Source organism: Nonomuraea sp. NPDC050643 (assembly GCF_040654715.1).
Classification (GTDB): domain Bacteria; phylum Actinomycetota; class Actinomycetes; order Streptosporangiales; family Streptosporangiaceae; genus Nonomuraea.
On sequence record NZ_JBFAIM010000057.1, the window covers coordinates 1 to 57,215 of the forward strand.

Annotated in this window: 47 protein-coding genes and 1 pseudogene; 15 read left to right on the top strand and 33 right to left on the bottom strand. The window is 71.5% G+C overall.

The features are described from left to right. Positions 1-100: 100 nt before the first annotated feature. Positions 101-2,080 carry an FAD-dependent oxidoreductase gene (locus AB0I15_RS48540; RefSeq protein WP_358112857.1) on the bottom strand — a complete coding sequence of 660 codons (1,980 nt, stop codon included), beginning with the start codon at positions 2,078-2,080 and terminating at the stop codon, positions 101-103. 4 nt (positions 2,081-2,084) lie between these two features. Further along, complete coding sequence (locus tag AB0I15_RS48545; RefSeq protein WP_358112859.1) at positions 2,085-2,762, bottom strand: alpha/beta hydrolase domain-containing protein; 678 nt, start codon at positions 2,760-2,762, stop codon at positions 2,085-2,087. A 191-nt stretch (positions 2,763-2,953) separates the two neighbouring features. Here AB0I15_RS48545 and AB0I15_RS48550 point away from each other — a divergent pair, with 191 nt between their 5' ends. From AB0I15_RS48550 to AB0I15_RS48570, 5 genes are all read left to right on the top strand, one after another. Beyond that, the gene (locus tag AB0I15_RS48550) at positions 2,954-3,799 is read left to right on the top strand and encodes a shikimate dehydrogenase (RefSeq protein ID WP_358112861.1); all 846 of its coding nucleotides are present in this window, start codon (positions 2,954-2,956) and stop codon (positions 3,797-3,799) included. A gap of 11 nt (positions 3,800-3,810) precedes the next feature. Then, entirely contained in the window at positions 3,811-5,595 is a 1,785-nt protein-coding gene (locus AB0I15_RS48555; protein WP_358112863.1) for a TIM barrel protein, read from the top strand. 9 nt (positions 5,596-5,604) lie between these two features. Next, a complete protein-coding gene (locus tag AB0I15_RS48560; RefSeq protein WP_358112865.1) occupies positions 5,605-6,255 on the top strand; it encodes a TetR/AcrR family transcriptional regulator in 651 nt (216 codons plus the stop codon). A 114-nt stretch (positions 6,256-6,369) separates the two neighbouring features. Continuing rightward, the gene (locus tag AB0I15_RS48565) at positions 6,370-7,671 is read left to right on the top strand and encodes an MFS transporter (RefSeq protein WP_358112867.1); all 1,302 of its coding nucleotides are present in this window, start codon (positions 6,370-6,372) and stop codon (positions 7,669-7,671) included. Then, complete coding sequence (locus AB0I15_RS48570; protein WP_358112869.1) at positions 7,668-8,444, top strand: N-acyl homoserine lactonase family protein; 777 nt, start codon at positions 7,668-7,670, stop codon at positions 8,442-8,444. Before AB0I15_RS48565 ends, AB0I15_RS48570 begins: the two co-directional genes overlap by 4 nt. Before the next feature lie 65 nt (positions 8,445-8,509). On the opposite strand, the gene AB0I15_RS48575 is transcribed toward AB0I15_RS48570, so the two are convergent. From AB0I15_RS48575 to AB0I15_RS48605, 7 genes are all read right to left on the bottom strand, one after another. Then, positions 8,510-10,573: a PQQ-binding-like beta-propeller repeat protein gene (locus AB0I15_RS48575; protein ID WP_358112871.1), complete on the bottom strand. Its 2,064-nt coding sequence runs from the start codon at positions 10,571-10,573 to the stop codon at positions 8,510-8,512. A 63-nt stretch (positions 10,574-10,636) separates the two neighbouring features. After that, a complete protein-coding gene (locus AB0I15_RS48580; RefSeq protein ID WP_358112873.1) occupies positions 10,637-11,338 on the bottom strand; it encodes an ABC transporter ATP-binding protein in 702 nt (233 codons plus the stop codon). After that, on the bottom strand, positions 11,335-13,140 hold the full coding sequence (locus AB0I15_RS48585) for a branched-chain amino acid ABC transporter ATP-binding protein/permease (protein WP_358112875.1): 1,806 nt from the start codon (positions 13,138-13,140) through the stop codon (positions 11,335-11,337). Before AB0I15_RS48585 ends, AB0I15_RS48580 begins: the two co-directional genes overlap by 4 nt. Next, positions 13,137-14,006: a branched-chain amino acid ABC transporter permease gene (locus AB0I15_RS48590; RefSeq protein ID WP_358112877.1), complete on the bottom strand. Its 870-nt coding sequence runs from the start codon at positions 14,004-14,006 to the stop codon at positions 13,137-13,139. Before AB0I15_RS48590 ends, AB0I15_RS48585 begins: the two co-directional genes overlap by 4 nt. A 1-nt stretch (position 14,007) precedes the next feature. After that, the gene (locus AB0I15_RS48595; protein WP_358112879.1) at positions 14,008-15,150 is read right to left on the bottom strand and encodes an ABC transporter substrate-binding protein; all 1,143 of its coding nucleotides are present in this window, start codon (positions 15,148-15,150) and stop codon (positions 14,008-14,010) included. Between the two features lie 109 nt (positions 15,151-15,259). Next, positions 15,260-16,975 carry a thiamine pyrophosphate-binding protein gene (locus AB0I15_RS48600; protein ID WP_358112881.1) on the bottom strand — a complete coding sequence of 572 codons (1,716 nt, stop codon included), beginning with the start codon at positions 16,973-16,975 and terminating at the stop codon, positions 15,260-15,262. After that, the gene (locus tag AB0I15_RS48605) at positions 16,972-18,375 is read right to left on the bottom strand and encodes an aldehyde dehydrogenase family protein (protein ID WP_358112883.1); all 1,404 of its coding nucleotides are present in this window, start codon (positions 18,373-18,375) and stop codon (positions 16,972-16,974) included. The genes AB0I15_RS48600 and AB0I15_RS48605 overlap by 4 nt, the downstream gene beginning before the upstream one ends. Before the next feature lie 295 nt (positions 18,376-18,670). On the opposite strand from AB0I15_RS48605, the gene AB0I15_RS48610 reads away from it, so the two are divergent. From AB0I15_RS48610 to AB0I15_RS48620, 3 genes are read left to right on the top strand one after another with little or no spacing between them, the layout of a single operon-like run. Further along, positions 18,671-19,402, top strand: coding sequence for an IclR family transcriptional regulator (locus AB0I15_RS48610; protein ID WP_358112885.1), 732 nt, complete (start codon positions 18,671-18,673; stop codon positions 19,400-19,402). 15 nt (positions 19,403-19,417) lie between these two features. Then, positions 19,418-20,575 carry a CoA transferase gene (locus AB0I15_RS48615; protein WP_358112887.1) on the top strand — a complete coding sequence of 386 codons (1,158 nt, stop codon included), beginning with the start codon at positions 19,418-19,420 and terminating at the stop codon, positions 20,573-20,575. After that, a complete protein-coding gene (locus AB0I15_RS48620) occupies positions 20,572-21,396 on the top strand; it encodes a citryl-CoA lyase (RefSeq protein ID WP_358112889.1) in 825 nt (274 codons plus the stop codon). Before AB0I15_RS48615 ends, AB0I15_RS48620 begins: the two co-directional genes overlap by 4 nt. Here AB0I15_RS48620 and AB0I15_RS48625 read toward each other — a convergent pair. The 3 genes and pseudogenes from AB0I15_RS48625 to AB0I15_RS48635 all read right to left on the bottom strand — a co-directional run bounded on the left by AB0I15_RS48625 (position 21,293) and on the right by AB0I15_RS48635 (position 22,127). After that, positions 21,293-21,766, bottom strand: a complete 474-nt coding sequence (locus AB0I15_RS48625; RefSeq protein ID WP_358113020.1) for a hypothetical protein — start codon at positions 21,764-21,766, stop codon at positions 21,293-21,295. The two genes, AB0I15_RS48620 and AB0I15_RS48625, sit on opposite strands and share 104 nt — an antisense overlap. A 14-nt stretch (positions 21,767-21,780) precedes the next feature. Next, a pseudogene (locus AB0I15_RS48630) lies at positions 21,781-21,921 on the bottom strand (PQQ-binding-like beta-propeller repeat protein); the annotation flags it as partial. A gap of 20 nt (positions 21,922-21,941) precedes the next feature. Continuing rightward, on the bottom strand, positions 21,942-22,127 hold the full coding sequence (locus AB0I15_RS48635) for a hypothetical protein (RefSeq protein WP_358112891.1): 186 nt from the start codon (positions 22,125-22,127) through the stop codon (positions 21,942-21,944). 175 nt (positions 22,128-22,302) lie between these two features. On the opposite strand from AB0I15_RS48635, the gene AB0I15_RS48640 reads away from it, so the two are divergent. Continuing rightward, positions 22,303-23,244: a ThuA domain-containing protein gene (locus AB0I15_RS48640; RefSeq protein WP_358112893.1), complete on the top strand. Its 942-nt coding sequence runs from the start codon at positions 22,303-22,305 to the stop codon at positions 23,242-23,244. 39 nt (positions 23,245-23,283) lie between these two features. On the opposite strand, the gene AB0I15_RS48645 is transcribed toward AB0I15_RS48640, so the two are convergent. Beyond that, positions 23,284-23,409 (bottom strand): hypothetical protein, encoded by a 126-nt coding sequence (locus AB0I15_RS48645; RefSeq protein ID WP_358112895.1) that lies wholly within the window; start codon positions 23,407-23,409, stop codon positions 23,284-23,286. 134 nt (positions 23,410-23,543) lie between these two features. Next, positions 23,544-24,431 carry an alpha/beta hydrolase gene (locus tag AB0I15_RS48650; protein ID WP_358112897.1) on the bottom strand — a complete coding sequence of 296 codons (888 nt, stop codon included), beginning with the start codon at positions 24,429-24,431 and terminating at the stop codon, positions 23,544-23,546. Positions 24,432-24,501: 70 nt separating this feature from the next. On the opposite strand from AB0I15_RS48650, the gene AB0I15_RS48655 reads away from it, so the two are divergent. Further along, positions 24,502-25,461: a DUF5937 family protein gene (locus AB0I15_RS48655; RefSeq protein WP_358112899.1), complete on the top strand. Its 960-nt coding sequence runs from the start codon at positions 24,502-24,504 to the stop codon at positions 25,459-25,461. A 45-nt stretch (positions 25,462-25,506) separates the two neighbouring features. Here AB0I15_RS48655 and AB0I15_RS48660 read toward each other — a convergent pair whose 3' ends face one another. Both AB0I15_RS48660 and AB0I15_RS48665 read right to left on the bottom strand, forming a co-directional pair. Beyond that, positions 25,507-25,779 carry a hypothetical protein gene (locus tag AB0I15_RS48660; protein WP_358112901.1) on the bottom strand — a complete coding sequence of 91 codons (273 nt, stop codon included), beginning with the start codon at positions 25,777-25,779 and terminating at the stop codon, positions 25,507-25,509. A 116-nt stretch (positions 25,780-25,895) separates the two neighbouring features. Then, the gene (locus AB0I15_RS48665) at positions 25,896-26,357 is read right to left on the bottom strand and encodes an RICIN domain-containing protein (protein ID WP_358112903.1); all 462 of its coding nucleotides are present in this window, start codon (positions 26,355-26,357) and stop codon (positions 25,896-25,898) included. Between the two features lie 222 nt (positions 26,358-26,579). On the opposite strand from AB0I15_RS48665, the gene AB0I15_RS48670 reads away from it, so the two are divergent. From AB0I15_RS48670 to AB0I15_RS48680, 3 genes are all read left to right on the top strand, one after another. Further along, entirely contained in the window at positions 26,580-27,419 is an 840-nt protein-coding gene (locus AB0I15_RS48670; RefSeq protein WP_358112905.1) for a prephenate dehydratase, read from the top strand. Between the two features lie 166 nt (positions 27,420-27,585). Further along, a complete protein-coding gene (locus AB0I15_RS48675; RefSeq protein ID WP_358112907.1) occupies positions 27,586-28,686 on the top strand; it encodes an NADH:flavin oxidoreductase/NADH oxidase in 1,101 nt (366 codons plus the stop codon). A gap of 130 nt (positions 28,687-28,816) precedes the next feature. Further along, complete coding sequence (locus AB0I15_RS48680; RefSeq protein ID WP_358112909.1) at positions 28,817-29,509, top strand: type 1 glutamine amidotransferase domain-containing protein; 693 nt, start codon at positions 28,817-28,819, stop codon at positions 29,507-29,509. 42 nt (positions 29,510-29,551) lie between these two features. Here the strand turns inward: AB0I15_RS48680 and AB0I15_RS48685 are convergent, their stop codons facing one another. Beyond that, entirely contained in the window at positions 29,552-30,127 is a 576-nt protein-coding gene (locus AB0I15_RS48685; RefSeq protein WP_358112911.1) for a hypothetical protein, read from the bottom strand. 302 nt (positions 30,128-30,429) lie between these two features. Beyond that, positions 30,430-31,269, bottom strand: a complete 840-nt coding sequence (locus tag AB0I15_RS48690; protein ID WP_358112913.1) for an NAD(P)H-binding protein — start codon at positions 31,267-31,269, stop codon at positions 30,430-30,432. Positions 31,270-31,334: 65 nt separating this feature from the next. Here AB0I15_RS48690 and AB0I15_RS48695 point away from each other — a divergent pair, with 65 nt between their 5' ends. Further along, the gene (locus AB0I15_RS48695; protein WP_358112915.1) at positions 31,335-31,838 is read left to right on the top strand and encodes a MarR family transcriptional regulator; all 504 of its coding nucleotides are present in this window, start codon (positions 31,335-31,337) and stop codon (positions 31,836-31,838) included. Positions 31,839-31,993: 155 nt separating this feature from the next. Here AB0I15_RS48695 and AB0I15_RS48700 read toward each other — a convergent pair whose 3' ends face one another. From AB0I15_RS48700 to AB0I15_RS48750, 11 genes are all read right to left on the bottom strand, one after another. Then, positions 31,994-32,950: a cyclase family protein gene (locus AB0I15_RS48700; RefSeq protein WP_358112917.1), complete on the bottom strand. Its 957-nt coding sequence runs from the start codon at positions 32,948-32,950 to the stop codon at positions 31,994-31,996. A gap of 124 nt (positions 32,951-33,074) precedes the next feature. Beyond that, positions 33,075-33,944, bottom strand: a complete 870-nt coding sequence (locus tag AB0I15_RS48705) for an aldehyde dehydrogenase family protein (RefSeq protein WP_358112919.1) — start codon at positions 33,942-33,944, stop codon at positions 33,075-33,077. Next, on the bottom strand, positions 33,937-35,358 hold the full coding sequence (locus tag AB0I15_RS48710; RefSeq protein ID WP_358113016.1) for an aldehyde dehydrogenase family protein: 1,422 nt from the start codon (positions 35,356-35,358) through the stop codon (positions 33,937-33,939). Before AB0I15_RS48710 ends, AB0I15_RS48705 begins: the two co-directional genes overlap by 8 nt. Positions 35,359-35,371: 13 nt before the next feature. Further along, complete coding sequence (deoC, locus tag AB0I15_RS48715; protein WP_358112921.1) at positions 35,372-36,292, bottom strand: deoxyribose-phosphate aldolase; 921 nt, start codon at positions 36,290-36,292, stop codon at positions 35,372-35,374. Beyond that, entirely contained in the window at positions 36,285-37,292 is a 1,008-nt protein-coding gene (locus AB0I15_RS48720; RefSeq protein ID WP_358112923.1) for an ABC transporter permease, read from the bottom strand. Before AB0I15_RS48720 ends, deoC begins: the two co-directional genes overlap by 8 nt. Next, positions 37,289-38,785, bottom strand: coding sequence for a sugar ABC transporter ATP-binding protein (locus tag AB0I15_RS48725; RefSeq protein WP_358112925.1), 1,497 nt, complete (start codon positions 38,783-38,785; stop codon positions 37,289-37,291). Before AB0I15_RS48725 ends, AB0I15_RS48720 begins: the two co-directional genes overlap by 4 nt. After that, the gene (locus tag AB0I15_RS48730; protein ID WP_358112927.1) at positions 38,782-39,732 is read right to left on the bottom strand and encodes a sugar-binding domain-containing protein; all 951 of its coding nucleotides are present in this window, start codon (positions 39,730-39,732) and stop codon (positions 38,782-38,784) included. Before AB0I15_RS48730 ends, AB0I15_RS48725 begins: the two co-directional genes overlap by 4 nt. After that, complete coding sequence (locus tag AB0I15_RS48735) at positions 39,729-41,243, bottom strand: FGGY-family carbohydrate kinase (RefSeq protein ID WP_358112929.1); 1,515 nt, start codon at positions 41,241-41,243, stop codon at positions 39,729-39,731. The genes AB0I15_RS48730 and AB0I15_RS48735 overlap by 4 nt, the downstream gene beginning before the upstream one ends. A 2-nt stretch (positions 41,244-41,245) precedes the next feature. Then, positions 41,246-42,298 (bottom strand): galactitol-1-phosphate 5-dehydrogenase, encoded by a 1,053-nt coding sequence (locus AB0I15_RS48740; RefSeq protein ID WP_358112931.1) that lies wholly within the window; start codon positions 42,296-42,298, stop codon positions 41,246-41,248. Between the two features lie 55 nt (positions 42,299-42,353). After that, positions 42,354-43,343, bottom strand: coding sequence for a substrate-binding domain-containing protein (locus tag AB0I15_RS48745; protein WP_358112933.1), 990 nt, complete (start codon positions 43,341-43,343; stop codon positions 42,354-42,356). 171 nt (positions 43,344-43,514) lie between these two features. Continuing rightward, positions 43,515-43,949: a helix-turn-helix domain-containing protein gene (locus AB0I15_RS48750; RefSeq protein ID WP_358112935.1), complete on the bottom strand. Its 435-nt coding sequence runs from the start codon at positions 43,947-43,949 to the stop codon at positions 43,515-43,517. A gap of 81 nt (positions 43,950-44,030) precedes the next feature. Between AB0I15_RS48750 and AB0I15_RS48755 the strand changes: the two genes are divergently transcribed. Continuing rightward, positions 44,031-45,251, top strand: coding sequence for an MFS transporter (locus tag AB0I15_RS48755; protein ID WP_358112937.1), 1,221 nt, complete (start codon positions 44,031-44,033; stop codon positions 45,249-45,251). On the opposite strand, the gene AB0I15_RS48760 is transcribed toward AB0I15_RS48755, so the two are convergent. The 4 genes from AB0I15_RS48760 to AB0I15_RS48775 all read right to left on the bottom strand — a co-directional run bounded on the left by AB0I15_RS48760 (position 45,232) and on the right by AB0I15_RS48775 (position 57,138). Next, entirely contained in the window at positions 45,232-46,461 is a 1,230-nt protein-coding gene (locus AB0I15_RS48760) for an MFS transporter (RefSeq protein ID WP_358112939.1), read from the bottom strand. The two genes, AB0I15_RS48755 and AB0I15_RS48760, sit on opposite strands and share 20 nt — an antisense overlap. 114 nt (positions 46,462-46,575) lie before the next feature. Further along, a complete protein-coding gene (locus AB0I15_RS48765) occupies positions 46,576-47,388 on the bottom strand; it encodes a GNAT family N-acetyltransferase (RefSeq protein WP_358112941.1) in 813 nt (270 codons plus the stop codon). Between the two features lie 89 nt (positions 47,389-47,477). Beyond that, the gene (locus AB0I15_RS48770) at positions 47,478-48,014 is read right to left on the bottom strand and encodes a hypothetical protein (protein WP_358112943.1); all 537 of its coding nucleotides are present in this window, start codon (positions 48,012-48,014) and stop codon (positions 47,478-47,480) included. Beyond that, positions 47,989-57,138, bottom strand: a complete 9,150-nt coding sequence (locus AB0I15_RS48775) for a SpvB/TcaC N-terminal domain-containing protein (protein WP_358112945.1) — start codon at positions 57,136-57,138, stop codon at positions 47,989-47,991. The genes AB0I15_RS48770 and AB0I15_RS48775 overlap by 26 nt, the downstream gene beginning before the upstream one ends. Positions 57,139-57,215: the final 77 nt, after the last annotated feature.

Consider the following 57,215-nt stretch of genomic DNA (forward strand, 5'->3'; position numbering starts at 1 on the left):
CACGAGCAGAGTCTGAAGCGATCACGACCGCCGAGGTGGGACCTTGATCGGCGTGTCACCACAAACAGGGCAAACCCAATCTGCTACGGCACTAGATCGGTCAGCGGGCCTCGCACGCCCGGCCGATCGTCCAGGCCACCTCCTCCGCCGCCAGGAAGCACCGGTGGATCGAGCCGCCGCTGCCCCCGGCGTCCCCGATCGCGTGGACACCGAGCCGCGGCCGCCGAGCCTCGCACGCCGCGAGCAGCCCGGTGCGCGGGACGACGCCATGGGAGAGCAGCAGCGGCCCGGACACGGGGATCCACTCTTCACGGTCGCCGGACCGGACGAGCAGGCGGTCCGGTTCGACGGAGGAGATCGCGGCGGCCAGCAGGATGCGCACCTTCGGGTTCCCGGTGAGCCTCGGCACCATGAGGATCTTGGCGCGGCGGCCGACGTCGGGGGCGAGGCCCGGCTGGGAGCCGATGAGCAGCACCTCGGCCCCGGCGGCGGCGAGGTGGTCGGCGACGGCGACGCCCTCGCGGTCGGCGCCCCAGATGACGCAGGTGTCGGGGACGTCCTCGTCGAGGGCGAGCCAGCGGCGTACGTCGAAGACGTGGGGCAGAGCGATGCCCGGGACGTCCGGCAGGCGGCCGGTGCCGCCGGTGGCCAGCACGATGGCGTCCGCCTCATGCCGTGCCAGCACCTCCGCGGTTACGGGGACACCGGTGTGGACGGTGACGCCGAGCCGGTCCAGCTCGGCCGCGCACCATCGCAGGATGCGGTGATATTCCGGATAGGCCCGGAGGCGGCCGGCGAGCGCGAACTGGCCACCGACGTGCCCCGCGCGTTCCAGCACCCGAACCCGCTGACCCTGCTCGGCCAACTGCCGTGCCGCCTCGAGACCGGCCGGGCCCGCGCCGATCACCAGCACCGACGCCTTCGTCGAGGGGGCTGCCGGCGCGCCGAGGTGCTCGCGGCCGGCCTGGGGGTTGACCGAGCAGGGGATCGGCTCCCCGGTGCCGAGCCGGTCGATGCAGTGGTTGCAGGCGATGCACGGCCGGTAAAGCCCTCCGCCGAGAGCGTGGCGGGGAAAGTCGGGGTCGGCGTGGAGCGTTCGAGCCAGGGAGACGAAGTCGGCCCGGCCGCCGGCGACGATCGCCTCAGCGCTCTCCGGTGTGCTGATCCGGCCGGCGACGCCGACCGGCAGCCCCAGCGCGCGGTAGGGCTCGGCGAACGGGGCGAGCAGGCCGCGTTCCCACTCGCCGGGCTGGATGATCCACTGCCCCGCCTCGTACGACCCGGCCGAGACGTCGAGAAAGTCCAGCAGGTCCAGGCGGGCGCGTGAGATCAGGCCGAAGGTCGCGTCCGCGGTCAGTCCGCCCTCGAACCCCTCGTGTGCCGAAATCCTCAGACCGACGGCCACCCCGGTTCCCGCCTGCCGCCGGACCGCCTCGATGACGAGGTCGAGGAAGCGGAGGGGGTCGGCGAACTCGTCGGTGCGCAGGTTGCGGGCGGGGGAGAGGAACTGGTGCACGAGGTAGCCGTGCGCGCCATGGATCGAGATCACGTCCACGCCCGCCTCCCGGCAGCGGCGGGCGCCTTCGGCGTAGGCCTCGACCAGCTCGTACACCTCCGCGGTGGGCAGTTCGCGCGGCGTCTCGCCGCCCGCCGGCAGGCAGGGGACGGGGGAGGGGGCGACCGGCCGGAGCCCGCTGACCGCGCTCTGGGCGGTCCGGCCCCCGTGGTTCAGCTCGACCCCGAGCAGGGCGCCCCCGGCGTGCACGGCGGCGGCCAGCCGGGCGATGCCGGGGACGCGGGCGTCGGTGTCGGCGCCCATCTGGCGCAACCGGCCCCTGCCGTCCGCGCGTACGTAGGCGGCCTCGGCGAACACCAGTGCCGCGCCGCCGCGCGCCCGCCGGGCCAGGTACTCGACGTAGCGGTGGGTGACGGTGCCGTCGATCTCGCAGTAGTTGCGTTCCATGGGCGCCGCGACGAAGCGGTTGCGCAGGCGCGCGGGGCCTAGCGCCAGCGGCCGGCCCACGGCCGGACCGTCCGCCGCCCGCCCACCCACGGCCGGACCGTCCGCTGCCCGTGTCACCTTCTCACCTGCCCACGTCGGAGCGTTCGGCATCGCGGACGGTCCTGTCGGCGTCCCGCCGGGTGATGAAGCCGTCTCGCAGGTTCCGTTCGGTGGCCTGGCGCACCTTGGTCACGTGGTCGCGGTGGCGGGGATACAGCTCCTCCAAGGTGGTCTCGTCGAAGGGGATCCAGGTGCCGCCCTGGCGGCAGGCGCTGGTGGTGGTGTCGGTGACCTCCAGCCTGGGGGCGGTGGGCGGCCGCCGGTTCTCCCGGGCCCAGCGCACGGCGTGGTCGAACATCGCGTTCAGCACGTACTCGTAAGGGAGGTTGCTGCGTGCCGGGGAGACGCACGGCGCGGTGGGCCCGGCGAGCAGGCCGGACACGCCGGCCGTCTTGAAGACCCGGGAGGTCAGGTCGGGGCGGATGCGCACGCCGCCGTCCACGATGGTGATCACGTCATAGACGGGCGCGAGGGGGTGCACCGAGTTGGCGTAGACGGCCAGCCGGGAGGCCGATTGGGACTGGCCCGTCGCGATGAGCGTCCTGACCTGGAGATCGCCGAGGGGGCGTGCGTCCCGCGGGCCGGTGAGCGCCTGGGCGGCCTGGGTGAAGACCCACGCGTATCCCTCGTCGAGCAGGTGGCGGAAGGAACGGGACCACATGACCTCGTAGGGCGACAGGCAGGCCAGAAGAGGGCGCATGGGGCACTCCGTCCCGAAAGTACGGACTAGATAGTTCACAACGCTGCGGCAGCGGCGCGGTGAAGTCAAGGGAGAGATCGCTTCCGTACGAGCCGCGGCGACTGTGCGCTAGCCACCTAACTCACTAGTACGTACATTAGGAGGGCGCCGACGGCCACCCCTCTGTCGCACCTGCTGGAAAGGGAGAAGTGATGGATTCATTCCTGATCGGATTGATCGGCTCGGGCATCGGCCCCTCCCTGAGCCCACCGCTGCACGAGCAGGAGGCCGTGCACCACGGGCTGCACTATGTCTACCGGCTGCTCGACATCGATCGCGTGGGCGGTGACGTGGGCGACCTGGTCCGTACGGCCCGGCGCTTCGGCTACGACGGGCTCAACGTCACCCACCCCTGCAAGCAGGACGTCATCCCGCACCTGGACGAGCTGTCGCCCGACGCCCGCATGCTCGGCGCGGTCAACACCGTGGTGTTCGACGGGGAGCGGGCCATCGGGCACAACACCGACTGGACGGGCTTCGCCGAGTCGTTCGCCCGGGGCCTGCCTGACGCGCCTGCCCACCAGATCGTGCAGCTCGGCGCCGGAGGAGCGGGGGCCGCGGTCGCGCACGCGCTGCTCACGATGGGCGCCGACCGGATCACCGTGGTCGACTCCGACCCGGCGCGGGCGCGCGCCCTCACCGGTGAGCTGGCCGCCCGCTACGGCGCCGAACGCGCCCACCACGCGACTCCGGCCGAGTTGCCCGAGCTCCTGGCCGAGGCCGAAGGGCTGGTGCACGCGACACCGACCGGCATGGCCCACCATCCGGGCATGCCGCTGCCCGCCGAGCTCCTCCATCCCGGCCTGTGGGTGGCCGACATCGTCTACCGGCCGCTGGAGACCGAGCTGCTGCGGCACGCGCGGGCCGCGGGCTGCCGGACGCTGGACGGTGGCGGCATGGTCGTCTTCCAGGCCGTCCACGCGTTCCGGCTGTTCACGGGCCGGGAGCCGGACGCCGAGCGGATGCTCGCCCACCTGACCGATCTCATCGCCGTCTGAAGGAGGAACGTATGCGCAAGTCCATCGCCACCGTGTCGGTGAGCGGCACCCTGGTGGAGAAGCTGGAGGCCATCGCGGCCGCGGGGTTCGACGGGGTGGAGATCTTCGAGAACGACCTGCTGGCCTGCCCGCTGCCGCCGGAGGAGGTGCGGGCCAGGGCCGCCGACCTCGGCCTCGGCATCGACCTCTACCAGCCCTTCCGTGACTTCGAGGGGGTGCCCGCCGAGGTGCTGGCGGGTAATCTGCGCCGGGCCGAGCACAAGTTCCGGGTCATGGAGCGTCTCGGCGCGGACCTGCTGCTGGTCTGCTCGAACGTCTCGCCCGCCGCGATCGGCGGCGACGAACTGGCCGCCGAGCAGTTGCGGCTGCTGGCCGAGCGGGCCGCCGCGCACGGGATCCGCATCGCCTACGAGGCGCTGGCCTGGGGGCGGCACGTCAACGAGTATCTGCACGCCTGGCGCATCGCCCGGCTGGCCGACCACCCCGGCCTGGGCGTGTGCCTGGACAGTTTCCACATCCTGTCGCGCGGCTCCGACCCGATCGGCATCGAGGCGATCCCCGGCGAGAAGATCTTCTTCCTGCAACTCGCCGATGCGCCGCTGCTGGCCATGGACGTGCTGCAGTGGAGCCGCCACTACCGCTGCTTCCCCGGGCAGGGCAACTTCGACCTGGCCGGGCTCGTCGAAAGCGTGCGCCGCGCGGGCTACGTCGGGCCGCTGTCGCTGGAGGTGTTCAACGATGTCTTCCGCCAGGCGTCGGCGGAGCGCACCGCACTGGACGGCATGCGCTCGCTGATCGCCTTGGAGCAGGGTGCGCACGAGCGGGGAGCATACGAGCGGGGTGCGCACGAGCGGGGTGCGCACGAGCAGGGTGCGCACGAGGTGACGCATCCGGCCGTGCCCGCCGGGTTCGCCTTCGCCGAGCTGGCCGACACCGGGGCGGTCGGCGGGATGCTGGCCGCGCTCGGCTTCGCGCGTACCGGGACGCACCCCACCAAGCCGGTCGAGCTGTGGGAGCAGGGCGGCGCGCGGTTGCTGCTCAACGCCACGGGCGCCGACCCGGCACTGATCGCCATCGGCCTGGACAGCCCCGATCCCGCCGGCGCGGCCAAGCACGCCGAGTCGCTGCTCTCGCCGATCCTGCCACGCGAGCGCACCTCCGAGGAGGCCAGGCTGGAGGCGGTGGCCGCCCCGGACGGCACCGAGATCTTCTTCTGCGACGACGCCTGGCTCGCCGACTTCGTCCCCTCGGGGCCCGTGCCCGGCCCGGTCACCGGCATCGACCACGTGGCCCTCGCCCAGCCGTGGCACCACTTCGACGAGGCGGCGCTGTTCTACCGCAGCGTGCTCGGGCTGCGCCCGCAGGAGAGCCTGGAACTGCCCGACCCGTACGGCCTGCTGCGCAGCAAGGCCATGTCGGGCCCCGACGGGGCGGTGCGCGTGGTGGTGAACATCGCCCAGGTCGGCGCCGACCACCTGCCGTGGCAGCACGTCGCGCTGGCCTGCGATGACGTCGTGGCCGTCGCCCGCAGGCTGCGAAGGGAGCACCCCGGGCTGCTGTTGCCGATTCCCGGCAACTACTACGACGACCTGGAGGCCCGCCATGAGGTCGATCCCGGGCTGCGCGACCTCGGCGTGCTGTACGACCGGGACGAGCACGGCGCGTTCCTGCACGTGTACACCGTCACCGTGGGGCGGGTCTTCTTCGAGATCGTCCAGCGGATCGGCGGCTACCAGGGCTACGGCGCCGGCAACGCCCCCATCCGGCTCGCGGTGCAGCACGCGGCAGGTCACTAGGATGAGTGGGTGACGTCCCAGCCCGCCGCCCCCGAACGTCAGCGGGATCCCGACCGCACCAAGGCGGAGATTCTCGAGGTCGCCCAGCAGGAGTTCGCCCGTCACGGCTACGCGGGGGCGCGGGTGGACGAGATCGCCGCCCGCATGCGCACGACCAAGCGCATGATCTATTACTACTTCGGCAGTAAGGAGCGGCTCTACGTCGCCGTCCTGGAGAAGGCCTACGCCGAGGTCCGGGAGATGGAGCGGGCGATCGAGGTCGAGCACCTCGCCCCCGTCGAGGCCATCCGCACCCTCGCCGAGCTGACCTTCGACCACCACGACCTGCACCGCGACTTCATCAAGCTGGTCACGATCGAGAACATCCACCAGGCCGACTACATCCGCAGGTCGCAGGCGCTGGCGAACCTGGGCACGCCCGTGCTCGACCTCATCGAGGCGATCCTCGACGCCGGCACGGCGAGCGGCGACTTCGTCACCGAGGCCGACGCGATCGACGTGCACATGCTGATCAGCTCGTTCTGCTTCTTCCGGGTGGCCAATCAGCACACCTTCGGTGCGCTGTTCGGCCGCGACATGACCGCGCCCGAGCATCGTGCCCGGTTACGCGCGATGGTGGGGGATATGGTCGTCGCCTATGTGCGGGGCTCGGGCGCCTGATCCCGGTCCGAACGCTTAATCCCCGGATGACACCCTTGTAATGTACGAACCGGTGAGTTAGTTTCCTGTCACCGCACTACCCCCCGACGTCACCGTGAGGAGCATATTGTGACGGTGCAGGGCAAACCTCGCAAAGCGGCCATTGCGGCTTGGATCGGCAGTGCCTTGGAGTACTACGACTTCTTCATCTATGGCACCGCGGCCGCGCTGGTCTTCAACAAGATCTTCTTTCCTTCCTCCTCGCCCGCCACGGGAACGCTGCTCGCGCTGGCCACGTTCGGCGTCGGCTATCTGGCCAGGCCCGTGGGCGCCTTCGTGCTCGGGCACGTGGGCGACAAGTTCGGCCGCAAGCGGGTGCTGGTCACCACGCTGGTGATGATGGGCGGCTCGACGTTCCTGGTCGGCTGCCTGCCCACCTACGACCAGGTGGGCCTGCTGGCGCCGATCCTGCTCGTGGTGCTGCGCCTGATGCAGGGCTTCTCGGTCTCCGGCGAGCAGGCGGGTGCCAACTCGATGACGCTGGAGCACGCGCCGGAGGGCCGGCGCGCCTACTACACCAGCTTCACGCTCAACGGCACGCAGGCCGGCCAGATCATCGCCACGGCCATCTTCCTGCCGATCGCCGCGCTCCCCGAGGACCAGTTGCTGAGCTGGGGCTGGCGGGTGCCGTTCTGGCTGAGCGTCGTGGTGGCGGTGGTCGGGCTGATCATCCGGCGCACGCTGGAGGAGACGCCGGCGTTCGAGCAGGAGGTCGCCACCAACACCGTGGCCAAGATGCCCCTGGCGGTGCTCTTCCGCGAGCAGTGGCGCGACGTGCTGCGCGTCGTCGTGGCCGCGGTCATCGCGTCGGTCAGCACGATCTTCACCGTGCACGCCCTGTCGTACGCGGTCAACACCATGGGCCTGGAACGCACGCCGATGCTGTGGGTGGGCGTGCTGGCCAACGTCGCCGCGGTGATCACGATCCCGCTGTGGGGAAAGCTGTCGGACCGGGTGGGCCGCAAGCCGGTCTTCATCGGCGGATCACTGGGATGCGCGGTGCTGATGTTCGCCTACCTGTGGTCGATCTCCGTCGGCGACTACCTGCTGATCTTCATCGCCGGCATCGTGATGTTCGGCATCGTGCACAGCGCCACCAGCGCGGTGTGGCCGTCGTTCTACGGCGAGATGTTCACCACCCGGGTCCGCCTGTCCGGCATGGCGATCGGCACCCAGATCGGCTTCGCGATCGCCGGGTTCGCGCCCACCGTGGCCACCGCCGTGGCGGGCACCGGTCCGGAGAGCTGGCTCGGCGTCTCGGTCATCACCGCGGTGGTGTGCCTGGTCAACGTGGCCGCGGTGGCGACCGGCCGGGAGACCTACCAGGTGCCGACCGCCGAGCTCGGGCCCAGGCCCGCCGGGAAGGTGACGGTGTGAGCGGCTTCCGCGTCCACGCCGTCCGCTACGCCCGGCGCGCCGCCCGGCGCGGCGAGCACTTCCACGGCTACGAGCCCGGCGGGGAGAGCTCACACCCGACCGCCTACTACGTCTGGCTGGCGGTCTCCGGCGAGCACACTGTCGTCGTCGACACCGGCATCGCGCCGGAGCGGGCGGCGCGGGTGGACGGCATCGACTACCGCTGCTCGCCCGTCGAGGCCCTGGCCGAGCTGGGCGTCACGGCCGAGTCGGTGGACCACGTGGTGCTGACCCATCTGCACTACGACCACACCGGAACCGCGCACGAGTTCCCCCGGGCCCGATACGTCGTGCAGCAGGCCGAGCTCGACTACTGGAGCGGCCCGTGGGCCGAGCGCATCGCCCGCGAACGCTGGCTGCTCAACGAGCACGACCTCGCCCACCTGCACTCCGCCCGCAAGGACGGACGGGTGCAGGTGGTGGACGGCGACGCGTTCGTCGTCCCCGGGCTGAGCGTGCACCTGGTCGGCGGGCACACGGCGGGCATGCAGGTGGTGCGGGCCGAGACGGCCCGCGGCCACGTGGTGCTGGCCTCGGACGCCAGCCACTTCTACGAGAACATCGAGGGCGACCGGCCCTTCCCGATCCTGCACAGCATGACCGGCATGTACGGCGCCTTCGACCGCATCAAGGAGCTGGCCGACGGCCCCGAACTGGTGGTCGCCGGCCACGATCCGCTGGTGCTCGAACGTTTCCCGCTCCTGGGCCCCGACGTCGCGCTGATCGCGCCCTGAGCCCCGCCTTCCCGCGCTCCGGAACGCGCTCCGGAACGCGCTCCGGAACGCGGTCAGGAACGCGGTCAGGCGGGCAGGACCTCGATCTTGCCGGTCGGGCGGGGGCTGAAGGTGTCGTTGAAGAAGTACTCGCCCGGCTTGGTGAAGGTGTACTGGAAGGACTCGCCGGGCTTGAGCCGGATGTCGAAGAGGCCCTCGAAGAACTGGGTCGCGCCGTGGACGTTGACGTTGTCCGCGGGGTTGACGAACGTGACCGTGGTCCCGGCGGGGACGCGCAGGTGGGTGGGGGCCATGGCGTTGACGGCGGTGGATTCGACGGCGCCGACCTGGCCGTTGTCGTACACCCGGGCGAGCACGACGGTGTTGCCGACGGCGGCGCCGTCCACCGGCTGACCGGAGACCGGCCGGCGGACCACGGGCGCGGGCGGGGTGGCGGCGGGCGCGACGGCGCCGCCCAGCTTGAAGGCCCACAGGTGGTCGCCGCGCGGGGCGGAGTTGCCGTAGGGGATGCCGGTACCGCCGGCGTACACGGCGATGTACTGCTCGCCGTCGATCTCGTAGGAGATGGGGGCGCTGCTGACGGCCGCGCCGGTCTGCCAGCGCCACAGCTCGCGGCCGTCGCGGGCGTCAAGGCAGAGCAGGTTGCCGTCCGGCTGGCCGATGAACAGCAGGTCGGAGGCGGTGGTGAGGATGCCGTTGCCGTGGGCCAGCGAGTAGGGCAGGTTCCGCTTCCAGCGCACCCGGTTGGTGGCGGGGTCCACGGCCACGACGCCGCCGGTCATGTACTCACCGGGCGGGCGCAGGCCGTTGGACGCCTCGGTCAGGGAGTGGGCGGCGGCGACGTAGCCGAAACCGGTGTACACCAGGCGGGTGCTGTGGCTGTAGGACTGGTGGTTCCAGTCGGCGCCGCCGCCGTGGCCGGGGATCGTGAGGATGGGCTCGTCCCAGTGCGGGGTGAACAGGGGGCCGATCCGGTAGTTCGGCACGGCCCGGTGCGGGGCGCCGGGGATCTCGGTGCCGAGCGGCTGGCGTACCGGGGTCTGCTCGGTCCAGCCGCCCTGGCGCGGGAAGGGCTGGGTGGGCCAGGTCTTCTGGCGGGGCTCCTGCGGGACCGGGCGCTCGTCGATGCCCAGCGGGGCCGAGCCGTCGGCGCGGTCGAGGATGTAGTACATGCCGGTCTTGCTGCCGTACACGACGAGTTTGCGGACGCGGCCCCGGATGCGGGCGTCGAGCAGGACGGGCGCCATGACGTTGTCCATGTCCCAGATGTCGTGGTGGATGGACTGGAAGTGCCAGCGGTAGGCGCCCGTCTTCAGGTCCATGGCCACGATCGAGTTGGCGAACAGGTTCTGGCCGCCGCGCTCCGAACCGTCCTGCGACGACCTGCTGCCCCGGGCGTTGCCGAACGTCCAGTAGACCAGGCGCAGCTCCGGGTCGATGGCGCAGTGCATCCACGGCGTGGCCCCGCCGTTCTGCCAGGAGTCGCCCTCCCAGGTGTCGTTGCCGAACTCGCCGGGGCCGGGCGTGCCCCAGAAGTGCCAGGCCAGGTCGCCGGTCTCGGCGTCGAAGGCGAGCGCGGCGCCGCGCGGGCCGTCGTTGGTGCCGCAGTAGAGCATGCCGTCGTGGTAGGTGACCGCGACCTTCTCCAGGTTGCCGTACCCGTCGTGCTGCCGCTCCCACAGCACCTGGCCGGTGCGCCGGTCGAGGGCGATGAGCCAGTTGCCGTTGGCGCAGGTGTAGACCCGGCCGGCGCCGACCGCCACCCCGCGCCGGGTGACCGCGCCGCGCGTCTGGGCGTACTTCCAGAGCGTGGCCCCGGTACGGCCGTCCACCGCGACCACGTTGCCCACCGCCGACTCGACGTAGAGCACGCCGTCCACGGCCACGGCGGTGCTCTGGCTGTTGCCGGCCATGAGCCCGCCCTCGATGTGGTTCACCCAGGCCCCGCGCAGGCGCCCGACGTTGCGCCGGTGCAGGTCGCGCAGCCCGCTGTAGCCCTGGTTGGCCAGATTGCCGCCGATCTTGGGAAAGTCCCGGTCGGGCCGGTGCGGCGTGGCGGCGGCCGCCTCCGGCCCGGTCAGTACGGCGGCGGCCACGGCACCCATGAGTAACTCTCGTCGACGGACCATGAGCATCCCCTAACGTTTGGACGGTTTCATCCGACTGATGGACACACCACAGAGCGCCGGCCGTCACAGGCCGAGATAGATCCGCCGGACCTGGGGGTCGCTGCTCAGCTCGGCCGAGGTGCCGGTCGCGGCGATCTCGCCGTTCTCCATGACCAGGCAGGTGGTGGTGACGTCGAAGGTGAGCTTGGCGTTCTGCTCGACGAGCAGGATGGCCAGGCCGTCGGCGTTGAGCTTCTTGAGCACGCCGGCGATGTCGGCCACGAGCTTGGGCGACAGCCCCATGGAGGGTTCGTCCAGCAGCATCACCTTGGGCCGGCACATCATGGCGCGGCCGACGGCCAGCATCTGCTGCTGGCCGCCGGACAGGGCGCCGGCCAGGCGGCCGCGCATCTCGCCCAGCACCGGGAACAGCTCGTACACCTCGTCGATCGGGGTGCTCTTCCAGCTCCTGGTGTACGCGCCGAGCAGCAGGTTCTTCTCCACGGTGAGCCCGGGGAAGACGTGCCGGCCCTCGGGGACGTAGCCGATGCCGTGCCGCACCAGGGTGTGGGCGGGCGCGCGGAGCAGGTCGTGCTCGCCGAAGCGGATGGTCCTGGCCTGCCGCGGCGCCAGCCCCATGACCGCCTTGAGGGTGGAGGTCTTGCCCGCCCCGTTGGCGCCGATGATGCCGAGCGACTGGCCGGGTGCGACGGTGAAGGAGACGTCGTGGGCGGCACGGACGCCGCCGTAGTGAACCGACAGTCCTTCCACGGTCAGCGTGGTCATCGGGTTGCCTCCTCGACAGCGGCCTCGGCGCTCTCCTCGGTCGGTGCGGACATCGAGTCGCCGAGATAGGCGGCGACCACGTCGGGGTGCACGGCGACGTCGGCGGGCCGGCCGTCGGCGATCACCCTGCCGCTGGACAGCACGGTGACCTGGTCGCACAGGGACATGACCAGGCCCATGTTGTGCTCGATGATGATCACGGTGACGCCCGAGTCCCTGATGGAGCGGACGATGTCGGCGAGCTGGCGGACCTCCTCGCCGTTGAGCCCGGCGGCGGGTTCGTCGAGCAGCAGCAGGGTGGGGGACATGGCCATGGCGCGGGCCAGCTCGATGCGGCGCTGGACGCCGTACGGCAGGGAGCGTGGTCCGGCGTCGGAGACCTCGGTGAGCCCGAAGCGCTCGATGAGATCGCCGGCCCGCCGTCGCAGCTCCCGCTCGTACCCCAGGACCTTCCACGGCAGGCTCGGGTAGCGCCAGATCCACCAGGTGCGTGTGCGGTCCAGGCCGAGCAGGAGGTTCTCGCGCACGCTGAGGTCCTCGAACAGGCGCAGGTTCTGGAAGGTGCGCGCGACGCGGCGCAGCGAGAGCTGGTACGGCGCCATCCCGGTCACGTCGTGCCCGCTCAGGACCACCGATCCCTGGCCGGGCCGGTAGAAGCCGCTGATCACGTTGAACAGCGTGGTCTTGCCCGAGCCGTTGGGACCGACGATGCCGCGGATCTGCCCCGTGGGAACGGTGAGGGAGACGGCGTCGAGCGCCACCAGGCCCTTGAACCGCATCGTCACCTCCCTGATCTCCAGGGCCTCCTCCCCGGCGGCCGGGGACACGGCGTCGTAGGGCCGGAACGGGCCGAGCTGGGCGCGTGAGCCGCCGCCGCGCCCGCGCCGCAGCGACCGGAGCTGCTCCGGCAGGCCCGCCAGTCCCTTGGGCGCGAAGACCACCACGAGCACGACCACCAGGCCGTAGCCGAGCTGCGCGAAGCCCGAGGCGTCCAGCAGCGCCTCCCTGACCAGGGACAGCGCGACCGCGCCGACGACACAGCCCAGGATGCTGCTGCGGCCGCCGATGATCACCATGGCCAGCAGCAGGAACATGTTGGCGATGTTGAACGATTCGGGGGCGACGAAGCGGATGAGCCCGGCGTACAGGATGCCGGCCAGGCCGCCGTAGAGGCCGGACAGCACGAACGCGGTCATCCGCAGCAGCGGGATCTCGGCGCCGAGCGCGCCCGCGGCCAGGTCGTCGTCGCGCATCGCCCGCAGCCGCCGGCCCAGCGGCGAGCGGGTGACCAGCAACGCGAAGACCAGCGCGACGGCGAAGACGATCAGCTCGACGTAGTAGAACAGGTAGCCGCTGGACAGGTCGATCCCGAACATGGGCGGCACCGGTATGTCGCTGATGCCCTCGGCGCGGCCGGCGATGTGGGCGTTGGTGACCCAGTTGGTGAAGGCCAGCGCCAGGCCGAGGGTGACGATGCCGAGATAGTGCGACTGCATGCGCAGCGCCGGGATCCCGACCAGCACGCCGAACACCACGGCCGCCAGCAGCGCCAGCCCGGACGCGGTCCAGAAGCCGAGTCCGGCCTGGGTGGTCAGGATGGCGACCGTGTAGGCGCCGACGCCGAAGAAGGCGACCTGGGCCAGGTTGATCTGCCCGGCCACGCCCATGGTCAGCCCGAGCCCGACGGCCAGGATCGCGAAGATGATCGCGACATCGGCGACGTGAATGGCGTAACCGCCCAGCCCGTAGGGCAGCAGCCAGGCCGCGACGGCCAGGGGTACCAGCCAAATCAGACGTTTCATGCGCGGTTCACCGTTGCCTCTCCGAAGATGCCGGTGGGCCGGATCATGACGATGACGGCGAAGACGAGGAAGGTGACCAGTTCGGAGTACTCCTGGAAGTTGCCGGCGGCGAAGGAGTCGAGCAGCCCGAAGGCCAGCCCGCCGACGATCGCGCCGGGCATGCTGCCGAACCCGCCGAGCATGGCCGCGGCGAAGCCCTTGATGCCGAGGGTGCCGCCCATGGTCGGGTTGACGTACAGCATGGGCCCGATCAGGCTGCCCGCCAGCGCCGCGAGCCCGGCGCCGATGGCGAAGGCCATGGCGTTGCTGCGCCCGACGTGGATGCCGACCGCGGTGGCGGCCTGGTGGTCCATGGCGACCGCCTGCATGGCCGCGCCGCGCTTGGTGCGCTGCAGGAACAGGGCCAGCAGCCCGGTCGCGGCGGCGGCCACGGCGATGACCAGGAGGCTGTAGGTGGGGATGCGGATGCCCGCCACGTCGATCGGCCCGGTCGCCACGGGAGAGGGCACGGCATGGCCGGTGGCGCCCCAGACGAGCACCGCCCCGGCCTCCAGCACCGCGCCGAAGCCGATCGTGCCGATCAGCATCAGCGTGAAGTCCTTGTTCTCCAGCGGTCGCAGGAAACGCTCGATGACCAGGCCGATCAGCGCCGTGACGGCGATGGCCACGACGATCGCCACGGCGAACGGCAGCTTGCTGGCCATGTAGAAGGTGGAGGCGGCGTACGCGCCGATCATCACCACGCTGCCGTGGGCGAAGTTCACCAGGCCCATGGTGCGGTAGACGATCGAGAAGCCCATCGCCACCAGCGCGTACACCGCTCCGAACGTGACCCCGCCGATCAGGGTCTGAAGGAAGACCTGCACGTCAGCTCGCGGCCTCGGGGACGACCTTGCCGTCCTTGACCAGGCCGATCTTCGTGGCGTGGATGCCGACGCCGTTGGCGTCGTAGTCGTAGTTCCCCAGTAGCCCGGCCCGCTTGACGCCGCGGATGGCGTCGGCCAGCTTCTGCCCGCCCTCGCCGTTGGTCTGCTTCAGCGCCTCGATCAGGATCGACGCGCCGTCGTAGGCCTTGGCGACGTGCATGCGGGCGTCCTCGTTGTAGGCGGCCTTGTACTTGGCGGCGAACGCCTTGATCTCCTCGCTGGCCTCGTTGCTCAGATACGGAGAGCTGACCACGGTGTCCTCGGCGTTCTTCAGCCCGGCCGTGGTGGCGTACACGTCGGTGCCCATGGGGGCGCCGCCCGCGAACACCGCCTTCAGCCCCAGCTCGCGGGCCTGCTTGGCGATCAGCCCGGACTGGACCTCCTCGGCGCCGACGAACAGCACCTCGGGGTCCTGCTCGCGGATCTTGGCGAGGTTGGAGTTGAAGTCCTTCTGGTCGGGGGTGACGACCTCGTCGGCGACCGGGGTGACGCTCCTGCTCTTGAGCGAGGTCAGGAAGGCGTCGTGCTCGCCCGCGCCGTACGCGCCGTTGTTGCTGATCAGCGCGATCTTCTTCATGCCCTTGTCGTCCACCAGGTACTTGGCCAGTGTCTCGTCGAAGGTGACGCTGGTCGGCGCGTTGAGGAACAGGAACGGGCTCTTCAGCTCGGCCAGCTTCGGCGACTGGCCCGAGGTGATGTTCGGGATCTTGGCGTCCTTCAGGATAGGCGCCATGGCGAGGGTGACGGCGCTCTCGGCGGTGCCCAGCATCGCGATGTAGCTCTCGGCGGAGATCTTCCTGGCCACGTTGGTGCCGACCGTGGGATCGCCCTGGCTGTCGAACAGGTCGAGCTTGATCTGCCGGCCGTTGATCCCGCCGGCCTTGTTGACCTCGTCGATGGCGAGCTTGACGCCCTTGTGCTCCCACTGGCCCAGGGAGCTGAGCTGCCCGCTCTGCGCGTTGACGTTCGCGATCTTGATCGGGCCGGTGGCGTTCGCCTCGGTGCTCCCGGACTGGCCGGGGGGAGCGCAGGCGGCGAGGGCTATCAGGGCCGCGGCTGCGATGGAGAATCTCGTGAAATGCACGGTTCACCTCGTAGGGGGGTAGGTGAGACTTAATTCACGGACTAGTACGTTCGTTATAACGTCAGGAAGCGGCTCAGGGAATCTCGGATTGACAACGGTTTCGCCCGGGTCAGTCGGTGAAGAGCCCCTGGTAGATGTCCTTGATGTTCCAGTGGCCCGGCGTCGGCACCGGTTCGTTCACCATCGGCACATCGATCACGGCGGGCCGCCGGTTCGTCACGGCCTCGCGCAGCGCCGTGCCGAGGTCGGCGGGCGTGGCGACGGTGTGGCCGTCGGCCCCGCAGGCCCGGGCGAGCGCGGCGAAGTCGGGACTGTACGCCCGGCCGGCCGGGTCGGTGAAGTCGCAGCCGTGGCTGCGGCCGTAGTGCGCCGACTGCAGGTCGGAGATCGTGCCGTGGGAGTGGTTGTTCATCACCACGAAGACGACGGGCGCGCCCTGCTCGACCGCCAGCGGCAGGGCCGGGAGCTGCGCGCTCATGCCGCCGTCGCCGACGAGCGCGACCACCGTCCCGCCGGGCTCGGCGAGCTGGACGCCGACGGCGGCGGCCGGGCCGAAGCCCATCGTGGAGGCGCCGCCCGGCGTGATGAAGCGGCCCTCGGCGGGCAGCTCGTAACATTGGGCGACGCCGTTCTTGTTCCAGCCCACGTCGGTGACCAGGATCGCCTCCGGCGGCAGCGCGTCGCGCAGGTCCTTCAGGATGCGCTCGGGCCGCAGCGGGAAGTCCTCGCTCCTGCCCCGCTCCCGGCTGGCGGCGAACAGCTCCGATCGCGCCTCCAGGATCTGCTTGCGCAGCTCGGGCCTGGCGCGTGCGGCGTGCGAGGTGACCGCGCCGGCGATCGCCTTGACCGCGAGCCGCACGTCGGCGACGGCGCCGATCTCCACCGGATAGTTGCGGCCGATCTCGGCCGGGTCGATGTCGATCTGGATCAGCGTGCCGGCGGAGAAGTCCCACGTGAAGCGGGGGTCCCAGGAGCTGGCGTCGGTCTCGGCGAAGCGTGTCGCGAGCGCGAGCACCACGTCGGCCTCGCGGGCGTACGTGTTGGTGAGCTCCAGCCCCCAGAATCCGGGCATCCCGAGCACCAGCGGGTGCGCGTCGGGGATCGTGCCCTTGGCCATGAGCGAGTGGGCGAGGGGGATGTCGAGATGCTCGGCCAGGCGGATCAGGGCCCCGGACTCCTCGCGCAGCCCGCCGCCCACGTAGATCAGCGGCCGCTCGGCGGCGGCCAGCCGGGCCGCGATCAGCTCCGCCGTGGTCCCGGGCAGGCCGGGCGGGGCCGCGTGGCTGATCGGCGGGAACGGCGCGGCGGGCCGGGAGAAGACGTCCATCGGCACGTTCACCAGCACGGCGCCGGGCCGGCCGGAGGTGGCCGTCCAGAAGGCCCGCTCGACGAAGCGGCCGAGGTCCTGCGCCCGGCGCACATTCCAGGCGCGTTTGACGAACGGCCGGAAGACGCTCGCCTGGTCGGCGTCGGCGTGCAGGTTGATCTCCTGGTGCGGATGCCTGCCGTGGTAGTAGGACGGGATGTCGCCGGAGATCACCACCATCGGCACCGAGTCCAGGGCGGCGGTCATGACACCTGTGGCGGCGTTGGTCAGGCCGGGCCCGACGTGCACCAGCAGCACTCCCGGTCTGCCGGAGGCGCGGGCGTAGCCGTCGGCGGCGTGCGCCGCGGCCTGCTCGTGGCGGGCGATGACGAAACGGATGCGGCTGTCGGCCAGCGCGTCCAGGACGGCGATGTTGGTGTGCCCGCAGGTGCCGAACACGTACTCGACGCCGAGCGCTTCGAGCTGGGCGACGAGGGCGTGGGCGGTGGTGGTGGTCACTCGTCTCCCCAGATGGTCAGGCCCTTGAGCAGGAGGGTCTTGGTCACGGTGAAGTCCTCGATCATCCAGCGGGGCGACTCGCGGCCGATGCCGGAGTCCTTCACGCCGCCGAACGGGACGTGGTCGAGGCGGAAGTTGGAGGAGCCGTTCACGACCAGGCCGCCGACCTCCAGCTCGCGCCAGGCGGTGACGATGCGGCGCACGTCGTGGGTGAACAGTCCGGCCTGCAGTCCGTACGGGCTGCGGTTGCACTCATCGAGCACCTCGCCGAAATCGTCGTAGGGCAGCACGGCCACCAGCGCCCCGAACACCTCCTCGCGCACGACCCGGGCCTCGGCCGGCGGGGCGGCGACCACGGTCGGCGCCATCACCGCGCCCTCGCGCGTGCCGCCGATCGTCACCCGGGCCCCCTGGCCGGCCGCTTCGGCGCTCCAGCGGACCACCCGCTCGGCCGCGTCGTCGTCCACCATCGAGCCGACGTCGGTGCCCGGGTCCAGCGGGTCGCCGACGACCAGGGCCTTCACCTCCGCGGTCAGCGCGTCGGCGAACTCCTCGAACCGGCCGCGCTGGACGTACACCCGCTGGACCGAGATGCAGCTCTGCCCGGAGTTGCTGTAGCCCGTGCGGGCGCACAGCCGCGCGGCGGCCGGCACGTCGGCGTCCTCGCAGACGATGGTCGCGGCGTTGCCGCCGAGTTCGAGCATCACCCGCTTCGGACCGGCGGCGTGGGCGACGGCGTGTCCGGCCGTGACACCGCCGGTGAAGCTGACCACGGCGATCTCCGGCGCGGCACACAGCCGCGCGCCCACGTCACCGCCCCCGTGCAGGATCTGCACCGCCTCCACCGGCATCCCCGCCTCGAGCAGCAGCTCCACCAGGACCGTGGAGACCGCGGGCGCCTGGGGCGGCGGCTTGACGATCGTGGTGTTGCCGGCGGCGAAGGAGGCGGCCAGCTTGTGCGCCAGCAGGTTCGCGGGGGCGTTGAACGGGGTGATCGCCAGCACCGGGCCGGCCGGGGCCCGCCGCGTGATCGCCGTGTTGCCCACCCCGCGGCCCCAGCCCGCCACCGGCAGCACCTCGCCGCCGATCATCCTCGCCTCGGCGGCGGCAACGGACAACGTGTCGGCGACGCGCAGGACCTCGCCACGTCCGTCCTTGAGCGGTTTGCCCAGCTCCAGCGCCAGCAGGCCGGCCAGCCGGTCGCCCTGCGCGGTGACCGTGGCGGCGGCACGTTCCAAGATGTCGGCCCGGGTGGCGGGCGCCAGCCGGGCCACGCGCCCGGCCGCCCGCCGTGCGTAGGTCAGGGCCGTGGTGATGTCATCGGGCCGGGCGGTCCGCGCCCTGCTGACGACGTGGCGCAGGTAAGGGCCCATGCGGTCGGCGTGATCGCCGCTGGTCAACCATTCTCCGGCGACCAAGCAGCCGGCTTCGTGGATGGTGTTCATGGTCGATGACTCCCATTGATCCGCGCAGTGGTTCTCATATTCCGCACTGTGGACTGCCTCACGGTATGAGCACCGTGAAGGTTCTGGCAAGGGGGTCCGGCATTCCGCTTGATGGAGCATATGGACCGCCAAGCGGACTCGGTGTTAGCGTACGGACCACATGAGAGGGTGAGCAGCAGGTTCACCTTCGACTCACAAGTGAGGATCCGTGCCTTCGAACATTCCTGCGGCATCGGCGGAGAGCGGGGGCGTGCGCAGCGTCCAGCGCGCGTTCGACATTCTCTCGCTGTTGTCCGAGGACCGGCGGACGTTGACGATCCGGGAGGTCGTCGACGAGACGGGGCTGGCCAAGACCACCGCCCTGCGGCTGCTGCAGACCCTCGAGCACCTGGGCCTGCTGTGGGCCACGCCCACGGGCTACACGGCGGGGCCGGCCCTGTGGCGCTGGGCGCACCTGGCCCGTTCGGCGTGGGAGCTGCCGCCCGAGACCGTCCAGCTCATGCGCGACCTGGGGGCGCGGCACCGGGAGACCGTCAACCTCTACGTCCTGCGCGACATGCGCCGCATCTGCATCGCCCAGCAGGAGAGCCCGCAGCCCCTCCGCCACGTGGTGCGGGTCGGCGACGAGCTGCCCCTGTGGGCGGGCGCCTCCTCGAAGGTCCTGCTGAGGGACGCGCCGGAGCGGCTGCTCCTGCGGGTGGCCCGCGCCTCTCCCCATGGCGCGGCACACGTGGCCACGTTGCGGGCCTGGATCGATGAGGCGGCGCGCGACGGGTTCGCGGCCAGCCACGGCGAGCGCGAGCCCGGTCTGTCGGCGGTCGCGGTCCCGGTCATGGGCTGCTCAGGCGCGGCCTTGGCGGCGCTGACGCTCAGCGGTCCCACGGTCCGCTTCACCGAAGACCGTGTGGAGGAATTCGCCGCGGATCTGCGCGAGGCCGCCAAGCGCATGTCGGAGCGCGGGTTCGACCATCCTCTGACCTGACTCTATGGAGCGTGAATGCAGCAGTTGCCACTCGACGGCGTCAAGGTCGTCGACCTGACCAACGTCCTGGCCGGGCCGTACTGCAGTTACCAGCTGATGCTGTTCGGCGCGGAGGTGGTCAAGGTGGAGCTGCCCGGCGCCGGGGATCTCGCCCGGCGGCTCGGACCCGACCCGGAGCTCAATCGGGAGCGGATGGGCGCCTCCTTCCTGGCCCAGAACGCCGGCAAGAAGTCGGTCGAGCTCGATCTGAAGAGCCCGGCGGGGCGGGCCGCCTTCGAGTCGATGGTCGCCGGAGCCGACGTCCTGCTGGAGAACTTCCGGGCCGGGGTGCTGGCCAGGCTCGGCTACGGCTGGGACCGCCTGCGCGAACTCAACCCCGGCCTGGTCTACTGCGCGATCTCCGGCTTCGGGCAGAGCGGGCCGATGAGCGGCGCCCCCGCCTACGACCAGATCATCCAAGGGCTGTCCGGCATGATGAGCGTCACCGGCACCCCTGACACCGCCCCGCTGCGGGTGGGATTCCCCATCTGTGACACCATCGGCGGGCTGATGGCCGCCCTGGCGGTCTCCGCCGCGCTGGCCGGACGGCACCGCACCGGACGCGGCTGCTTCCTTGACCTGTCCATGCTGGAGGCGTCGATCTCCGCCATGGGCTGGACCGTCTCCAACTACCTGGTCAGCGGCGTGGAGCCGGAGCCGATGGGCGACCAGAACGCCACCGCCGCTCCGTCCGGCACCTTCGAGGCCGCCGACGGGCCCCTCAACATCGCCGCCAACCAGCAGGTCCAGTTCGAGACCCTGTGCCGGCTCACCGGGCGGCCCGACCTGGCCACCGATCCCCGCTTCGCCGAGAGGGAGGCGCGCAAGATCCACCGGCAGGCCCTCAACCAGGAGCTCAATCAGGCGCTGCGGGCCAAGACCGCGCTGGAGTGGGAGGAGATCCTGTCCGGCGAAGGCGTGCCCGCCGCCCGCATCCTCACCGTCCCGCAGGCGCTCGCGCTCGACCAGGTCCGTCACCGCGGCTTCCTGACGGAGGTGCCGTTCGCGGGAGCGGGCGAGCGGCAGGTCACCGTCTCCGGGAACGGCGTGGTCGTCGACGGCGTCGCCCTGCGCCCCCGCGGGGCCGCCCCGCTGCTCGGCGCGCACAACGACGAGTTCGAGGTCGCGCGATGAGCGAGCGAGCCGGGGCCAACGCCGCGGACACCGGCGCGGACACCGGCGCGGACACCGGTCCCGCCGCCGTGGACGCCGCCCGCGCGGCCGAGGCGGCCGACTGGTGGGCGACCGGCGTGTCCCGGATCGAGCCCGACGTCATCGAGTTGCGCGGGCAGCCGGTTCAGGAGCTCATCGGGCGGATCGGCTTCGCCGAGATGATCTGGCTCATGCTGCGCGGCACTCGGCCCGATCCTCGTCAGGCGGCGTTGCTGGAGGCGGCGCTGGTCTCGTCGGTCGATCACGGGCCCCACGCGCCGTCCATCGCCGTCGCCCGGATGGCCGCCACCTGCGGGGTGGGGCTCAACAACGCCGTCGCCACAGGCGTCAATCTGCTCGGTGACGTGCACGGTGGCGCTGGCGAGCAGTGCGTCACGCTGCTGGAGGAGGTGGTTCAGGACGGCGACGCGGCCGCCGTGGTCGCTCGCCGGCGCGCGCGTGACAAGTACCTGCCCGGGTTCGGGCATCGCTTTCACACCCGCGATCCGCGCCGGGACCCGCTGCTGGGCCTGGCGTCCGAGGCCGTCGCGGCCGGAGTGGTGCCGGGCGCGCACCTGCGAGCCGCGATCGAGGTCGAGCGGCTGATCGCGCCGGTGCCGATGAACATCGACGGCGCGACCGCGGTGATCTACGCCGAGCTGGGCTTCCCCGCGCCCTTGGCGCGCGGGCTCTTCGTGCTCAGCAGATCCGTCGGAATCCTGGCCCACGCCTGGGAGGAGACCGGGCAGGGGCGGCGCAACAAGGGGCCGATCCCGCCGTCCATCCTGCCCACCTGGCTCTGAGCACGACGAAGGTGTGGGTGAAGGACCGGCCGGGTATCAGGACGCCGCTGTCGAATTCGTGCTCGAAGAACGAGACGGCGGCGTGCGCGCCGGCGTTGTCGGCCGGGTTGACGAAGGAGACGGTCGTGCCCCTGGGCACCCGCAGGTGCTGCGGCGACACGGCGTTCTGGGCCACAGTGTCCTCGGTCGCGCCGGGCCGCTGGTTCGCCGCGTCCCAGACCCGTCCGAGGGTGACCGTGGTCCCGGCGACGGCGGCCGTCCTGAGGTCGTTGCGCTTCTTCGGCGGTGCCGGGGCGGGCGCGGGCGCGACCTTGCCGCCCAGCTTGAAGGCCCACTGTTCGTCTGCCTGCCGCCCAGATTCGTCTTCCATCTGAGGGCGCCGGTCCTGCCGTCCACGGCGACGACGTTCTGCTGGGTGGTCTGGACGTACAGGACGCCGTTCTCCACGACGCACGTGCTCTGCTGGGCGGCGGACGTGCTGCCGCCTTCGAGGTCGACGTGCCAGGCGCCGCCGAGTCGCCGCACCGTGCGGGCGGTGATCTGTTTCAGCGGGGAGTGGTGTGATTGCCAAGGTTGCCGCAGACCTTGGGGAAGTCCTTGCCCGTCACGCCCAAGGAGGCCGGCTGCCGCTCCAGCGGCGGCGTGAGGGCCTGGGCGGGCTCCGCGGCGGTGGCGGTGGCGGTGGCGGTCAGCGTGGCTGCCGCGCCGAGGAGGAAGTGACGTCGTCCCACTGGCACCAAACTTTCAGTGGTCCGCTTGGTGGACCACTAGATCCATATGACGGACGCACCATAAGTCCGATCCGGGAGTGAAGGCAAGAGCTTGTCCCGGCGAAGATCCGTGGTTACTCTCAAGCCCTTGAGTGGACCAATCGATCCGCCTGATGGATCGCAACGAGAGGTGCCCATGCGCAGCAAACTCTCCATCGCCGCCACCACCGGAGCGGCGGCCCTCCTGCTCACCGCCACCGCTCCCAGCTCCGCCGCCTCCCCCTCACCGGCGCAGAACCTCGGCGACCCCGACTACGGGGTGTGCCGCGGCACCGACCCCCGCTGCTACCACGACTGGGGCAACTTCGACCCTGCCAAGGGCTACCGGCTGCTCGTCTACAGCCGCACGGCCGGCCCCCGCCACGCCCACCTCGGCACCCCGCTCGCCCCCGGCCTCAACCCGCCGCTCAACGACGACAACGTCGCCGTCAAGGCGATGCTCAAGCTGGGCCAGGAGAACGGCTTCTCCGTCGACTACACCGAGGACGTCGGGCAGCTCTCGGCGGCGGGGCGGCTGCTGCCGTACAACGCGGTGATGTTCCTCAGCACCACCCGCGACGCCCTGGACGACGCCGCGCAGACGGCGCTGCGCCAGTACGTCCGCGCCGGCGGCGGCTTCGTCGGCGTGCACAACGCCTTCGGCACCGAGTACAACTGGCCCTGGTACGAGGGCCTGCTCGGCAACGCCAACTTCTACGACCACAGCGCGAACCAGCCCGGCACCGTGGTCACGGTCGACCGCCGCGATTCCTCCACCCAGGGGCTGCCCCGGACGTGGACCTTCTCCGACGAGTGGTACAACCTGGTCCCCGCCCCCACCCGGGTCCGGGTGCTGGCCGAGGTGGACGAGGACACGCTCGCCCGCGGCGTACGCGGCAACCTCGGCCATCCCGGCCATGGCGAGCACCACCCGGTGAGCTGGTGCCAGTACTACGACGGCGGCAGGGCCTGGCTCACCACCCTCGGCCACGACGTCAGGGCGTGGACCGACGAGCCCATGGACGGCGACCGGTACTTCGTCCAGCACCTGCTGGGCGGCGTCAAGTCCGTACTCGGCATGGCGCCCTTCTGCCGCTGAGCTCCGCGGGCCGGCCCCAGGACGGTGGCGACGGGTCCCTCAGTGCCGGTGGGTCTCGATGCGGGCCGCGGTGCCGTTCGGCGCGGGAGTGAAGATCGTGACCGCGGCCAGGCACACACCCAGGAACGTCAGGAAGGACGCCACCATGATTCGAAGAGACTTCATCTCGCGCAGCTTTCTGGACCCGGGCCATGGCCGGGTAGCCGTGCCCAGGTACGCGCGCCGGCGCTCGCGGGTTCAACGCCATCGAACCTCAGCATGAACGCGGCACGATCGCCACCACCGGCCGCGGGCCGGGACTACGGGCGATCGGCCCTCAGCAGCGGTGGCGCCTCCTGGCCCAGATCGTCCCCGGCCACCAGCAGGAACGCCGAGACGGCGGACACGAACCTCTCGGCGTCGTCGACCCAGGGGAAGTGCCCGGCCCGGGGCTGGACGACCAGTTCGGCGTGCGGGAACAGGCGGGCGTACGCGGCCATGGTGGGCGGAGGCGCTCCCAGGTCGACCTCGCCGGCCAGCACCAGGACGGGCGGCGCGAACCGGGCGAGCGCGGTGCGCGTGGCGTCCGGGTCGAAGGCGCCCGGGGCGTTGAAGGCCGCTATGACCTGCGGGTTCTGCTGCTCCGCGGAGGCCGCGTGATGGGCCTGCGCCGCCTTGTCCCACCGGTCGTAGGAGAACGGCGCGATGCCGTCGCCGTCCGAGGACGCACCGGTCACGAGCGCTTCGAGGGCCGCGAACGCCTCCGGGAACCACGGCTCGTCGCGGCGCAGCCGGGCCGTCTCGAGGCGGAGGTCGCCCGGGATCGTGAGACCGACCGCCCGGACGCTCGGCGTGATCAGCGCGAGCCGGGCGACGCGCCCCGGATGGCGGGCCGCGTACCGCACGGCCAGATTCGCGCCGCCGCAGTGCGCGAGCAGGTCCATCCGGTCCAGGCCCAGGTGCGTGCGCAGGGCCTCCACGTCGGCGACGAGCCGGTCACAACGGCAGGACGCGACGTCCTGGGGCATCGCGGACCGGCCGGTGCCCCGTGAGTCCAGCATGATCAACCGCCGGTGCGCGGACAGGCCGCCGAGGTCGCCGAAGTAGTCGGAGGCCGCTGGACCGCCGGGCAGGCAGAGCACCGGCGCGCCGTCCCCGGACACGTGGAAGGCCAGTTCGGTGCCGTCGTACGAGGTGAAGAATTCCATGTCCGGCAGCCTGGGGCGCGGCGGCGGCGATGGCTATTGTTTAGCCACGGCTACATGATGGGTGGCGCGGATGGCGGTCGAGATCAGGTTCACCGCGGCGTCGGTCGCCAAGGTACGGTTCGCCGTCTCGCCGCTGGGGGAGACGGTGCTCGCCCTCCGGATCCTGCTGGGAACGGGCGGGCACGTGGTGCATCGGCCGTGGGTGCGCAAGGCCCGGCCGCTGCTCGCGGGCGAGTGCGAGCTGCCGCTGCTGCGGGCGCTGATCGCCGGGCCGATGCCGTCGTTCCTGTTCCCGGTGCCGCAGGAGCGGCTGCCGTCGATGGCGGCGGAGCTGGAGCTGCTGCGGGCCACGGAGGAGGCGTTCTTCCGGCGCGAGTACGGCGCGGTCGCGGGCGTACCGGCCGACGAGGCCCCCGAGCCGGCGGCGGTGCTGCCACGGCTGGCGCAGGCGCTCCACCGCTGCCACGACCTGCTGATCGCGCCGCAGTGGGGCCGGATGCGCGCGGTGCTGGAGGCCGACGTCGCCAGGCGGGCGCTCACCCTGGTGGACGGGGGAGTGCAGGCGCTGTTCGCCGAGCTGCACCGGGACATCGCCTGGGACGGCGGCCAACTGGTGGTGCACGGACGGCGCGCCCCGCACGCCGTCTACACGGTGGACGCCGGCGGGCACGGGCTGGTCCTGCTGCCCAGCGTCTTCAACTGGCCGAACGTGGGCGTCGACAAGTCTCCGGTCGCCGCCGCGTCGATCCGCTATCCGGCCGTGGGCGTCGGCCTGCTCTGGGAGCCGCTTCCGCCGGAGCAGGCGGGCCTGTCCACGGTGCTGGGCCACACGCGGGCGGCGCTGCTGGCCGCCCTGGCCGAACCCCTGACGACCGCCGCCCTGGCCGGCCGCCTGGGCATCACCCCGAGCGCGGTCTCACAACACCTGGGCGCACTGCGCGGGGCGGGGCTGGTGTCGACGCAGCGCAAGGGCCGTACGGCGCTTCACCTGCGCACGGAACGAGCGGCCCACCTGCTGGGCGCCGGGTGAAGCCGGTGCCGGCGCACGTTCGGCCGCAGGCGGGCCGGTCACGCGTCAATCCGTGTAGATCTCAAGGTGATAGTCCGCGCCATTGTGGGACCAGTGCTTGCCGCTCCAGGCGGTGCACCGCGACGCCCCTTCCCACTGCTTGCCGGCGCTCATGCAGGCCTTGTAGCCCGCCGTGGTCCGCGGATATGCCGTGACGAACTCCCAGTGTGCCGCCGCACTCGTCGTGGCGCCGGCCGGAGCGGACACGAACACGCTGACGGTGGCCGCTGACACCACGGCAGCGGCGGCCACCGCCACGCTCATGATCTTGTTTCGCATAAGTGAACTGACCTTTCCTTGACTACGCGGCCAGCGTCGCAGTCAAGGCTTCCGAAACGCTTCTCCTTCACTTCACCACCGTCGGACCACTTCACTCCCGGCGGGAGGACGGGCGTCTACGGGCGGACCCGGAACCAGCCCTGCATGCGAAGCCGGTCGCAGCGCTGCAGCTCCACGGCGACGCCCGGGGCGTGCGACTGCCCGATGACGTCCATGCAGTGGCTGCTGGTGCCGCTGACCGCCGAACGGATCAGATCGCCCTCACCCGGCGCGGCCCCGACCACGGTCCACTTCTCGTTGCTGATCGAGTTGCAGGGCCACTGGATGATCGGCGTGCCGTTCGTGGCACCTCCCGCCGCGTCGAGGCACAGGGCGGTGGCCACGCTCTGGAACCGGTAGCGGCCGTTGCTCTCGGGCAGGGGGTTCCAGCCCTGGGCGGCGGTGCCGTTGCACGGCATCTGCACGATCGCCGCGCCCTGGCTCCAGAAGTTCGCGGGGTCCGGTTGCAGGCACAGGAAGTCACGGCCGTTCTGGAAGAAGATGGGAGGGTCGGCGGCCCCCTGCGCGGGTGGCGCCATCACGACTACGGCTGCCGCCGCACCCGCGAACAGGAGCGCTGCCGATCTGCGTAACGATCTCAAGCTCTTCTCCAATCCTTCGCGGGGATCTCCCTGAGATCCCCGACGTCAGCTCTCACCGTGTTGGCGTTCCATGCCGTTCCATGCCGAGACGTCCTGACCTGGCCGGGCGAGCGGGCCGCGCCGGACCGGCCGCGTCCGGCCGCGTGGGAAAATGCTGGTGTGACCGCACGACGTATCGCCTACCAGGGCGAGCCCGGCTCGAACTCCCACATGGTGTGCAAGCTCCACTACCCCGACTGGCACACGGTGCCGTGCGCGTCCTTCGAGGACGTGTTCGCGGCGGTGGAGAACGGTGAGGCCGACCTGGCGATGATCCCGATCGACAACTCGATCGCCGGCCGGGTCGCCGACATCCACCACTTCCTGCCGACCTCCGACCTGCACATCATCGGCGAGCACTTCCTGCGTATCCAGTTCAACCTGATGGCGCCCCCGGGTGCGACCCTTGACACGATCAAGGCCGTGCACAGCCACGTGCACGCCCTCGGCCAGTGCCGCCGCATCATCCGCGAGCACGACCTGGTGCCGGTGATCGCCGGTGACACCGCCGGCGCGGCGCGCGAGGTGGCCGAGGCGGACGACCCGACCCAGGCGGCGATCGCGCCGCCGCTCGCGGCGGAGATCTACGGCCTGCACATCCTCGCCCGCGACGTCGAGGACGAGGAGCACAACACCACCCGGTTCGTGGTGCTCAGCCCCGACTTCGTGCAGGCGCCGCGCGGTGAGGGCCCGGTGGTCACCTCGTTCGTCTTCAACGTCCGCAACCTGCCGGCCGCGCTCTACAAGGCGCTCGGCGGCTTCGCGACCAACGGCATCAACATGACCAAGCTGGAGAGCTACATGGTCGGCGGCCACTTCGCGGCCACCCAGTTCCTCGCCGAGGTCGACGGGCATCCCGAGGACCCCGGCCTGAAGAACGCGCTGGAGGAGCTGGCGTTCTTCACCACCGATGTCAAGATCCTCGGGGTCTATCCTGCCGACTCGTTCCGCGCCGGCTGAGCGAAGGACGATCTGCCACCCGCGCCCGCCTATGGTTGCGTGCGCGGGTTACCGGCGGGAATAAACAGCCGGCGAATGCAATTCTTGAGAGCGTTCTTCGTATCGTCGCGTGCGGGTACGCGCCTCTCGCCCGGCGACCTCTCAGGCGCGTACCAGGAGTTCCGCCATGCCCTCCCTGTTCACCCCGGTCACCCTCAGGTCGCTGACCATCCCCAACCGGATCTGGATGGCCGCGATGTGCCAGTACAGCGCGGAGCCGGAGGGTGAGACCACAGGGGCCCCGACCGACTGGCACTTCGCCCACCTCGCCGCGCGCGCCTCCGGGGGGACCGGCCTGATCGTCACCGAGGCCACCGCTGTCAGCCCCGAGGGCCGGATCTCCCCCTACGACCTCGGCATCTGGAACGACGCTCAGGTGACCGCGTTCCAGCGCGTCACGGCGTTCCTGAAGTCGCAGGGGACCGTCCCCGCCATCCAGCTCGGCCACGCCGGGCGCAAGGCGTCCACCGAGCGCACCTGGGTCGACGGCGGGCGCCCGATCGCCCCGGACGAGCCGTACGGCTGGACTCCGCTGGCCCCCAGCGCGATCCCCTTCGGCCCCGCGTCGACGACCCCCGAAGAGCTCACCGCGGAGCGCATCCGTGCCATCGTCCAGGAGTTCGCCGACGCCGCCCGGCGCGCGCTCCAGGCCGGATTCGAGGTCGCCGAGCTCCATGGAGCCCATGGCTACCTGATCCACCAGTTCCTCTCCCCGCACAGCAACCACCGCACCGACGCGTACGGCGGCTCGTTCGAGGGCCGCACCCGCTTCGCCCTGGAGGTCGTCGACGCCGTACGCGCGGTGTGGCCCGAGGAGTCGCCGCTCTTCTTCCGCGTCTCCGCCACCGACTGGCTCACCGAGAACCCCGAGGACGACCGCGACGGCTGGACCGCCGACGACACCGTCCGTTTCGCCAAGGAACTCCATGCTCGCGGCGTGGACCTGATGGACGTCTCCACCGGTGGCATCGCCCCCGGCGCCAAGATCGTGACGGGCCCCCACTACCAGGTGCCCTTCGCCGAACGGGTCCGCAACGAGGCCGGAATGCCCGCCGCGACCGTCGGCATGATCACCGATCCGGCTCAGGCCCAGCAGGTCATCACCGCCGGCCAGGCGGACGCCGTCCTCCTCGGCCGCGAACTCCTGCGCGACCCCTTCTGGGCCCGCCGGGCCGCCAAGGAACTCGGGGGTCAGGTCGGCACCCCCGTCCAGTACCACCGCGCGTGACCGCGCCGGGGGAGACGGTCGTACGCGCTCGCGGTGCCGCCCGCCGTGTGGGCTCGGTCACACGGGTCATAAACTGCCTGGTAGGGGACGTGCACTTACCGCAGTAGAGGTAGACGGGGGCGGTTGTCCGATGGCGAAGCTACTGTTCGTGATGACGGGGACGGCGTACTGGACGCTCAAGGACGGCACGAGGCATGCGACGGGCTACTGGGCCGAGGAGTTCGCGGCCCCGTACAAGGCGCTCACCGAGGCCGGCCACCAGGTCGTGGTCGCCACTCCCGGGGGAGTGGTCCCGACCGTCGACATGATGAGCCTGCGCCCCGAGATGGCCGGCAGCGCGCAGATCGCCCTCGACCTGGAGGCGATCATCCGCGCGGCGGAGGAGATGCGGCGGCCGATCCGGCTGGCGAACGCCCGCCTGGAGGATTACGACGCCGTCTACTGCCCGGGCGGCCATGGCCCGATGGAGGATCTCTGCGTCGACGCCGACGCCGGCCGCTTGCTGACCGAGGCGCTCGCCTCCGGCAAGCCTCTCGCGATCGTCTGCCACGCTCCGGCCGCGATGTTGTCCACCAGGATCCGCGGCGTGTCGCCCTTCGCCGGCTACCGGGTCACCGCGTTCACCAACGAGGAGGAGAACGCGGTCGGGCTCGGGCCGAAGGCGCGCTGGCTGCTGGAGGACGAACTCGTCGACCTGGGCGTCGACTTCAGCAAAGGGGAGGCGTGGAAGCCCTACACGCTGGTCGACCGCAACCTGTTCACCGGGCAGAATCCCGCCTCGGCGGCCGTCCTGGCCGAACGGCTGCTCGAGGTGCTCCCCTAGCGACGCCGGACCAGGCCACGATGCCGGCGCCGGGCGGGGCCGTCAGCCCTTCAGGCGGAACAACTGGTTCGGCTGGCCGTTGAGCGGCTTGCCCTCCAGCAGGGTGCCCACCGTGGTGCCGCTGTCCCTGACGGTCAGCTCCAGGGCGTTCTGGACGCTTTCGAACCGGTGCACGACCACGCCGTTGAGCAGGCGCTGGCGGTCGTTCCAGAAGGTCCGCAGCTCGGGGACGGTCGGGGTGAGATCGTTGAAGTCCGGGCAGACGGCCAGCCGGATGACGTTGCCGTCGAGGGCGCCGCGCATGCAGAGCCCGCTCTGGTCGCCGACGATCTGGGCGACGCTGCCGCCGTTGAAGCGCAGGCGCCATCTCTGCGAGCGCAGGCCCAGGTCCTTCTGCAGGGTCACCTTGGACCCCACGACCGTCCCCTCGGCCGTCAGGACGAGCTGCCCCTGGCCGGGCGGCAGTTGCGGGACGTTCTGCGGGATCATCTGCAGGGGCGGGCCGGTGACCGGGTCGGCCTGGGCCGGTGACGCCGTGAGGGTGGCCGCCGCGGCCATCGCCCCGACGGCGATCGCCATCGTCATTGGCTTGCTCAGGCGCATGGTAGGCATGCTCATGTTGTCCTTCCTCGCAATGGGATCGCCCCGGTGCCGCGAGGCGCGGCACCGGTGTGGGCCCGGGAACAGCGGCGGCAAGAGTGCTCCCGGGGCCTGTGTCCTGCCATGGCACCATCCGAGCGAGCACCGGTCTGCGCCGAACTGCGCGCTCCACCGGCAACCTGGGTCATTGCGCGCACAGGAGACCGGCCTGGGGCGAAGTCGCGAACGCCGACTCCAGCATCTAAAAATCTACATTGTAAAGGGGGGTGGCTCTGAAGATTCTCCTTTCGCAAAACCACAGACAGACCGCAGCCGTGACGTCACGCCCGCCGGCCACCGTCTGCGGTGAAGGCGGCGCGGTGGTCCAGCGCCCAGGTGGCGTACGTCCGCGCTGGCCGCCCCAGCAGCAGCCGTACGTCATCGCTGGTGGGCCCGGCCTCGCGGGCGTAGTCGGCCAGCGAGCCGAGCAGCCGGTCGGGCACCTCGTCGGGCAGGCCGGCGGCGAGCAGGCCGCGGCGTATCGTGTCCGGCGTCGCCTCGGCGAACGACAGCGTCCGGCCGAGCGCCGCGCCGATCGCGGCGACCTTCTCCGGCTGGCTGAGCGACTGCTCGCCGGTGAGCAGGTACGTCTGGCCCGCGTGTCGCGGCTGGGTCAGGGCGAGGGCGGCCACCGCGGCGATGTCGCGCTCGTCGACGGTCGAGGTCCTCGCCTCCGGGTATGCCCCCCGCACGGTCCCGGTCGCCTGGATCTGCCCGGCCCAGGACAGCGTGTTGGCGGCGAAGTCGGTGCAGCGCAGGATCGTCCAGTCCAGGCCGCAACCCTTGGCGGTGTCCTCGGCGGCCTGGAACTGCCGGCGGAAGCGTGCGTGCCCGGCCGGGTACCGCACGGTGACGGCGGACAGCACGACGACCCTGCTCGTGCCGGTCTTGCGGGCGTGGGCCAGGAGGTCGGCGGCGGCGGCTCCGGTGGCGCGCGGGCTGAGCAGGATGGCCTCGACGCCGTCGAGGGTGGTGGCGTCGGCGGGGTGGACGAGCCGTGTGCCCGCGGGGAGGTCGGCGTGCGGGTCGCGGGTGACGGCGGCGACCTGTGCTCCTCCTTCGACGAGGAGCCGTACGGTTTCCCGGCCGACGACGCCGGTGGCGCCGGTGATCATGATCATGGTCAAGTCCTTCCGATGTCGTATGATACGTAAACCATATTAGTTTAGTTCGGGATAGATACAATATGAGTTACGTAACACCCGAGGACCCGCGCACCCGCAGGCAGCTCGCCTCCCAGATCAAGGACGCCCTGCGCGGCCTGCACAACCAGCTGTCGATGCTCAATCGCCAGGTCGGCGTCCAACTCGCCCTCAAAGACATCGACATGGACTGCCTCGACCACATCAGCCGGCACGGGCCGCTGAGCCCGAGCAACCTGGCCCGCCAGGCCGGGCTGCACCCGGCCACCCTGACCGGGATTCTCGACCGGCTGGAACAGGCCGGTTGGATCGCCCGCGAACGCGACCCGGCAGACCGGCGCGCCGTCACCGTCCGGGCGCTGCCCGACCGCGGAGGGGAGATCTACCGGCTGTTCGCCGGCATGAACTCGGCGGTGGACTCGATCTGCGCCGAATACGACGAGCAGCAGCTCAAGCTGCTCGCCGACTTCCTGCGCCGGACGACCGACGCCGGGCTCGTCGCGACCCGCGACCTCACGTCCGGCAGCGGTGATCGACCAGCGGAGTGACGGCCACTTCGTGTCCCAGGCGCGCCAAGGACACGGTGGCGCCCCACGATCAACGGCGTGGGCGGATCCACCCACCGCGGGCGACCCAAAGACGGGTCAGCCGTGGGAGCCGGGGGTGAGGAGGCCGGATGCGCGCACCCCCTCGTGAACCGGGGTCAGAACGTGGCGATCGGGTTGACCGGGCTGCCGGACGTACCGGCGAAGCGGACCGGCGCGACCGTGAGGTGGAAGTCCCACTGGCCGAGCTCGGCAGCCGTCGTCGCGCACTCCTCCAGGTCGCAGTTGTCGAGCAGCCACAGACCCATCGCGACGAGGCTCACGGCGTGAACCGGCATCAACACGTCTTCGTACCCCGACGGCTGAACGTCCTGGGGGGTGTCGGCGCCGATCAGCGCGACCTCTCGTTCCTGCAGCCAGGGCAGGCAGGAGGCGTGCCAGCCGGCCTGCGTGAAACCGCCGGTCTCACCGGCCTCGTGCCGGGCGCGGCCATAGCCGGTCCGCAGGAGCAGTGCGTCGCCGGGTCGTACCCGCACGCCCTGGCGACGCTCGGCCTCCTCGAGATCGTCGGGAAACACGCCCTGCCCCGGTTCGAGCCACGGCACATCGCGGACCCTCGCGATGTCCAGCAGGACACCGCGCGTGATGATCCCGTTCGCCGCCGCCGTGACGGCCCCCCACGCCGATCCCGTGGCGGCGTCGACCAACGAGTGCGACCGCCCGTTGTACATCGTGCCGTCCCAGAAGATGTGGCACGGCGAGTCGACGTGGGTGAGGGTGTTGCCGTGGAACGTGATGCCGAGTCGTTCGGACGAAAAGCCCCAGCGCCGGTCGTTGTGGAATGCGGGCACCGGCATGTTCTCGGCGCCCGGCATGTCGGCGGCGCACGGGCACGTCGTCGTCGACCGCTCCATGTCTTTCGGGACGGCGACCTCCCATGCGCACGACACGCTCCTGCCGTGGCGCACGGCCCGCGCCGCCGCCAGCCGGACGTCGTCGGTGATGTGGTTGAGAGTGCCGAGCTCGTCGTCGTCGCCCCACCGACCCCAGTTCGACAGCGTGTCGAAGTAGCCGAGCACGTCGTCCTGTGTGGGCATCGGCCGCCCTGCCGTCATCCCAGCATCGGCTCCTTCGGTCACGGTTCGAGGCATCGGAGGCAGGGCGTCCCGCCCCCTGTTGTCGACATGCCAAGCCCGCTGAGCCGGGATGCTACTAGATCGGCGGGCCGGTCGCGTCCACTCAGCGGCCGATGGGGTGCCAGACGGTTTTGACCTCCAGGAAGGGCTTGACGCGGGACAGGCCGGGATCCGGGTCGTCCCAGTCCTCTTCGCCGGGGCGCAGGACCCGCTTGAGCGTGGTCGCCGCCAGGGCTTCCAGCGGGCCCGCGAGATCCCCCGCGCCGGCCAGGTCCAGGGCGTTCACGTCGGCGTGGCCGGCCAGCGGCGGGGCGAGCTCGGACAGGCGGCCGGTCAGGATGTTCGCGGTGCCCGCCGGCAGGTCCGAGGTGGCCAGCGCCTCGGCCAGTGTGATGGCGGGCAGCGGGGCGTTTTCGCTCGCCACCAGCACCGCCGTGTTGCCGGAGGTGATCACGGGCGCGAGCACCGAGACCAGCCCGAGCAGTGAGGAGCCGGCGGGGGCGAGGACGCCCACGACGCCGGTCGGCTCGGGCTCGGAGAGGTTGAGGTACGGGCCCGACACGGGGTTCGCGCCGCCCAGGAGCTGGCCGAGCTTGTCGGCCCACCCGGCGTAGTACACCCAGCGGTCGACGGCCGCCGACACCAGCGCCTGCGCCCTGGCCTGGCCCACTCCTTCGGCCGCGGCGACCTCCTCGGCGAACTGGGCCCGCCGGCCCTCCATCATCTCCGCGACCCGGTAGAGGATCTGGCCGCGATTGTAGGCGGTGCGCCCCGACCAGCCGGGGAACGCCTTGCGGGCCGCCACCACGGCGTCGCGCACGTCTTTGCGCGAGGCCAGGGCGGCGTTGGCGAGATGGTCTCCGGCGGGGGACGTCACGGGGTAGGACCTGCCTGATTCCGAGCGCGGGAACGCGCCGCCGACGTAGAGCTTGTACGTCCTGCGCACGGCGAGGCGCGGGGAGTGGTCAGCCAAGGTATGCCTCCAGCCCGTGCCGGCCGCCCTCGCGGCCGTATCCGGACTCCTTGTAGCCGCCGAAGGGGCTGGCGGGATCGAACACGTTGAAGGTGTTGGACCACACCACGCCGGCGCGCAGCCGGGCGGCGGTCCAGAGCATCAGGGAGCCCTTCTCGGTCCACACTCCGGCCGACAGCCCGTACGGCGTGTTGTCGGCCTTGGCCACGGCCTCCTCCGGGGTGCGGAAGGTCAGCACCGACAGCACGGGGCCGAAGATCTCCTCGCGGGCGATCCGGTGCGCCTGTGTGACGCCGGTGAACACGGTAGGCGGGAACCAGTAGCCGCGTTCCGGGAGCGGGCAAGAGGGGGACCAGCCCGTGGCGCCCTCGGCCTCGCCGGCGGCGGCCAGTTCCTGGATCCTGGCGAGCTGGGCCGTGGAGTTGATGGCGCCGATGTCGGTGTTCTTGTCCAGCGGGTCGCCGAGACGCAGCCGTTCGATGCGGGCGCGCAGCCGCTCCAGCAGCTCGTCGGCGATCGACTCCTGGACCAGCAGCCGTGATCCGGCGCAGCACACGTGGCCCTGGTTGAAGAAGATCCCGGTGACGACGCCCTCGACGGCCTGGTCGAGCGCCGCGTCGTCGTAGACGATGTTGGCGCCCTTGCCGCCCAGCTCCAGGGTGAGCCGTTTGCGCGTGCCGGCGACGGCGCGGGCGATCTCCTTGCCCACCTCGGTGGAGCCGGTGAAGGCCACCTTGTCGGCGCCGGGGTGGGCGACCACGGCCCGGCCGGTGTCGCCGGCCCCGGTGACGATGTTCACCACGCCCGGGGGCAGTCCGGCCTCCTGGCAGATCTCGGCGAAGGCCAGCGCGGTGAGCGGGGTGGTCTCGGCGGGCTTGAGCACGACCGTGTTCCCGGTGGCCAGCGCGGGGGCGACCTTCCATGCGAGCATCAGCAGCGGGAAGTTCCACGGGATGACCTGCGCGGCGACGCCCAGCGGGCGGGTGCCCAGCCCGGCGTGCGCCAGTTTGTCCGCCCAGCCGGCGTAGTAGAAGAAGTGGGCGGCGACCAGCGGCAGGTCGACGTCCCGGGTCTCCTTGATCGGTTTGCCGTTGTCCAGCGACTCCAGCACGGCCAGCTCACGGGCGCGTTCCTGGATGATGCGCGCGATCCTGAACAGGTACTTGCCGCGCTCGGCGCCCGGCAGGGGCGACCACACCTGCTCGAAGGCCCGCCGCGCGGCGGCGAACGCGCGTTCCACGTCGGCGTCGCCGGCGACGGCCACCTCGGCCAGCGGCTCCTCGTCGGCGGGGTTGACCGTGACGATGCGCTCGCCGCTTTCGGCCTCGACGAACTCGCCGTCGATGAACAGGTCGTACGACGGCCGGACGGACACGAGTGATCGTGACTCCGGCGCGGGCGCGTACTCGAAGATCTCCACGCCTCTCCTAGTCGATGGTGTAGTAGTCGGGCCCGCCGTAGTGGCCGGTGGCGAGCTTGGTCCGCTGCATGAGCAGGTCGTTCAGCAGTGTCGAGGCGCCGAGCCGGAACCACGCGGGGTCCAGCCAGTCGTCCCCGGCGATCTCCTTGACCAGCACCAGGTAGCGGATGGCGTCCTTGGCGGTACGGATGCCGCCGGCGGGTTTGACCCCGGCCTGGCGTCCGGTGGCGGCCCGGTGGTCCTTGACGGCCTGCAGCATGATCAGCGTGACCGGCAGGGTGGCGGCGGGGGCGACCTTGCCGGTGGAGGTCTTGATGAAGTCGGCGCCGGCGTGCAGCGCCAGCCAGGACGCCCGCCGTACGTTGTCGTAGGTGACCAGCTCGCCGGTCTCCAGGATGACCTTCAGGTGGGCGGGGCCGCACCGCTCCTTGACGGCCGTGATCTCGTCGAAGACCTTGCGGTAGTCGCCGGCCAGGAACGCTCCACGGTCGATGACCATGTCGATCTCGGTGGCGCCGGCGGCCACCGCCGCGGCGGTGTCGGCCAGTTTCACCTCCAGTGACGTGCGCCCGGCGGGGAAGCCCGTGGCGACCGAGGCGAGCCCGACGCCGCTGCCGCGCAGCGCCTCGGCGGCCACGGCGACCAGGTCGGGGTACACGCAGAGCGCGGCGACCGGGGGAGCGGTGGGGTCGGCCGGGTCGGGCCGTACGGCCTTGGCCGCCAGCGCGCGGACCTTGGCCGGGGTGTCGGCCCCTTCGAGGGTGGTCAGGTCGATCATCCTGATGGCCAGGTCGATCGCGTACCGTTTGGCCGTGGTCTTGATCGAGCGGGTGGCCAGGTCGGCGGCCCGCCGCCGCACGCCGACCTCGTCGACGCCGGGCAGTCCGTGCAGGTAGGCCCGCAACGGGCCGGGAACGGAGTCAGGCACGAGCGCCCCTCCTCTCGATGAGCATGTTGAGGATGAGGGCGACCAGCAGGATGAGGCCGGTCACCACCATCTGGAAGAAGGAGCCGAGGCCGAGCAGGTTGCACAGGTTGCGCAGCACCGACAGCAGCATCACCGCCACGAACGTGCCGAACACGCCGCCCCGGCCGCCGAACAGGTTGGTGCCGCCCAGCACGACGGCCGCGATCGCGTCCAGTTCCAGCCCGTTGAAGGCGGTGGGCTGGCCCACGGTCAGGCGGGAGGTGAGCAGCACCCCGGCCAGCGCCGCCAGCGCCCCCGACACCGCGAACACGGTGGTGATGACGCCTCGGACGGGCAGGCCGGACAGTCGTGCGGCCTCCTTGTTGCTGCCGACCGCGTACACGTACTCGCCGAACGTGGTGCCGCGCAGCACCCCGGCGGCCAGGAGGGTGACCACGACGAAGATGATCCCGACGATCGGCACGTAGCCGATGAACCCGCCGCCGAGGAGCTGAAACGCCTCGGATCCGCCGGCCTCGGCCGGCTTGCCGTCGGTCAGCAGGTACGTGAGCCCGCGGATGGCCGTGAGCCCGGCCAGGGTGGTCATGAACGCCGGCAGCGCCAGGTAGGCCGACAGCCCGCCCATGAGGGCGCCGAACGCCGCGCCGGCCGCCACGCTGAGCAGGATCGCCGGCAGGACCGGCACGCCCGCGGACATGAGCAGGGCGACGGTCATCCCGCCGAACGCCGCCACGCTGCCGACCGACAGGTCGATGCCCGCCGTCAGCACCACCATGGTCATGCCGATGGCCACGATGCCGGTCAGCGACGACTGCTGCAGCAGGTTGGCGATGTTGCGGCCGGTCAGGAACTGCGGGGCCAGCAGCGAGGCCACCACGCACAGGGCGAGGAAGACCAGCAGCAGGTTGGACTTGACGATCAGGTCGGCGCCGCGGCGCGAACGGCCGCCGTGTTCCTTCCCGGCGGCCCCGGCCACCGTGGATCCGAGGGATGCGGTCATGGTGTGGCTCCTGTGATGACGGTGTGCGCGATGACGCTTTCCGGGCTGGTGCGGGGGTCGAAACGGGCGACGTTGCGGCCTTCGTACAGGACGTGGACGTGGTCGGCGTTGGCGGTCAGCTCGTTGAGCTCGCTGCTGGCCAGCAGCACGGCCACGCCCTGGTCGGCGAGGTGGCGCACCTGCCGGTAGAGGTCGGCCTTGGCGCCGACGTCCAGGCCGCGCGTGGGCTCGTCCAGCAGCAGGACCCTGATCCCGCCCCGGGTGATCCACTTGGCGAGCACGACCTTCTGCTGGTTGCCGCCGGAGAGCTGGCCCACGAGCTGGCCGTGTCCGGCCGCCTTGACGCCCAGGCCGGCGAGGGCGGGCCCGGCCAGGCGGCGGCCGAGCCGGCCGGGCCGCAGCCATGGGGGACGGCCGAGCGCGCCGATCGCGGCGTTGCGGCTGACGGACAGCCCCAGCATCAGGCCCTGTTCCTTCCTGCTCTCCGGCACCAGGGCCAGCCCCGCGCGCACGGCGGCGGCCGGGCCGCCGACCTTGAGCGGGCGGTCGTCGAGCCGGGCCGTGACCTGGGCCTTGAGGTCGCCGAACAGGGCGCGCAGGAGTGTGGTCCGGCCGGCGCCGCCGAGGCCGGCGAGCCCGACGACCTCGCCCGGCCGCACCTCGATGCCGCGGACGTCGAGGAGCCCCGGCACGTGGACCCGCTCGATCCGCAGCAGCGGCTCCCCGCCGGGCGCGGGCCGGTGGATGGCGTCCACGAGCTCGCCCGCCTCGCCGATCATCGCGGCCACGAGTTCGTCGCGGCCGGTCGAGGCCAGGTCGTAGACGCCGGCCGTGCGGCCGTCGCGCAGCACCGTGGCGCGGTCGCCGATCTCCATGACCTCGTCCATGCGGTGGGAGATGAAGATCACCGAGCGTCCTTCCGCGGTGAGGGTGCGGATGACCTCGAACACCGCCAGCAGTTCGCTCTCGCCGAGGGTGGCCGACGGTTCGTCCATGACGATGACGCGCGCGTCGGCGGTCAGCGCCTTGGCGATGGCGGTGAGCTGCTGGGCCGCGATCGGCAGCTCCCTGACCCTGGTGGTGACGGGGAAGGAGGCGCCGACCCGGTCGAGTGCCGCGCGGGCCAGCCGGGCCCGCCGCCCGCGCCGGACGAACGGGCCCAGTCGTGGCGCCCGGCCCAGCAGCAGGTTCTGCGCGACGGTGAGGTCGGGCAGCAGGTCCAGCTCCTGGTAGATCACCGCGATGCCGGCCGCCAGCCCCGCGTGCGGGGTGGCGGGGTGGAAGGGCCGCCCGTCCAGCAGGATCGTGCCCTCGTCCGGCTGGTAGGAGCCGGCCAGGATCTTCATGAGGGTGCTCTTGCCGGCGCCGTTCTCGCCCAGCAGGCAGTGCACCTCGCCGGGGCCGACGCTCAGCTCGACCCCGTCCAGCGCGACGGTGCCGGGGAACCGTTTGACGATCCCGGTCATGCGCAGCCGTTCCGCGGTCGCGGTCATGACTCCTCCAGGAGGTGAGTGGCGTTCTGGTCGTCGGTGATCAGCACGTCGCACAGGCCGCTGGTCACGACGGCCCGGCACACCGCCCGCTTCGCCCTGCCGCTGACCAGCGCGACCGAGGTGGTGGCCGAGCGCAGAAGGTCCAGAGACAGGCCGAGCGTGCGGCCGTCCAGGCCGGGGTCGACGATCTGGCCGCGCGCGTCGACGAAGCGGCCCAGCACGTCGCCCACGGCGCCGGCCCGCGCGAGCCGGTCGAGGTCGCCCGCGTCGATCTGGCCGGAGTCCACCAGCACCGAGTCGCTGCCCATGCCGCCGGGGCTGAACAGGAACAGGTCCGCGCGCGCGGCCAGCGTGAGCACGTCGGAGACGGCGCGGTCGTTCTCCAGCACCGCCCGGGTGCTCTGCTGCTCCAGGATCGCCGGGGCGGCCAGCAGCGTGGCGGTGCCGCCGCCGTGGTGCGCGATCAGGCTCGCCGTGCTGCCCGCGCTGGTCGGCTGCCGGGAGCGGCTGAGCGCGCCGTTGATCTGCACGACGTTGACGCCCGTCGCCCAGCCGGGGGCCAGCCCGCCGGCCAGCCGGTCGAGCGTGCGGCCCCAGGAGACGCCGATCAGCCGGGGCACGGGCCGCATCGCCGCGAGGTGGTCGGCGCCGGCCGCGGCCACCTGCTCGCGCGCCTGCTCGTCGTCACCGCCGCCACCGCCAGCGCCGTTGGCCACCACGATGGCCTCCCGGAGCCCGAACCGCTCCCGGAGCGCCCGCTCCAGGGCGCCCATCCGGGAACGCGGATGCAGCACCTCGATTCTGACGATGCCGGCCTCGCGCGCCTCGGCCAGCATCCGTCCCACCTTCCATCGGGTCAGGTGCATCGCCTGGGCGATCTGTTCCTGCGTCTCGCCGCTCTCGTAGTAGCGGACGGCCACCTGGTAGAGCTGGTCGTCGTCGGTCATGAGCCGGACCTCCGCCGTGGATCGCTCAGCCGGTGGGAGATCTCCGTGGTGGCGGCGGTGGCCGCGCGGTAGTCGGCGTAGCCGCCGCGGTAGGCGGCCACGTGCTCGGCGAGCGGTTCCACGGTGCGGACGCGGGGTGCGTACTGCGCCGCCGCCTCCGCCGGCGAGGTGTACCGGCCGGTGCCGGCCGCGGCCAGCACCGAGCAGGCGCGCAGCGTCAGGTTGTCGCCGGTGACCAGATGGACCGGCCTTCCGAGCACGTCGGCGGTGGTCTGGAGCCACAGCTCGTTGTGCCGGATGCCGCCCGACAGGTAGACCTCCTCCACGGGGATCCCGCCCTCGATGAAGGAGTCGAGCACCTGGCGAGTGCCGTACGCGACGCCCTCCACGGCGGCCCGGTAGACCTGCTCGGCGGAGCTGGCCAGGGTCAGCCCGAGCACCGCGCCCCGCAGGCGCGGGTCCCGCAGCGGGGTGCGGTTGCCCATGAAGTAGTCCAGGACGATCAGCCCGTGCTCGACCGGCGGCAGCTCCGCCGCGGCCTTGATGAGCCCGCCGAGCTCCGCCCGGGGCCGCCCGATGAGCTTCTCGCCCGCCCAGGCCAGTACGGAGCCCGCACTGACCTGGCCGCCCTCCACGAGCCAGCGTCCCGTCTGCAGCGCGTCCGGGTACGGCCCCCAGACGGTGGGCGGGAAGACCGAATGGTCGATCTCGGTGACGAACGCGTTGGACGTGCCGCAGACGATCGACACCCGCCCTTCCGGGGCGCCGCCGATGGCCAGCAGCGACAGGTGCGCGTCGATCCCGCCCGACACGACGACGGCGGGGCCGGTGAGGCCGAACTCCTCGCGGGCCCGCTCACCGATCGGCCCCACCGGGTCGCCGACCGGCACGATCTCGTCCGGCAGCTTGCCGCCCAGGTCGCCGATGCCGAGCGAGGCGTACAGATCGTGCGGGAAGCCCGCGCCGCGCGGGTCGTAGTTGCTCTTGCACACGGCGTTCATGCGCGATCCCGCCCACCGCCCGGTGAGCCGCCACACCATGTAGTCCACCGCCTCGACGATGCGCGCGGCGGCGCGGTAGGTCTCGGGCTCGTGGCGGGCCAGCCACATGGCCTTGGGCACCAGCCACTCGACGGCGTCGCAGCCGCCGGAGTAGCGCAGGACCGGGTGCCCGGTCTTCGCGGTCAGCGCCGACTCCTCGCCGGCGCGGCCGTCCATCCACAGCAGGGCCGGCCGCAGCGGGCGGCCGTTTCGGTCCAGGACGGCCACCGTCGAGGCCGTGGTCGCCACCGCGATCCCGGCGATCGGCGGGCCGCCCGCCTCGGCGAGCGCCTGGCGGGCGGCGTGGACGCTCGCCCGCCACCAGTCGTCGGGGTCCTGCTCGGCCCATCCGGGCCGGGGGAAGGCCGTCGGGTACGCGGCGTCGCCCGCCCCCATCGGCGCGCCCTCGACGCTGTAGACCGCGGCTCGCGCGCCTTCGGTCCCCAGGTCGAGCGCGAGGAAAGCCGTCATCGTCACTCCTCGTTCGGCAGGAAGAGGACCTTGGAGCTGAAGATCGACCGCTCGCCCAGGCCGGCGATGGTCTCGGGCAGCGCGTCCAGCCCCAGCTCGTGCGTGATCATGAACTTCCAGGCGAGTTCGCCCGAGGCCAGCGCCTTGGCCGCGACCCGCCACTCCTCACCGGGGAACGGCGCGGAGAAGGAGTTCCACGCCCCGTGCAGGCTGACCTCGCGGCGCAGGAACGAGCTGAACGTGGCCTTCGGCAGCACCACGGGATCGTGCGGGATGCCGATGAACACCGCCTCGCCGTGCCTGGCCGCCAGGCTCACGGCCTGGTCCACGGTGGCGGGCACGCCCGCGGACTCGATGACCACGTCGTAGCCGTCGCCGGCCGCCTCGGCCGCCGCCTGCGCGCCGGTCGCGGTGTGGGTGGCGCCGGCCTCGGTGGCCATGGCGGCCTTCTGCTCGTTCACCTCGACGACGAGCACCTCGGCCGCGCCGGCGAGCCTGGCCCACTGCACGGCGAACAGCCCGATCGGGCCGGCACCGACCACCGCCACCCGCCTGCCGCCGCGCATCCGGGTGCGCCACAGGGCGTGCAGCGCGATCGCGGCCGGGTCGAGCATGGCCGCGGCCCGGGGGTCGAGATCGGCCGGCAGCACCATGAGGTTCTCCTCCGGCACGGTGACGTACTGGGCGTAGGCGCCGTCCCTGCGGCTGCCGAAGTAGCCGTAGTCCTTGCACAGGCTGAAGTGGCCCTGGCTGCAGGGCGCGCAGGCGTGGCAGGGGATGAGCGGGGGCACGGTGACCAGGTCACCCTCGCGGACCCGGCCGGCGGCGGCCAGGCGGTCGCCGAGGCGGACCACGTGGCCCGAGAACTCGTGGCCGCAGATGATCGGGAAGTGGTAGGCCCCGGCGCGCAGCATGCGCGGAATGTCCGAGCCGCACACGCCGCAGGCCGCGACCCGGACGAGTGCCTCACCGGGGCCGGGCACGGGCACGGGCACCTGCTCGACCCTGATGTCACCGGGTGCGTGGAGCACCGCGGCCTGCATGGTTTCCGACATCCTGTCGCCCTTCTTTCCTTGCGTGCTTGATGTGCCGGTGCGTACCGGTGCGCGGTTACTTGGCGGCTTCGGCGAACTCGCCGGTTCCGGCGGCGTACTGGGCGGCGTTGGCCGTGTCGATCAGCGCGGTGCCCGCGTCGATGGAGGACTCGACCTTCTCGCCCTTCTGCACCTGGAGCACCGTCTCCACGGCCTTGGCGCCGAGGGAGATGGGGTCGTTGAGCGCGGTGGCCACGTACTGGCCGGAGGGGATCTGCTTGACCGCCTCCATGAGCCCGTCGACTCCGGCGACCAGGACCTTGTCCTTGCCGTTCTCCTTGAGCACCTGCAGGGCGCCGAGCGCCATGTCGTCGTTGTGCGCGTAGACGGCGGCCACGTCGGGGTGGACCTGGAGGAGGTCCTGCATGGCGGTGACCGCCTTGGAGCGCACGTAGTCCGAGTACGGGCCCTCAATGATCTTGATCTTGGGGTTGGCCGCCACGGCCTCGTGGAAACCCGCGCTGCGGTCGCGCGCCACGGCGCCGCCGGCGTCGCCGCGGATCTCGATGACCGTGCCGCCCTTGGCGCCGAGCTGCTCGCCGAGGCGCTTGCCGACGAGCGCGCCCATCGCCTTGTTGTCCCGGCCGACCTGGGCGATCGCGCCCTCGGGCACCGGCCGGTCCACGGTCACGACCGAGACGCCGGCCGCCTTGGCGGCGGCGATGCCCGGCTGCACGCCCTGCGGGTCGACCGGGTTGATCAGCAGGACGTCGACCTGGCGGGTGATGAGGTCCTGGATGTCGTTGTTCTGCTTGGTGACGTCGCCGCCCGCGTCGGCGAAGTAGAGGGTGGCCCCGGCCTTCTTGGCTGCGGCCTCGGCCCCCTCGCGGAGCTGGACGTAGAAGGGGGACTGCTGGGTCGCCTGGCTGAAACCGATGGCGACCGGGCCGTCCGCCTGCTGGCCGGCGTCCTTGGCGGCGCCGCCTGGCGTGGTGGACACCGAGCACGCTGACAGGGCGGCGATCAGGAGGAGAACGGAAATTTTGTGCGACCGGAATGCGCGCATCTGGGCCTCCGTATGTGACGTAGATAACGCACCGTAAGTCGCGTATTAACCTGCGTGCAACACTTGAGCCAGATTTTGCTCATATGAGCAGAGTGCCGGGTTAGATCGTCCGCCCGCGGCGCGGCGGTGGCCGTTCGGCCTGGTCGGGGCGGTGAACTCGCCCCTGGATCGCTACACCTTCCGCACGCGAGTCGTACTGGAGGAGACCGGGGCGCCGGTGGCGTCGAGGGCCCGCAGTTCCGGGACGGCCTCTCCGCGCCGGTCGAGCAGGACCGAGTGCTCCTCCCCGGCGGCGAAGGCGTTGCGCTCACCCCACTGGCGCAGCGCCAGCACCACGGTGAACAGGTCGCGGCCCGCCTCGGTCAGCGCATAGGTCTGCCGCTTGCCCGACGGCGCGGTGTCACGGGTGAGGATGCCGTGCTCGGTGAGGCGGCGCAGCCGGTCGGTGAGGATGTTGCGGGCGATGCCGAGCCGCTGGTGAAAGTCGGTGAAGGCGGAGGCGCCGTCCATCGCGTCCCGGATGATGAGCAGGCTCCAGCGGTCGCCGACCAGGTCGACGGTCCTGGCCACCGGGCAGTTCGGGTCGGTCCAGCGGTCGGCCGTCATGCGTCCTCCAATCAGTTGCTTTTCGCTACCATTCTGCCTTAGCTCCGATCGGTTGCAATGTGCTACTGATCGGAGAATGGCGTGTCGACGATCCTCGGTGGAGGGCGCAGAATCCTGCTGGCCGTGGTGTGCGCGGTGGCCGTGGCGAACATCTACGCCGTGCAGCCCGTCCTGGACGCGGCGGGATCGGACCTGGGGCTCACGTCCGGCGGCCTCGGGTGGCTCGTCGCCATCGGTCAGGCCGGCTACCTGGCCGGGCTGGTCACGCTCGTGCCGCTGGGAGACGTGCTCGACCGGCGGCGGCTCATCGCGGGCCACCTGGTGCTCACCGCGGCGGGAAGCGCTCTCGTCGCGGCCTCGGCGACGGCGCCGCTCGCGCTGGCGGGTCTCGGCGTCGCGGGCATGTTCGCGGTCGTGGTGCAGACGACCGTCGCCTACACGGCCGCCGTCTCTCCGCCGCACGAGCGCGGCGGGAACATCGGCGCGGTCACCTCCGGCGTGGTCGTCGGCATCCTCGGCGCCCGCGTGGTCGCGGGCGTCCTGGCCGAGGCGGCGGGCTGGCGCAGCGTGTACGCCGCCCTGGCCGCCGCCTCGGTGATCCTGGCCGGGCTCGTCCTGCAGGCGCTGCCTCCGGACGGGCCGCGTGAGCGCGCACCCGGCGGTTACCGGCAGGTGATCGCCTCCATGGGGCGGCTCGTCGCCACGGACCGGATGGTGCGCGGCCGGGCGGCCATCGCGTTCTTCGTCTTCGCCTCGTTCGGGACGCTCTGGAGCGGCCTGGCGCTCCCGCTCGGCGCCGGGCCCTGGCACCTGACACCGGCGCAGATCGGCCTGTTCGCCTTCGCCGGGCTCGCCGGCGCTCTGGGCGCCGCCCGCGCGGGACGGTGGGCCGACCGCGGGCACGCCGGCCCGGTCACGGGCTGGGCGCTGGTGGCCCTGATCGTGTCGTGGGCGTTCACCGCCTGCACCGGGCACTCCCTGTGGCTCCTGGGCGTGGGCGTGATCCTGCTGGACCTGGCGGTGCAGGCCGTCCACGTCAGCAGCCAGCACCTCATCACCACGGCCCGGCCCCGGCAGGCTGGCAGCGTGATCGGCGCGTACATGGTCTTCTACTCCCTCGGCTCGGCCCTCGGCGCGGTGAGCACGACGTGGACGTACGCGAGCGCCGGGTGGCCCGCCGCCTGCCTGCTCGGCGCCGGCTACGCGACCGCGGCCCTGGCGATCCACGCCCTGTCCCCCCGGCCCCGCCCCGCCGACGTCACCGGCCCGGTTGCCGGGCCCGTCAGTCGTCGTGGGCGATGAGCATGAGCTGCCGCCACAGCAGCACCACGAACACCGCCGAGCCGCCGAAGGCGAACCAGAAGGGCGCCGCGACACCGAAATGGGTGGCCAGGACACCGCCGATCAACGAGCCGACCACCAGACCGGCGTAGACGCAGACGGTGTTGACGCTGCCCACCCGGCCCTGCAGGTCCCGCGGGACCGCGCGCTGGCGGACCGTGACCGAGGTCGTGCCCCAGATGAACGCGTGCGCGCCGAAGACCAGGAAGATGCCCCCGGCGACCCACGGCGAATGGGTCAGGGCCAGGCCCAGGTGGGTGAGCGTTTCGATGATGAGCCCGATCCGCATCAGGGCGCCCAGGCTCACCTTGCGGGTGATGGCCCCGTACAGGCCGGTGCCGATCAAGCCGCCGATCCCGCCGATGGTGGTCATCAGACCGAAGCCCAGGGCGCCGAGACCGAGCTGCTCCTGGGTGTAGAGGACGAGAACCGACCAGGCCGCGCCGAACGTGAAGTTGAAGATCAGGATGGTGAGCGCCAGCGTGCGGACCGCCGCGTGCCGGATCGTCCAGCTCAGCCCGGCGATCAGTTCCCGTACGGTGTTGGGCGGCGTGAGTTCGCCGGCCTGCCGCCCGTGCGGCGGCAACGTGATCCGGGAGACCAGGACGATCCCCGCCGCCACCAGGAGCAACTGGCCCGCGAACGGCCAGGTCAGGCCCAGGCCGAACAGCGCCGCGCCGATCGGCGGCCCGGCGAGCTGATTGAGCGTGATGAACCCCGTGCCCAGGCGGGCGTTGGCGATGACGAGATCGTCCTTGCCGACCATCATGGGGGTCAGCGTGGCCGTGGCGTTGTCGGCGAACACCTCGGCGACGGACCGGAGCGTGAGCGCCACCAGCGCCGTCGCCACGGTCACGGTGCCGGTCACCATGAGCGCGACGAGCGCCGCCAGCACCACGGCCCGCACCGCGTTCGCGACGAGCACGATCCGGCGCCGGTCGTACCGGTCCGACAGGACGCCGGCGTACAGGCTGAACAGCAGCGGCGGCGCCCAGCTCACCAGGGCCGACAGCGAGATCAGCAGCGGGTCGCGGGTCAACGTCGCGATCAGCAGCGGACCGGCGGCGGCCGCGATCCCGTCACCGAGATTCGTCAGCCAGCTCGAGGCCAGCAACCATCGAAATCCTGTCCCCAGCCGGGCAGGCAGGACCCGTTCCACCACTGTGATCACGAGCGCAAAACCATACGGTTTGCCGGCATTTACGGCAACGCATTTTCCGCCCGCGCGCTGTGCGGTGAAAAGGGTCACGGCGGGCGTTGAACCGGCCCTCGACCCTTCACAAGATCATCTGCTCTGTTCGGCCCGTTGAGGGCGAACCCAGTCGCGGTTCTCGCGTACGACGGTGAAGCCGGCCGAGCGGTAGAGGGCCACCGCGGCCTCGTTCGCGGACGGTGTCACGACGGCGACCGCGCTCGCGCCCCGCTGGGTGAGGGCCGCGCACACGCCCAGCACGGCATCGCGCCCGTAGCCGTGCCCGCGATGGCCGGGATGGGTGCCGACCGGCTCGAGCAGCCCGCATCGGCCCGCGCCCGCGAACCATCCGGTCGCCGCGGCCGCGGGTTCGCCCTCGGGCGTGCGTACGAGCGCCTCCACGGCCAGCTCGCCCGCCGGCGACCGCATCATCGTGCGCCAGCCCTCGACGGTGAACGTGGAGCCCGTGAAAGCGGACCGCTGCACCAGCACCCGGTCGGCCGCATCGGCCTCACCGACCGGCTCGGCGCGGCCCGGCACCGGCCGCGGGGTCCACGACAGGACGAGCCAGGACTCCCGCTCGACCTCCCACCCGGGCACCGGCAGACCGTCGGACCAGTCGTTGCCGGGCTCGAGCAGCTCCTCGGCGTCGGCCGCGAGCGCCCCGAGATCGGCGCCGGGCGCGGCGGTCACGCGCAGCACGGGCCCGTCGAAAAAGCCGGCCGCCACCGGCACGTCATCGGCAAGCCAGAGAAAGACGGCCGCGTCGTCGAACCGCAGATACCACCCCACGTCCCCGGGGTGCAGGCCGCCGCCCGGGGCGTCGACCGGCGTCCACGCGCACAGCGCCCGCAGCGCCGGGCCGGTTTCGGCAGGGGTCAGGCGGCGCCGGGCGAGTGAGATCATGGATGGCAGGTTAGCCAGCGCGCCGCGGTCTCTCAACGGCTTTGACCGGCGGCCGGGAGCCCGCCCCGGCGCGCTGGCCCGCCTTGCCGCTATGGCCCGGCAGGCATGTGCCGGAGCAGCTCGCCATGGAGGAATCGCAGGAATCCTCCGAGATCCTGCGCGATCACCTGGACCTCGGCCTCGTCGACCTTGAACACCTCACCCAGCAGGGCGCCATCGCCCAGGCGGACGATCTCCCCCGTACGGCGGTCGGCGGCGAACAGCGCGCCGCCGCCGTCGGAGCCGAACACCACGATCTCCCGGTCGTCCGTGCTCACCACCCTGGTCGGCTGGTTGACGCCACGCAGCCCCTCGACCACGTGCTCCACCGGGTGCACGAAGAACCCCGATCCGACGTCCGGCAGGGAGACCCGGGCGACGCGCGAGAAGAACGTGCGCAGTTCGCTCGCGCTCGCGTCGCCCAGAGCCCCGGCGAGCAGCTCGCCGCCGCTGCCGCCGGAGGCTCGGGACACGTGGTTCTCGCCCGGCGGATATCCGTACGCCGCCTCGAAGCCGGCGACGAACCGCGTGGCCAGGACCGACATCTCGTCGATCCAGTCGTCAACTTCCGGTCCAGTAATGGGCACTGTATTTCTCGTCGATCTTCTTGGCGAACTCTTCGATTTGAGCTCGGGTGGCGTTCGGGTTGTTGGCGCGCCAGCGTTCCCAGTCGGTGGTGATGTCCTGATGGATGTTCTTGGTCCGATCGTTCATTCTGCTCCCGGCGACCCCGCGCAGGTTCGTCGGGTTGTGGAAGTCGAAGTCCTTGAAGTCCGGATGGTCGCGGAACACCTGCGGGATGCGGTGATGGGAATCCCAGTCGTCCGGCAACCGCTTCAGGCCCTGCCTGCCCAGCGACGCGTTGAGCCGGCCGCGGTGGTTGTCGATGTCGATCGTCGGGGACTCGGGCGCCTTCCCGCGCGGGCACGGCGGGGAGTTGTGGACGAGGACCGGCGTGCCGCCCGCGACGACGTAGTACGTGTGCAGACCCTCGACGGTCAGGTTGTGCACCCGTTGCGTCGTGACCCACGCGCGGATCACGTCCACCTGGACGTACGTGCCTGCGGACGTGCGCAGCCACATGCCGGCCTTGAGCTCCCCGGCGTCGACCCAGCGGTTCGCCTTCTCCACCCAGAAGGGGTGGCCGGCGGTCGCGGTGATGTCGGCGGTCCTGCCGCCCTTGTCTCCGTCGACGTCGACGGAGATCCTGACGAGGTTCTTGTCGCCGTCGCCGGTGACGAGATCGGTGACCGCCCTGGATTCGGTGCGGCCGGTCTCCGGGTCGGTGGCGACGACCTTGTCGCCGACCTCCACCTCTTCGATCGGTCGGGTGGCGCCGTCCGGCATCAGGACGTTCGTGCCCGGGGTGAAGCTGTTGAGGGAACAGCCGCCGGGGGCGTCGGTCCTGCGGAATCGCTGGGCGACGTCGCCCGCTCGCTCGGACGCCCAGTCGGCGGCGCGCCGGGCGACCTGGGTGTTGCCGACCCAGTTGGCGGCCCGTTCGACCACCCGCAGGCGTCCGAGGGCGGCTTCGGCACCCGTTTCGGCCAGGGCCCAGCCGGCTTCGGTGGCGCCTTCCTGCCAGGTCTTGCGGCCCTCGGAGACGTCGTTGACGGTGTTGGCGATCGTCCTGGCGCCCTGGTAGGCGCTGTAGGCGGTCATGCCCCACATGACGCCCTTGCCGACGAGGATGGCGGCCGGCACCAGGAAGACCAGGTTGCCGCCGGGGTCGGTGTTCTGGACCGGGTTGTTGTAGCCGTAGCCGTACAGGTTGAGGTTGCCCGGGTTGTAGACGCCGTCGTTGCCCTCGCCGTCGAGGTAGTCGTCCACGATCGGGTCGGCGGACTTCCACAGCCCCAGCTTCGGGTCGTAGTAGCGGGCGCCGTGGTAGTAGTAGCCGGTCTCCGGGTCGAGCTCCTTGCCGGTGAACTGGTAGGGGTTGGGCTGGCCGGGGCTCTCCTCGACCCAGGTCTCGCCGCCGGGGAAGTAGTTGAGGTGCTCGGCCAGGCGCCCGTTGGCGTCGGTGCCGAACGTGGTCGAGCCGATCTGGTCGCCGTGGTAGAAGAACTGGTCCTTCTCGAACACGCCGACCGGTTTGGCCGTCTTGGTGGCGACCCGCGTGGTGCCGACGAAGACGTGCTTGTACTCGGTCTGGTTGCGGGCGGTGTAGTTCTGGTTCGGGTACAGGGTGGTCTGCGAGCTGTCCTTGACCACCCGCTGGCCCTGGTTGTCGTAGGTGAAGCGGACGGTGGGCGGCTTGCGGTGGTCGTCGCAGGCGGAGGGGTCCTGTGGCTGGGTGTCGTTCCTGGTGGTGTCGTGCACGCAGGCCAGCCGGTTGTCCTCGTCCCAGATCAACTGCCTGCGCGGTTTGCCCGACTGGTCGGACTCCTGGTCGATGAGGTTGCCGTTGTCGTCGTAGCGCATCTCGTGCGGGCCGACGTCGGTGGGCGCGTGCGGGCGTGCGCCGTCGAACTCGTAGACGTGGGTGTAGCTGGTGTCCTGCTGCACCTTCTCGACGCCGTCGCTGTCGATGATGGCGTGGCGCTGGTGCTTGCCGACGATGTTGTGGATGGTGTCGTACGTCAGGCGGAAGGCGTAGCTGTCGGTCTTGCGGATGTCCGGCGTGTACTGGCCGCTCGCCTGGGTGAGCCGGTAGAGGTTGTCGTAGATGTAGGTCTGCGTGGACGGCCCCCCGAACTTGGGCGTGGTGGAGCCGTCGGGGATGTTGGTGTCGTTCTGCAGCCGGGTGATGTTGCCGACGTCGTCGTAGCCGTAGCGGTAGCGCTGGAACTCGTACCCGGTGGGCAGGGTGGAGCTGAGCAGCGCCAGGCTGCGGTCGGCGGCGTCGTAGGTGAACGTGGTGGAGGTGCCGTTGCCCAGCGTGATCTTGGTGCGCTGCTCGAACTTGTCGTACAGCATGTCGCGCAGGTAGGGGTAGGTGTAGCCGCCCTTGACGCCGGTCGCCGTCACCACCTGGCCGCCGGAGTCGTAGCCGTAGCTCAGCACCTCCCCGTCGGGGTAGGTGAGCTGCAGCACGCGGCCGAAGCTGTCGTAGCGGTAGCCCGTCGTGAACGTCTTGGGGTGCGAGCTCTTGCCGGGCAGCGCCTTGGTCTCCGAGACGATCTCACCCAGTGGCCCGTACTGGCGGGTGGTCACGCCGCCGGCGTCCTCGATCTTGGCCAGCCGGCCCGCCGCGTTGTACGCCGCGCCGGGCGCGCCGTAGGTGTAGCGGACGTCGTTGTCCTTGAAGATCGGGTAGTCGATCTTCGCCAGCCGGTTGAAGTCGTACTCGTAGGTGATCTTCTTGTTCCGGTCGTCCAGGTTCGCGGTGACCTTGCTGACCGCGTTGCCGGCCAGGTCGTAGCCGGTACTGGTACGCCCGGAGTCGGGGCTGGTCACCGTGGTACGGCGGCCGAGGTCGTCGTACGCGCTGGTGGTGTGGTTGTTCTGGTCGTCGGTGACCTTGGTGAGCTGGCTCAGCGGGTCGTAGACGTAGCTGGTCCACAGCGGCGGGCCGCCGTTGACCGGGTTCGGCTCGCGGACCGAGGTGGTCTGCTCGCGCACGTCGGTGAAGGTGGCCTTGGTGTTGCCCTCGGCGTCGGTGATCGCGGTGGAGAACTGCCGGGTGCCGGAGCGGTCGTTGCCGAAGCCGTAGACGGTGGTGCTGCCGGTGCCGTCCGGCAGCACGGTCTGCAGCAGCCGGTCCTGCACGTCGTAGCTGTTCGTGGTCGGGAACACCCGGTCGAAGGAGGTGTTGAGGGCGGTGTTGGCCGCCCCCTTGGGCTCGCTGACCGGGTAGTACTGCTCGACCGTGCGGCCGAACTCGTCGAAGACCATCCGGCCGGAGACCGTCATGCCGTCGGCGCCGCCGATCCGGGCGTCCTTCTTGGTCTGCACCACCCGGGCCAGTCCGTCGGTGAAGGTGACGGTGTCGATGGTGTCGGCCTTGACCGTGCCGTCCGCCGCCCGGTCCAGATGCCGGGTGGTGGCGTACGGGACCGTCGCCTCGGGGTGGTAGCCGAAGGCGATGGTCGGCTTGCCGGCGCCCACGTCACGCGGGTCGGTCACGGTGGTGAGCCGGCCGGCGTCGTCGTAGGTGTAGACCAGCCGCTGGTCGTTGATGTCGGTCGAGGTCTCGGTCTGGCCGAACTTCAGGTTGTACGTGGCCGAGGAGGCGTAGCCGTGGCTGTCCTGGATGGAGGTGACGTAGGTGCCGGTCACCTCGTCGTAGCCGTAGGTCAGCTTGAAGCGCTGCCCCTTGTGGTTGGCCGGCCCGGTCAGCGTCGCCGGCGTGCCGCCGGGGTGGTAGGTCGCGTCGGTGACCGCGGCCTTGTCGTCGTCCAGCTTGGCCCGGTGCCGGGTCAGGTTGCCGGTGGCGCAGTCGATGTCGGCCTCGCTGCGCCGCATCACCTTGCCGCCGCCGCGAGTCTCCGACGTGTTCGCCACGCCGACGATGTGGGTGTCGGCGCAGTCGGTGTAGCCCGTGGTGGTGACCACGTCGTCGCCGCTGCCGCTCTCGCCGAAGTCGGTGGTCTTGGTGACGTTGCCGTACCTGTCGTAGACCATCTCGACCCGGGTCTGCTTGCCCGGCTGGGCCTGGCCCTCGTACCAGCGCTGATCCGTGCGGACCAGCATGGGGAAGATCGAGGCGGTGGTGCTGCCGCCGTCGCCGGGATCGCCGCCGGCCACGTCGCGCAGCTCGTAGGTGTTGACCGTCTCGGTGAACGGCCGGTTCTCGCCGTCGGCCATGGCCGAGCGGGTGACCAGGGCGCGCGTGTAGTGGCCGCGGGTGTCGAACTCCTCCGTGAGCGACCGGTACACCTGCCCGGCGCTGTCGCGATGGCGGCTGACGACCGTGCCGTAGCCGCGGAACTCGCGCTCCAGCCGGTCGTACGCGCCGCCGGAGTAGCCGATCGTGGTGTGCTGGACGTCCTGTCCGTCCCCGGCCAGGCCGTCGTGGGTCTTGACCGAGCTCAGCACGAACCGCGAGCCCGGCTGGTCGTAGGTGTTGCCGTCGCGGGTGTAGTCCAGCTCGATGCTCGAGCGCAGCGGCCGTTTGACGGTCTTGAGCAGGTTGGTGCGGCCGGTCTGGTTGGCCGCCACCGTGAGCTGGTCGTCGGCGTTGGAGGCCAGGTGGTCGGCGAAACCGTCGCCGTTGATGTCCCGCAGCGCCTGCGCGGCGCGCGAGGCGCCGGTGGAGGTGTCGGCGCCGGGGTTGATGATGATGAACCCGCCGATGCCGAACGCGATCGGGATCGAGATGGTGAAGTACGCGCCCGCGCCCAGCCGGGCGTTGACGTCGCTGTTCAGCCCGGACAGGCTGCCGCCGAACTCGACCGGGGCGGCGAACCCGCTGCCGGTGTTGATCGCCACTCTGATCGGCGACCCGGCGAACACCCGGTCGGCCAGGGCGTCGCCGTTGACGTCGGCCAGCGTGGCCGAGGTGGTGCCGTCGCCCTGGTTCAGCGACGCGCCGCCGGCGAAGCCGTAGAAGTCGGTGTTGAAGCCGATGTTGACGCCGGCGTTGTCGCTGCTGCCGTCGTTCAGCGGCCCGCCCGGCCACGGCTCCGCCGCCGCGAACCGGTAGCCCAGGTTCAGCGCCGCCCGCCCGTCCTCGAACACCCGGTCCGGCAGCCCGTCGCCGTTGATGTCCAGCAGGTCGGTCTCGGCGTCCGAGGTGCCCGACCCGAGGTTGCCGCCGATGCCCAGAGGCGGCATGTCGTTGCCCGAGGAGGAGGTGTTGGCCGAGGTGGTCCCGCTCGGCGCGGCGTCGCCGCGCCCGGTGGTGATGGTACGCGCCGCGCTGCCGGCGCTGGCGTTGCCGGACACGTTGTCCGACGAGCGCACCGATCCGCCCGGCGTGTCGCCACGGCGGGCGCCGAGCACCCCGGTGGGGTCGGTGTACTGGATGCCGCCCGCGCCCACCACGTCGGGGAAGCCGTCGGCGTTCATGTCGAAGTAGTCCAGCTCCCCGCTGGAGGTGCCGGTGGCCACGCTGCCGCCGACACTGCCCACCCCGCCGCCGACGCCGCCGGTCAACGAGACCTGCTGGGAGCGCGACATGCGCGGCACCGCGCGCACGCCGGACACGTCCGCGGCCGTGGGCAGCCCGATCGACTGCCCGCCGAGCCGCGAGCTGGTCACCGTCGCGCCGGAGACCGACAGGTCCTCGCCCGAGGCCCACGCGTCGCGATCCGGCTCCGGCACGAACAAGATCGCGTTGGGCGGGGTGACCCGCGGGTCCTGCTCGAACTCCTCCCGATCCCGCTGCGGATCGACGTCCTGGGGGAGCTGGGACTGGATGTCCTCCATGCTGTCCAGGTCGCTCTGCCGGATCGGCTGGGTGGCGCGATCGCCGTTGCCGTTGTAGCCGACGTACGCCCAGCCCCGGTACGGCCGCCCGTAGACGCCCTCGAGGGCCGGGCTGTGCACGGTCGCCGCCGCCTCGACGTCGTCGACCAGCACCGACGCCCCGGTCAGCAGCCCGCTCGCCGCCGTGAACTCGAAGAAGAGCCTGTCGTCGGCGGCGGCCTCGACCTGCACCGGCACCGGCTCGGCGCCCAGCGTGACGACCTGCTTGGCCAGCAGCGCGCCCTGCTTCTTGACCGTGAAGACCACCTGGCCGCTCGCGCCGTCGACGACGGCCGGCTGCGGCGTGACGGTGAGCGTCCCGGCCGCGGCCACCGTGTGGGGCTGCGGCGGGGCGGAGGCGCTGGAGACGGTGTAGGTGTCGACGTCGTACGGCGCGCTGAACTCCTGCCCGAACTCGTCCGGCACCGGCGAGGCCTCGGTGTAGGCGGCCGTGGGCGTCCACGCCAGCGCGGTCACGTCGATCGGCGAGTCGGTCTTGATCCGCCACGACAGCGCCTGGCCCTTGGTGACCGCGACCGTCGCGGCCACCGGCACCTCGCCGGTGAAGCCCGCGGGCACCTCCTGCTCGAACACCGGTGAACCGGCGCGGGAGATCACGATGGTCAGGTCGTCGGAGGTGACCGCGCTCTTGGTCAGCGCGCCGCCCAGCGTCAGGGTGCCGTCCCGGGGCACGGTCGCGGTGGCCGCGCGCCCGGCCAGCGTGAAGTCGTCGGCCGCGGTGTAGGAGGTCAGCGACAGGCCGTTGGCGTCGCTGGTCTCCGGCAGGTCGGTGTAGGTGACGGCCGGGTTCCAGGTGACCCGGTCGGCGGCGCCGTCGTGCACGGAGCCGACCCGGAAGTACAGGTGCTGGCCCCGCTGGACCCGCACCGCGTCCACGCCCTGCGGGGTGTGCCCGTCGTGATCGGTGATCCTGGCCGACCACAGCTCGGTGTTCTCGTGCTGCACGGCCACCCGCACCCCGTCGGGGTCGGCGAACGCCGGCAGATCGCCCTCCACCTCGGCCAGCGTGACCGGGCCGGTCACCGCGACCGTGCCGTCGAACGGCGCGGTCCACCGGCGCACGGTGTCGACCAGCGGGAACGACTGCTCGCGTCGCGCGCGGTCGGCGGCGTAGTCCGGCAGCAGATCCTCGGCGTCCACCTCGCTGCCGCCGATCGGCACCGGGGTGTCGCCCACCGCGCCGAACACCGGCACCCCGTCGGCGCCGATCCGGCCGAACAGCACGCTCTCGCCGTTGACCAGGTCGGCGATGCCGTCGGCGTTGACGTCGCTGAAGTACCGGTCGGTGGTGCTGATGGTGTCGACGTAGTCGAGCTGCACCGCGGCGGCGCCCGGGTAGGCCTCGACGCCGACCGTGCGGGAGCTGGAGCTCTGGTCGAAGATGCCCGGCAGGTTGCGCAGCGGCGTGGTCTGCTCGGCGAAGCGGGGCTCGCCGCCGGGGCGGGACAGGTTCTTGCGGAAGACGTACCCGCCGCCGCCCTTGAAGACCTTGTCCGGCAGGCTGTCGCCGTCCACGTCGAGCAGGGCCAGCAGTCCCTCGTCGGAGCCGCGGCTGAACCCGGTCTTCACGCCGACCGAGTTGGACTTGCTGGGCAGCGGCCCCCACCCGGTGTACAGGTGACCGCCCGCGCTGGTGGAGGTGTTGCCGTTCAGCGCGCCCGACTCGCCCGCGCCCGGCCGCACCCCGTTGACCAGCCGGTTGGACAGGCCGTCGTCGGGCGAGGTCCAGGCCACCCGCTCGAAGGCCGCGTACTTGCCGGCGGCGTCGCGGATGTCGTCGAAATAGGCCAGCTCGTGGCTGTTGAACAGCCTGCCGGCGGCGTCGTAGTGCTGGATCTTCGACAGCAGCGTCTTGTTGAAGGCGCCCAGGGCGTAGACGAAGTCGTAGCGGCGGATCAGCTCCTCGCCCAGCCGCACCTCGACGCGGCGCAGCAGGTCGGCCACCACGTGCTTGAACCCGCCGCGCGCGTTGATCATCACGTCGGACCGGCGTTGTTCGCCCAGCTCCCGGTCCCGCAGGAACGTCACCGAGTACGGGCCGTCGGCGTCGCCGAGCCCGGTGTAGGTGATCTTCTTCAGGTAGAGAGCCCGGCCGGGCACCGACCCGCCGCTCACCCCGGCGTCCTCCACGGCCGCGTGCTGGTAGCGCATGGTGTTGCCGTTGGTGTCGCGCACCTCGCGCAGCGCCCAGGAGAAGACGTTGCCGGCGTCGTCGGCCAGCGTGGCCCCTTCGCCGCCGTACAGCCAGCGGGTGCCGGACTTGTCGGTCACCTCCCAGCTGTAGGTCTTGGGGGAGTCGCCCTTGCGCAGGATGCGCGCGAACTGGCCCTCCACCCGCTGGTGGAACACCTTGTCGGCGGCACGCGCCGACGGCGTCGCGCGGTGCGCCACCGGGGTCAGTTGCTCCCCGCCCAGCAGGTACGTCTCGGTCTCCCGCTCGGCCTCGTACCGCGGCACGCCCCAGCGCGTGTCGATCGCGATCGACGGCACCGCCAGGTCCCAGCCCGAGCCCATCCAGCCGTTGCCCGCGGCCGAGGAGTAGCCCACCGACAGCCGCGGCTGCATCTCCTCGCGGCCCGCCGGCAGCTCGATCGGGTAGGACAGCCGGGCCTCGCCCTGGTTGTTGGCCGCCGGCGGTTCGATCTGGTTGACCCCCGCCGACGGGTCGGCGGCCTTGATGCCGCTGATCTGCGTCGGGTCGAAGGAGACCTGCTCGGGGCCCTCCGGCGCGTTCACCGTGGCGTTCACCATGTCGGTGAAGTGGTCGGTCTTGGAGATGATGAGCTGCTGCTCGGTGTCCACCGCCACCCGCACCAGCGACCGCCAGCAACTGCCCTGCTCGTCGAAGAAGAAGGTTCGCACGTCCTGCGGGGTCAGCCCGGCCGCCTCCAGCTTCGCCGCGTCGTACGGCAGGCTGATCGTGATGTCCTGCTCGAACTCGAACGGCGTCGGCGTGAACCGGTAGCCGGCCCGCGGCCCCTCGGTCACGTTGTCCATCCCGGCGCCCAGCACCGGCAACTGCGCCTCGGTCAGCGGGGTGATGCCGATCTCGGCCGGCTCGTCCAGCGCCGTGCCGCCGATGTCGAGCCGGACGTCGTCATAGGTGATCGTCTCGGCGCTCTTGCCGTCGGCGGTGGCCGTGAAGCCCGGACGCACGACTGCGCGGCCGGGGTCCACGGTAGGGGGCAGAGCCTGGTTCTGCCGGCTCGGAGCCGGTGCGGGCGCACCGGGGATGCATTCGGGGGAGACGCTCTCCGCGGCCGCGGGCCGGGTCACCGGCGCCAGGCCGGCCACCAGCACGGTCAAGGAGGTGATCGCGCATAAGACACGGGAACGCATACTGATCACGTTCACCACTCCAAGCTCGGGACAGTTGCACTGAGGGGGTGCAGGACTTGGGTGTAAAGGCGGCATAA

Excerpts from the sequence above, each read along its gene's own strand:
- AB0I15_RS48545 (WP_358112859.1), bottom strand. The coding sequence starts at position 2,762 with ATGCGCCCTCTTCTGGCCTGCCTGTCGCCCTACGAGGTCATGTGGTCC.
- AB0I15_RS48550 (WP_358112861.1), top strand. The coding sequence starts at position 2,954 with ATGGATTCATTCCTGATCGGATTGATCGGCTCGGGCATCGGCCCCTCC.
- AB0I15_RS48555 (WP_358112863.1), top strand. The coding sequence starts at position 3,811 with ATGCGCAAGTCCATCGCCACCGTGTCGGTGAGCGGCACCCTGGTGGAG.
- AB0I15_RS48575 (WP_358112871.1), bottom strand. The coding sequence starts at position 10,573 with ATGGTCCGTCGACGAGAGTTACTCATGGGTGCCGTGGCCGCCGCCGTA.
- AB0I15_RS48580 (WP_358112873.1), bottom strand. The coding sequence starts at position 11,338 with ATGACCACGCTGACCGTGGAAGGACTGTCGGTTCACTACGGCGGCGTC.
- AB0I15_RS48585 (WP_358112875.1), bottom strand. The coding sequence starts at position 13,140 with ATGAAACGTCTGATTTGGCTGGTACCCCTGGCCGTCGCGGCCTGGCTG.
- AB0I15_RS48615 (WP_358112887.1), top strand. The coding sequence starts at position 19,418 with ATGCAGCAGTTGCCACTCGACGGCGTCAAGGTCGTCGACCTGACCAAC.
- AB0I15_RS48620 (WP_358112889.1), top strand. The coding sequence starts at position 20,572 with ATGAGCGAGCGAGCCGGGGCCAACGCCGCGGACACCGGCGCGGACACC.
- AB0I15_RS48625 (WP_358113020.1), bottom strand. The coding sequence starts at position 21,766 with ATGGAAGACGAATCTGGGCGGCAGGCAGACGAACAGTGGGCCTTCAAG.
- AB0I15_RS48640 (WP_358112893.1), top strand. The coding sequence starts at position 22,303 with ATGCGCAGCAAACTCTCCATCGCCGCCACCACCGGAGCGGCGGCCCTC.
- AB0I15_RS48645 (WP_358112895.1), bottom strand. The coding sequence starts at position 23,409 with ATGAAGTCTCTTCGAATCATGGTGGCGTCCTTCCTGACGTTCCTGGGT.
- AB0I15_RS48650 (WP_358112897.1), bottom strand. The coding sequence starts at position 24,431 with ATGGAATTCTTCACCTCGTACGACGGCACCGAACTGGCCTTCCACGTG.
- AB0I15_RS48655 (WP_358112899.1), top strand. The coding sequence starts at position 24,502 with ATGGCGGTCGAGATCAGGTTCACCGCGGCGTCGGTCGCCAAGGTACGG.
- AB0I15_RS48660 (WP_358112901.1), bottom strand. The coding sequence starts at position 25,779 with ATGCGAAACAAGATCATGAGCGTGGCGGTGGCCGCCGCTGCCGTGGTG.
- AB0I15_RS48665 (WP_358112903.1), bottom strand. The coding sequence starts at position 26,357 with ATGGCGCCACCCGCGCAGGGGGCCGCCGACCCTCCCATCTTCTTCCAG.
- AB0I15_RS48675 (WP_358112907.1), top strand. The coding sequence starts at position 27,586 with ATGCCCTCCCTGTTCACCCCGGTCACCCTCAGGTCGCTGACCATCCCC.
- AB0I15_RS48680 (WP_358112909.1), top strand. The coding sequence starts at position 28,817 with ATGGCGAAGCTACTGTTCGTGATGACGGGGACGGCGTACTGGACGCTC.
- AB0I15_RS48685 (WP_358112911.1), bottom strand. The coding sequence starts at position 30,127 with ATGAGCATGCCTACCATGCGCCTGAGCAAGCCAATGACGATGGCGATC.
- AB0I15_RS48690 (WP_358112913.1), bottom strand. The coding sequence starts at position 31,269 with ATGATCATGATCACCGGCGCCACCGGCGTCGTCGGCCGGGAAACCGTA.
- AB0I15_RS48695 (WP_358112915.1), top strand. The coding sequence starts at position 31,335 with ATGAGTTACGTAACACCCGAGGACCCGCGCACCCGCAGGCAGCTCGCC.
- AB0I15_RS48700 (WP_358112917.1), bottom strand. The coding sequence starts at position 32,950 with ATGACGGCAGGGCGGCCGATGCCCACACAGGACGACGTGCTCGGCTAC.
- AB0I15_RS48720 (WP_358112923.1), bottom strand. The coding sequence starts at position 37,292 with ATGACCGCATCCCTCGGATCCACGGTGGCCGGGGCCGCCGGGAAGGAA.
- AB0I15_RS48725 (WP_358112925.1), bottom strand. The coding sequence starts at position 38,785 with ATGACCGCGACCGCGGAACGGCTGCGCATGACCGGGATCGTCAAACGG.
- AB0I15_RS48730 (WP_358112927.1), bottom strand. The coding sequence starts at position 39,732 with ATGACCGACGACGACCAGCTCTACCAGGTGGCCGTCCGCTACTACGAG.
- AB0I15_RS48735 (WP_358112929.1), bottom strand. The coding sequence starts at position 41,243 with ATGACGGCTTTCCTCGCGCTCGACCTGGGGACCGAAGGCGCGCGAGCC.
- AB0I15_RS48740 (WP_358112931.1), bottom strand. The coding sequence starts at position 42,298 with ATGTCGGAAACCATGCAGGCCGCGGTGCTCCACGCACCCGGTGACATC.
- AB0I15_RS48745 (WP_358112933.1), bottom strand. The coding sequence starts at position 43,343 with ATGCGCGCATTCCGGTCGCACAAAATTTCCGTTCTCCTCCTGATCGCC.
- AB0I15_RS48750 (WP_358112935.1), bottom strand. The coding sequence starts at position 43,949 with ATGACGGCCGACCGCTGGACCGACCCGAACTGCCCGGTGGCCAGGACC.
- AB0I15_RS48765 (WP_358112941.1), bottom strand. The coding sequence starts at position 47,388 with ATGATCTCACTCGCCCGGCGCCGCCTGACCCCTGCCGAAACCGGCCCG.
- AB0I15_RS48775 (WP_358112945.1), bottom strand. The coding sequence starts at position 57,138 with ATGCGTTCCCGTGTCTTATGCGCGATCACCTCCTTGACCGTGCTGGTG.